Origin of the sequence: Dyadobacter sp. UC 10, from assembly GCF_008369915.1 — a bacterium.
In the GTDB taxonomy this organism is placed as follows: Bacteria; Bacteroidota; Bacteroidia; order Cytophagales; family Spirosomataceae; genus Dyadobacter.
In genome coordinates this window covers 5,716,961-5,774,631 of the sequence record NZ_VSRN01000001.1, presented here as the reverse complement: position 1 = coordinate 5,774,631, position 57,671 = coordinate 5,716,961, and the positions used below count along the sequence as shown (strand labels likewise).

Annotated in this window: 56 protein-coding genes (2 of these 56 running past the window's edge); 23 read left to right on the top strand and 33 right to left on the bottom strand. The window is 47.0% G+C overall.

Annotation, left to right across the window (positions count from 1 at the left end; genetic code table 11):
• Nucleotides 1–214, bottom strand: the start of a protein-coding gene (locus FXO21_RS23915; RefSeq protein WP_225865838.1) for a metallophosphoesterase family protein. Its footprint begins 917 nt before the window's first position; 214 of the gene's 1,131 nt are visible here — the first part of the coding sequence; it begins with the start codon at nt 212–214; its stop codon lies beyond the left edge, outside the window.
• A gap of 165 nt (nt 215–379) precedes the next feature.
• Between FXO21_RS23915 and FXO21_RS23910 the strand changes: the two genes are divergently transcribed.
• Nucleotides 380–976, top strand: coding sequence for an OmpH family outer membrane protein (locus FXO21_RS23910; protein ID WP_149642440.1), 597 nt, complete (start codon nt 380–382; stop codon nt 974–976).
• Between the two features lie 109 nt (nt 977–1,085).
• Here the strand turns inward: FXO21_RS23910 and FXO21_RS23905 are convergent, their stop codons facing one another.
• Nucleotides 1,086–1,841, bottom strand: coding sequence for an MBL fold metallo-hydrolase (locus FXO21_RS23905; protein WP_149642439.1), 756 nt, complete (start codon nt 1,839–1,841; stop codon nt 1,086–1,088).
• 178 nt (nt 1,842–2,019) lie between these two features.
• Between FXO21_RS23905 and FXO21_RS23900 the strand changes: the two genes are divergently transcribed.
• The 10 genes from FXO21_RS23900 (at nt 2,020) to FXO21_RS23855 (ending at nt 14,769) form a co-directional block, all read left to right on the top strand.
• Nucleotides 2,020–4,491, top strand: a complete 2,472-nt coding sequence (locus tag FXO21_RS23900) for a heavy metal translocating P-type ATPase (protein WP_149642438.1) — start codon at nt 2,020–2,022, stop codon at nt 4,489–4,491.
• Between the two features lie 65 nt (nt 4,492–4,556).
• On the top strand, nt 4,557–4,715 hold the full coding sequence (gene ccoS / locus FXO21_RS23895) for a cbb3-type cytochrome oxidase assembly protein CcoS (RefSeq protein WP_149642437.1): 159 nt from the start codon (nt 4,557–4,559) through the stop codon (nt 4,713–4,715).
• Nucleotides 4,716–4,761: 46 nt separating this feature from the next.
• On the top strand, nt 4,762–6,912 hold the full coding sequence (gene ccoN / locus FXO21_RS23890) for a cytochrome-c oxidase, cbb3-type subunit I (RefSeq protein WP_149642436.1): 2,151 nt from the start codon (nt 4,762–4,764) through the stop codon (nt 6,910–6,912).
• A gap of 239 nt (nt 6,913–7,151) precedes the next feature.
• Nucleotides 7,152–8,165 (top strand): cbb3-type cytochrome c oxidase N-terminal domain-containing protein, encoded by a 1,014-nt coding sequence (locus tag FXO21_RS23885; RefSeq protein WP_149642435.1) that lies wholly within the window; start codon nt 7,152–7,154, stop codon nt 8,163–8,165.
• Between the two features lie 97 nt (nt 8,166–8,262).
• Nucleotides 8,263–9,717 (top strand): cytochrome c oxidase accessory protein CcoG, encoded by a 1,455-nt coding sequence (ccoG, locus tag FXO21_RS23880; RefSeq protein ID WP_149642434.1) that lies wholly within the window; start codon nt 8,263–8,265, stop codon nt 9,715–9,717.
• Between the two features lie 11 nt (nt 9,718–9,728).
• Entirely contained in the window at nt 9,729–10,202 is a 474-nt protein-coding gene (locus tag FXO21_RS23875; protein ID WP_149642433.1) for a FixH family protein, read from the top strand.
• Nucleotides 10,199–10,900 carry a sulfite exporter TauE/SafE family protein gene (locus FXO21_RS23870; protein WP_225865837.1) on the top strand — a complete coding sequence of 234 codons (702 nt, stop codon included), beginning with the start codon at nt 10,199–10,201 and terminating at the stop codon, nt 10,898–10,900. Before FXO21_RS23875 ends, FXO21_RS23870 begins: the two co-directional genes overlap by 4 nt.
• A gap of 105 nt (nt 10,901–11,005) precedes the next feature.
• A complete protein-coding gene (hemN, locus tag FXO21_RS23865; RefSeq protein ID WP_149642432.1) occupies nt 11,006–12,370 on the top strand; it encodes an oxygen-independent coproporphyrinogen III oxidase in 1,365 nt (454 codons plus the stop codon).
• Between the two features lie 79 nt (nt 12,371–12,449).
• Nucleotides 12,450–13,691, top strand: a complete 1,242-nt coding sequence (locus FXO21_RS23860; protein ID WP_225865836.1) for a PAS domain-containing sensor histidine kinase — start codon at nt 12,450–12,452, stop codon at nt 13,689–13,691.
• Between the two features lie 19 nt (nt 13,692–13,710).
• Entirely contained in the window at nt 13,711–14,769 is a 1,059-nt protein-coding gene (locus tag FXO21_RS23855; RefSeq protein ID WP_192579375.1) for a response regulator, read from the top strand.
• Here the strand turns inward: FXO21_RS23855 and FXO21_RS23850 are convergent.
• Both FXO21_RS23850 and FXO21_RS23845 read right to left on the bottom strand, forming a co-directional pair.
• Nucleotides 14,726–16,528: a hypothetical protein gene (locus FXO21_RS23850; RefSeq protein ID WP_149642429.1), complete on the bottom strand. Its 1,803-nt coding sequence runs from the start codon at nt 16,526–16,528 to the stop codon at nt 14,726–14,728. The genes FXO21_RS23855 and FXO21_RS23850 overlap by 44 nt on opposite strands.
• Nucleotides 16,529–16,626: 98 nt before the next feature.
• On the bottom strand, nt 16,627–17,415 hold the full coding sequence (locus FXO21_RS23845; protein ID WP_149642428.1) for an alpha/beta fold hydrolase: 789 nt from the start codon (nt 17,413–17,415) through the stop codon (nt 16,627–16,629).
• Between the two features lie 195 nt (nt 17,416–17,610).
• Between FXO21_RS23845 and FXO21_RS23840 the strand changes: the two genes are divergently transcribed.
• A complete protein-coding gene (locus tag FXO21_RS23840) occupies nt 17,611–18,117 on the top strand; it encodes a DUF4468 domain-containing protein (RefSeq protein ID WP_149642427.1) in 507 nt (168 codons plus the stop codon).
• A 50-nt stretch (nt 18,118–18,167) separates the two neighbouring features.
• Here the strand turns inward: FXO21_RS23840 and FXO21_RS23835 are convergent, their stop codons facing one another.
• From FXO21_RS23835 to FXO21_RS23805, 7 genes are all read right to left on the bottom strand, one after another.
• Nucleotides 18,168–19,646: a DUF1501 domain-containing protein gene (locus FXO21_RS23835; RefSeq protein ID WP_149642426.1), complete on the bottom strand. Its 1,479-nt coding sequence runs from the start codon at nt 19,644–19,646 to the stop codon at nt 18,168–18,170.
• Nucleotides 19,647–19,657: 11 nt separating this feature from the next.
• The gene (locus tag FXO21_RS23830) at nt 19,658–22,921 is read right to left on the bottom strand and encodes a DUF1553 domain-containing protein (RefSeq protein ID WP_149642425.1); all 3,264 of its coding nucleotides are present in this window, start codon (nt 22,919–22,921) and stop codon (nt 19,658–19,660) included.
• 137 nt (nt 22,922–23,058) lie between these two features.
• On the bottom strand, nt 23,059–24,777 hold the full coding sequence (locus tag FXO21_RS23825; protein WP_149642424.1) for a RagB/SusD family nutrient uptake outer membrane protein: 1,719 nt from the start codon (nt 24,775–24,777) through the stop codon (nt 23,059–23,061).
• 12 nt (nt 24,778–24,789) lie between these two features.
• Nucleotides 24,790–28,404 (bottom strand): SusC/RagA family TonB-linked outer membrane protein, encoded by a 3,615-nt coding sequence (locus FXO21_RS23820; protein WP_149642423.1) that lies wholly within the window; start codon nt 28,402–28,404, stop codon nt 24,790–24,792.
• A gap of 241 nt (nt 28,405–28,645) precedes the next feature.
• On the bottom strand, nt 28,646–29,731 hold the full coding sequence (locus FXO21_RS23815) for a FecR family protein (protein WP_149642422.1): 1,086 nt from the start codon (nt 29,729–29,731) through the stop codon (nt 28,646–28,648).
• A 119-nt stretch (nt 29,732–29,850) separates the two neighbouring features.
• Complete coding sequence (locus tag FXO21_RS23810) at nt 29,851–30,423, bottom strand: RNA polymerase sigma factor (RefSeq protein WP_149642421.1); 573 nt, start codon at nt 30,421–30,423, stop codon at nt 29,851–29,853.
• 142 nt (nt 30,424–30,565) lie between these two features.
• Complete coding sequence (locus FXO21_RS23805) at nt 30,566–31,936, bottom strand: glycoside hydrolase family 140 protein (RefSeq protein ID WP_149642420.1); 1,371 nt, start codon at nt 31,934–31,936, stop codon at nt 30,566–30,568.
• A 97-nt stretch (nt 31,937–32,033) separates the two neighbouring features.
• Here FXO21_RS23805 and FXO21_RS23800 point away from each other — a divergent pair, with 97 nt between their 5' ends.
• Nucleotides 32,034–33,638: a M81 family metallopeptidase gene (locus tag FXO21_RS23800; protein WP_149642419.1), complete on the top strand. Its 1,605-nt coding sequence runs from the start codon at nt 32,034–32,036 to the stop codon at nt 33,636–33,638.
• A gap of 13 nt (nt 33,639–33,651) precedes the next feature.
• On the opposite strand, the gene FXO21_RS23795 is transcribed toward FXO21_RS23800, so the two are convergent.
• The 10 genes from FXO21_RS23795 to FXO21_RS23750 form a co-directional block, all read right to left on the bottom strand.
• Entirely contained in the window at nt 33,652–33,882 is a 231-nt protein-coding gene (locus FXO21_RS23795) for a hypothetical protein (RefSeq protein WP_149642418.1), read from the bottom strand.
• Nucleotides 33,879–35,153: a S8 family peptidase gene (locus FXO21_RS23790; RefSeq protein WP_192579313.1), complete on the bottom strand. Its 1,275-nt coding sequence runs from the start codon at nt 35,151–35,153 to the stop codon at nt 33,879–33,881. The genes FXO21_RS23795 and FXO21_RS23790 overlap by 4 nt, the downstream gene beginning before the upstream one ends.
• A 118-nt stretch (nt 35,154–35,271) precedes the next feature.
• Nucleotides 35,272–35,685: a DUF6157 family protein gene (locus FXO21_RS23785; protein WP_149642416.1), complete on the bottom strand. Its 414-nt coding sequence runs from the start codon at nt 35,683–35,685 to the stop codon at nt 35,272–35,274.
• Nucleotides 35,686–35,703: 18 nt separating this feature from the next.
• A complete protein-coding gene (locus FXO21_RS23780; RefSeq protein WP_149642415.1) occupies nt 35,704–36,249 on the bottom strand; it encodes a gamma-glutamylcyclotransferase family protein in 546 nt (181 codons plus the stop codon).
• A 2-nt stretch (nt 36,250–36,251) separates the two neighbouring features.
• On the bottom strand, nt 36,252–37,442 hold the full coding sequence (locus FXO21_RS23775; protein WP_149642414.1) for a DUF4062 domain-containing protein: 1,191 nt from the start codon (nt 37,440–37,442) through the stop codon (nt 36,252–36,254).
• Between the two features lie 114 nt (nt 37,443–37,556).
• Nucleotides 37,557–38,876, bottom strand: a complete 1,320-nt coding sequence (locus FXO21_RS23770) for a serine hydrolase domain-containing protein (protein WP_149642413.1) — start codon at nt 38,874–38,876, stop codon at nt 37,557–37,559.
• Nucleotides 38,877–38,914: 38 nt separating this feature from the next.
• Complete coding sequence (locus tag FXO21_RS23765) at nt 38,915–39,343, bottom strand: DUF1801 domain-containing protein (protein ID WP_149642412.1); 429 nt, start codon at nt 39,341–39,343, stop codon at nt 38,915–38,917.
• A gap of 53 nt (nt 39,344–39,396) precedes the next feature.
• Nucleotides 39,397–39,915: a hypothetical protein gene (locus tag FXO21_RS23760; protein ID WP_149642411.1), complete on the bottom strand. Its 519-nt coding sequence runs from the start codon at nt 39,913–39,915 to the stop codon at nt 39,397–39,399.
• Nucleotides 39,916–39,985: 70 nt separating this feature from the next.
• Nucleotides 39,986–40,750, bottom strand: coding sequence for a methyltransferase domain-containing protein (locus FXO21_RS23755; RefSeq protein WP_149642410.1), 765 nt, complete (start codon nt 40,748–40,750; stop codon nt 39,986–39,988).
• Between the two features lie 6 nt (nt 40,751–40,756).
• Nucleotides 40,757–41,188: a glycine zipper family protein gene (locus tag FXO21_RS23750; protein ID WP_149642409.1), complete on the bottom strand. Its 432-nt coding sequence runs from the start codon at nt 41,186–41,188 to the stop codon at nt 40,757–40,759.
• A gap of 236 nt (nt 41,189–41,424) precedes the next feature.
• Here FXO21_RS23750 and FXO21_RS23745 point away from each other — a divergent pair, with 236 nt between their 5' ends.
• Both FXO21_RS23745 and FXO21_RS23740 read left to right on the top strand, forming a co-directional pair.
• Complete coding sequence (locus FXO21_RS23745; protein ID WP_149642408.1) at nt 41,425–42,159, top strand: hypothetical protein; 735 nt, start codon at nt 41,425–41,427, stop codon at nt 42,157–42,159.
• A 176-nt stretch (nt 42,160–42,335) separates the two neighbouring features.
• Nucleotides 42,336–42,965, top strand: a complete 630-nt coding sequence (locus FXO21_RS23740) for an SMI1/KNR4 family protein (protein WP_149642407.1) — start codon at nt 42,336–42,338, stop codon at nt 42,963–42,965.
• Nucleotides 42,966–42,995: 30 nt separating this feature from the next.
• Here the strand turns inward: FXO21_RS23740 and FXO21_RS23735 are convergent, their stop codons facing one another.
• The 5 genes from FXO21_RS23735 to FXO21_RS23715 form a co-directional block, all read right to left on the bottom strand.
• Nucleotides 42,996–43,904 carry an alpha/beta fold hydrolase gene (locus tag FXO21_RS23735; RefSeq protein ID WP_149642406.1) on the bottom strand — a complete coding sequence of 303 codons (909 nt, stop codon included), beginning with the start codon at nt 43,902–43,904 and terminating at the stop codon, nt 42,996–42,998.
• Between the two features lie 54 nt (nt 43,905–43,958).
• Entirely contained in the window at nt 43,959–44,567 is a 609-nt protein-coding gene (locus tag FXO21_RS23730; protein WP_149642405.1) for a dihydrofolate reductase family protein, read from the bottom strand.
• A 40-nt stretch (nt 44,568–44,607) separates the two neighbouring features.
• Entirely contained in the window at nt 44,608–45,234 is a 627-nt protein-coding gene (locus FXO21_RS23725) for a dihydrofolate reductase family protein (RefSeq protein WP_149642404.1), read from the bottom strand.
• A gap of 123 nt (nt 45,235–45,357) precedes the next feature.
• The gene (locus tag FXO21_RS23720; RefSeq protein WP_149642403.1) at nt 45,358–45,807 is read right to left on the bottom strand and encodes a hypothetical protein; all 450 of its coding nucleotides are present in this window, start codon (nt 45,805–45,807) and stop codon (nt 45,358–45,360) included.
• The gene (locus FXO21_RS23715; RefSeq protein WP_149642402.1) at nt 45,740–46,450 is read right to left on the bottom strand and encodes an alpha/beta hydrolase; all 711 of its coding nucleotides are present in this window, start codon (nt 46,448–46,450) and stop codon (nt 45,740–45,742) included. The genes FXO21_RS23720 and FXO21_RS23715 overlap by 68 nt, the downstream gene beginning before the upstream one ends.
• A 183-nt stretch (nt 46,451–46,633) precedes the next feature.
• On the opposite strand from FXO21_RS23715, the gene FXO21_RS23710 reads away from it, so the two are divergent.
• Complete coding sequence (locus tag FXO21_RS23710; RefSeq protein WP_149642401.1) at nt 46,634–47,167, top strand: hypothetical protein; 534 nt, start codon at nt 46,634–46,636, stop codon at nt 47,165–47,167.
• Nucleotides 47,168–47,233: 66 nt separating this feature from the next.
• Here the strand turns inward: FXO21_RS23710 and FXO21_RS23705 are convergent, their stop codons facing one another.
• Nucleotides 47,234–48,187, bottom strand: coding sequence for a bifunctional helix-turn-helix transcriptional regulator/GNAT family N-acetyltransferase (locus FXO21_RS23705; RefSeq protein ID WP_225865835.1), 954 nt, complete (start codon nt 48,185–48,187; stop codon nt 47,234–47,236).
• Between the two features lie 295 nt (nt 48,188–48,482).
• Here FXO21_RS23705 and FXO21_RS23700 point away from each other — a divergent pair, with 295 nt between their 5' ends.
• A complete protein-coding gene (locus FXO21_RS23700; protein WP_192579312.1) occupies nt 48,483–49,073 on the top strand; it encodes a helix-turn-helix domain-containing protein in 591 nt (196 codons plus the stop codon).
• A gap of 390 nt (nt 49,074–49,463) precedes the next feature.
• Here FXO21_RS23700 and FXO21_RS23695 read toward each other — a convergent pair whose 3' ends face one another.
• Nucleotides 49,464–49,733: a SymE family type I addiction module toxin gene (locus FXO21_RS23695; protein WP_149642399.1), complete on the bottom strand. Its 270-nt coding sequence runs from the start codon at nt 49,731–49,733 to the stop codon at nt 49,464–49,466.
• A gap of 160 nt (nt 49,734–49,893) precedes the next feature.
• Between FXO21_RS23695 and FXO21_RS23690 the strand changes: the two genes are divergently transcribed.
• From FXO21_RS23690 to FXO21_RS23680, 3 genes are all read left to right on the top strand, one after another.
• Entirely contained in the window at nt 49,894–50,094 is a 201-nt protein-coding gene (locus FXO21_RS23690) for a helix-turn-helix transcriptional regulator (protein ID WP_149643618.1), read from the top strand.
• 108 nt (nt 50,095–50,202) lie between these two features.
• Nucleotides 50,203–51,024, top strand: coding sequence for a HipA family kinase (locus tag FXO21_RS23685; protein WP_149642398.1), 822 nt, complete (start codon nt 50,203–50,205; stop codon nt 51,022–51,024).
• Nucleotides 51,021–51,857: a DUF3037 domain-containing protein gene (locus FXO21_RS23680; RefSeq protein ID WP_149642397.1), complete on the top strand. Its 837-nt coding sequence runs from the start codon at nt 51,021–51,023 to the stop codon at nt 51,855–51,857. Before FXO21_RS23685 ends, FXO21_RS23680 begins: the two co-directional genes overlap by 4 nt.
• 35 nt (nt 51,858–51,892) lie before the next feature.
• On the opposite strand, the gene FXO21_RS23675 is transcribed toward FXO21_RS23680, so the two are convergent.
• On the bottom strand, nt 51,893–52,525 hold the full coding sequence (locus tag FXO21_RS23675; RefSeq protein WP_409014785.1) for a P-loop ATPase, Sll1717 family: 633 nt from the start codon (nt 52,523–52,525) through the stop codon (nt 51,893–51,895).
• A 26-nt stretch (nt 52,526–52,551) separates the two neighbouring features.
• On the opposite strand from FXO21_RS23675, the gene FXO21_RS23670 reads away from it, so the two are divergent.
• Nucleotides 52,552–53,328, top strand: coding sequence for an IS5 family transposase (locus FXO21_RS23670; RefSeq protein ID WP_149638781.1), 777 nt, complete (start codon nt 52,552–52,554; stop codon nt 53,326–53,328).
• Here the strand turns inward: FXO21_RS23670 and FXO21_RS23665 are convergent.
• Nucleotides 53,315–55,057 carry a P-loop ATPase, Sll1717 family gene (locus FXO21_RS23665; RefSeq protein ID WP_149642395.1) on the bottom strand — a complete coding sequence of 581 codons (1,743 nt, stop codon included), beginning with the start codon at nt 55,055–55,057 and terminating at the stop codon, nt 53,315–53,317. The two genes, FXO21_RS23670 and FXO21_RS23665, sit on opposite strands and share 14 nt — an antisense overlap.
• Nucleotides 55,058–55,186: 129 nt before the next feature.
• Nucleotides 55,187–55,372 (bottom strand): hypothetical protein, encoded by a 186-nt coding sequence (locus FXO21_RS23660; protein WP_149642394.1) that lies wholly within the window; start codon nt 55,370–55,372, stop codon nt 55,187–55,189.
• A gap of 319 nt (nt 55,373–55,691) precedes the next feature.
• Here FXO21_RS23660 and FXO21_RS23655 point away from each other — a divergent pair, with 319 nt between their 5' ends.
• A complete protein-coding gene (locus FXO21_RS23655; protein ID WP_149642393.1) occupies nt 55,692–56,060 on the top strand; it encodes a hypothetical protein in 369 nt (122 codons plus the stop codon).
• Nucleotides 56,061–56,357: 297 nt separating this feature from the next.
• Here the strand turns inward: FXO21_RS23655 and FXO21_RS23650 are convergent, their stop codons facing one another.
• Both FXO21_RS23650 and FXO21_RS23645 read right to left on the bottom strand, forming a co-directional pair.
• Nucleotides 56,358–56,555 (bottom strand): KTSC domain-containing protein, encoded by a 198-nt coding sequence (locus FXO21_RS23650; protein ID WP_149642392.1) that lies wholly within the window; start codon nt 56,553–56,555, stop codon nt 56,358–56,360.
• Nucleotides 56,556–56,564: 9 nt separating this feature from the next.
• Nucleotides 56,565–57,245 carry a lipid-binding SYLF domain-containing protein gene (locus tag FXO21_RS23645; protein WP_149642391.1) on the bottom strand — a complete coding sequence of 227 codons (681 nt, stop codon included), beginning with the start codon at nt 57,243–57,245 and terminating at the stop codon, nt 56,565–56,567.
• Between the two features lie 218 nt (nt 57,246–57,463).
• Here FXO21_RS23645 and FXO21_RS23640 point away from each other — a divergent pair, with 218 nt between their 5' ends.
• Nucleotides 57,464–57,671 carry the start of a Dps family protein gene (locus FXO21_RS23640; protein WP_149642390.1) on the top strand. The gene runs 272 nt beyond the window's last position, so 208 of the gene's 480 nt are visible here — the first part of the coding sequence; it begins with the start codon at nt 57,464–57,466; the stop codon falls past the right edge of the window.

The window sequence follows — 57,671 nt, the reverse complement described above, 5'->3', positions numbered from 1 at the left end:
TCTGAAAATCAGGGTTGTAGACACTGCCGGTGTCTCCCAGCATGTGAAAAACAAGTTTATCGGGATCCACCTCTGGTAATACATTTTTGAGCGGAAGGTGGTAAGGATATTCGCCCACAGGACTGGGCAACGGTTGGAATTTATAAGAATCGTCGGGTTGGTTTTTCTTTAAAACCGGGGTGGTGTGCTTTTCAGGCCAGTAAGATTTCATCATGAGTAACGGAGTTCGATACTCATTTCAACACGAATCCGCCGATTTTAGTTGGGAAAATCAGGTAAAAATCAGCCTGGGAGATTTTAACATTTTTTAACCCAATACCATAACTAAAAATACCGTTATTGCTGTATGTTCTAACTTTTACCAAACAACGCAATCATAATGAAAGCATTAACTGTACTTTCCGCCTGTCTGTTTTTTTGTATCACGAACGCCTTCGGGCAGACCAATGACCAGAAAATAGGTTACGTTGACCAGCAGCACATTCTTGAAAACATGCCCGAATTCAAAAAACTGAACCAGGAAATCGTGGTGAAAGGGGAACAATACGACAAGATCCTGAAAAGTAAGTATGACGAATTCAAAGTTAAATCTGACGCATTGGAAAAGCTGGCCTCATCCAGCGCAGACCAGGCGATCCTGCGCGACAAGGCTTTGGAACTGGAAAATCTGAAAAAGTCGTATGAAGATTTCGAAGCCAGCTCGATGAACGAGCTTCGGTCATACTATTCCAAAAAATTTGAACCGATTAAACAAAAAGTGAACGAGGCGATCGTTTTCGCAGGCAGACAAAACGGGTATGCATTCCTGCTGCGAATGGACCTGAACCCGAATGGCGGCGATATCTGGCCGGTTGTGCTTTACGCAAAAGATTCCACGAACAACCTGACCTCTGATATTATGAAAAATCTGGGTATCAATGCCGCAGCAGCCTCCACCAGAAAAACCGGCCTGCCGCAGGTTTTACAGCGGAAGTAAAAAACGTCCGGCTAACTAAAACGGCCTTCCTGAAACCAGGGAGGCCGTTTTAGTTAGCCGGGATCAGAAATAATTGAGGAGACGCGAAGCAAACACTACGCCTCATCCACTATTTAATAGAATACCAATCCCTCAGCCGCACATCGATCGCCTTATCGCCTTCATTCACTATTTTTTTGAATGCCTCAGTATCGCTCAGTCCGTTCTGGCCGCGGTAGTGATAAGGATAAACGATCTTTGGTTTGAAATCGAGTACAGCCGAAGAAGCTTCCTTGATATCCATGGTATACGGCAAATTCATGCAAACGAATGCGGCATCGATATTTTTTAGCGCCCGCATTTCAGGAATACCCGAGGTGTCGCCGCTGATATACACGCTTTTGTCACCGAATTTCAGCACATACCCATTCCCCCTTCCCTTCGGATGCCGCGATTCCGCCGATTCGGGCAGGTTGTACATCGGTATAGCTGTGATCGAAATATCCAGTTTGCTGATAGTTTGACCGTTTGCGACCGGTACGGCTTTTTCCTTCATTTTATCAGACATTTTTTCAATAACCGCCGGCGGGGCTACAATAATCGCTTTTCCAAGATCCAGCTCGCCCAGTGTAGCAGCATCAAAATGGTCGCCGTGAATGTCGGTGATCAGGATCAGGTCTGGGGCTGCAATGCCCTGAAACGTTTTCGCACCACCGTAAGGGTCTGCGTAAATCGTTCTCCCGTTCCAGGTAAGCGCCATCGTTGCATGGTTGAGCGGCTGGATATTCAATGGTCCTTTGGACGTTTTCAAAGCATCCGCAGCGGGCAGTTGCGCCCGGCAAATGGTCACCGTGAGCAGTAATAATAGTGTCAGTTTCGTTTTCATTTTCTTGTCTGGGAACGTTTCAGAATGTCTGCTGGAAACATGATATTAGGCATTTTTTTGCCAAATTAATTGCCCGCTGAAATGATTTCTGACAAAAGTCATTTTTCTACCTTACCCAACTCATCCGTTATCCTCTCTCATCGCACCAATTTTGAGGAAGGAATAACAGTTTCTGACGATGAGCACCTTTTTATTTTCCAAAATAGATACCCAAACTTCACATACCTGCTACCATTGCGGTGAGGAATGTAAGCATGAAGTAATTCACAATGACGATCATACTTTCTGCTGCGAAGGCTGCGTACTGGTTTATGACCTGTTGAAGGAGAGCGACTTATGTCGCTATTACACGATCGGCGGCGCGCAGGGCATTTCGCCGGATCCGGGTTTCTACAACGGGAAATTTGACCACCTCGACCTCCCGGAAGTTTCCTCGAAGCTCATCGAATTCACAGACGGGAAGCTGACCGCAGTGAACTGGTACCTGCCCAAAATGCATTGCAGCTCGTGCATCTGGCTGCTCGAACATTTGTACAGGCTCGATCCGGCCGTGCGCAGCTCGGTCGTGAATTTCCCCGAAAAGAAGGTAAGGATCACTTTTGAAGCCAGCCGCATTTCGCTCAGCGCACTTGCCACGCTTCTTACACGCATCGGTTACGAACCTTACCTCAGCCTTGACGACCTGGAAGAAAAGCAAAAACAGAAGTGGAACCGCGTACGTATATATAAGATCGGTATCGCAGGTTTTGCATTCGGCAACATCATGATGCTGAGCTTCCCGGAATATTTTCATTTGGGTCAAAGCAGTTCAGATCAGCATTTGCGGCTACTGTTTGGCTCGCTGAATCTGGCATTGAGCTTGCCGGTACTCTTTTATTGTGCAGCTGATTTTTTCAAATCCGCATGGTCGGCACTGAAAGGGCGCTACCTGAATATCGATGCACCTATTGCCCTCGCATTGCTTTGTGTATTCCTGATCAGTTTGTATCAATTCATTTTTCAAACAGGTCCCGGCTATTTCGATTCATTTGCTGGAGCTGTGTTCTTCATGCTGATCGGGCGGTATTTTCAGGATAAAACTTATGCGGGAATTGCTTTCGACCGCGATTACAAATCCTACTTCCCCGTCGCAGTTTCTGTTTTAAATACAAATGAAGAAACCAGGACGCCAATTACCGAACTGGATAAAGGTGATCACATTCTGGTTCGGAACGAAGAGCTGATCCCTGCTGATTCCGTTTTGAAAAGCGCAAAGGCCTTGATCGATTACAGCATTGTTACAGGTGAAGCCGAGCCCGTGACCTGCAACAAAGGGGACACGATTTACGCAGGCGGCAAGCAAAAAGGAACTGCAATTGAACTGGAAGTTTTACAAAAAGTATCACAGAGCTATTTAACGCAACTATGGAATAATGAAGCATTTAGCAAAGAAAAAGAGGATCCGAACCAAACACTGGCGGGGAGGATCAACCGCTACTTTTCCCTCACTGTCCTCGCTATCGCAGTCGTTACTTTTCTTGTCTGGTTTTTCGTATACAAAAATCATGAAACGGCATTTCTCGCTTTCACCACTACCCTATTGGTTGCCTGTCCCTGTGCGCTGCTGCTTTCGTCTACCTTTACAAATGGTAACCTTTTAAGTCTCTTTGGTAAAAATCGTTTTTATCCAAAAAACGCCCACACGATTGAGCGACTGTCGCATATTGATACGGTTGTTTTTGATAAAACCGGGACTATTACCTTGTCCGATGACGCAGTGATCAATTACACAGGCCGCGATCTGGATATTGATGAACTGACCATTATCAAAACGCTGGCTGTCCAGTCTTCTCATCCGCTGAGCCGGCTGATCGTCAGGCATTTACCGGGAGTTGTAGTAAGCCGCCGCACACTGACGGGCTTTACAGAAGTGGCAGGCAAAGGTATGCGCGCACTCTGGGGAAAAACAGAAGTGAAGATCGGTTCTGCAAGCTGGGTCGGGGCTACTTTGGAAGCAAGCGAAACAACCAGTAATTCAGAGGTTTTTGTGTCGATAAATGAGCAGGTAACCGGTCAATTTACGATCAAAAGTAAGTACCGGGCGGAGTTGGCGGAAACGATTGCTGCATTGAAAAAGGCAGGCATTCAAACCTTCCTCCTTTCCGGCGACAAACCAACTGACCAGGCATTCCTGACCGGTATTTTCGGAGACGCCAGTGCTATTCATTTTGAACAAAAACCGCAGGAGAAGCTCAATTTTATTCACAATCTGCAAAAACAGGGCGCGAATGTACTCATGGTTGGCGACGGATTGAACGATGCCGGCGCACTCCGGCAAAGCGACGTTGGACTGGCGGTTTCAGATGATATCAACAACTTTTCCCCTGCCTGCGATGCAATCGTGGAGGGCGCACAATTGTCGCTGCTGCCTGCTTATATCCGGCTCGCGAAATCAGGACAACGGATTATTAAACAGAGCTTTGCAATTTCGCTTCTGTACAATATCGCCGGACTTTCCTTTGCTGTAACCGGCGCATTATCGCCCGTTATCGCCGCAATTTTAATGCCTTTAAGTTCCATTACCATCGTGGCCTTCACCACAGCCGCGAGCAATATTGCAGCGGACAGCGCAACCCGAAAAGTGACGAAGATCATGAACAGGCGGGTTTGAAAGTCAGGGTTTACGAAACGTCACGCCCGTAGTTTTGACCCATTAATACATTCAGCAGCTTCCAAATGAGCGCCTTATATCTTTTAATTTTTGCCAGTTTAATCGTCGCCCTGGGCTTTCTGGGCGCTTTTATCTGGTCGGTCCGGAAGGGGCATTTCGACGACGATTACACGCCTTCCGTGCGGATCCTGCTGGATGATAATCCCGAAAACGCAAATCCGTAAACCTGAATCACCTGAACAACATTTTACTACCAATTCCTTCCAAATCATGTCAAACATTCCCCACCCGGACCTGGCCCAGGTTGAACTGGACGAATTTCAGTACGACAACAGGATCGTCCGGAATTTCGCCTTTGCTACGATACTTTTCGGCCTGATCGGTATGCTGGTCGGCCTGCTGGCAGCATTTCAGCTCGTATTCCCCAACCTGAACATGGACCTGCCGTTTCTCACGTTCAGCCGTATCCGCCCGCTGCATACCAATGCGGTGATCTTCGCATTTGTCGGAAACGGCTTTTTCACAGGACTTTACTACTCTGCCCCGCGCGTATTGCGCACGCCGATGTGGAGCCCGGTTCTGAGCCGTTTCCACTTCTGGGCGTGGCAGGCGATCATCGTCGGCGCGGCGATTACGCTGCCGATGGGTATTACCACTTCCAAAGAATACGCCGAACTGGAATGGCCTTTCGATATTGCGATAGCTGTTGTGTGGGTTTCCGCGCTGGTTAATCTCGTTATGACCACGATCAACCGCCGCACCGAGCATATTTACGCAGCAGTTTGGTTCTATATCGCTTCTTTTGTAACCGTCGCGATGCTGCACGTGGTGAACAGTATTGCCTTGCCGATTTCGCTTTTCAAAAGTTATTCTGTGTATGCAGGTGTGCAGGATGCGCTGGTGCAATGGTGGTACGGACACAATGCGGTCGCGTTTTTCCTGACCACGCCGTATTTAGGATTGATGTATTACTTTTTGCCAAAAGCAGCGAACAGACCGATTTATTCTTACAGACTTTCTATTGTCCACTTCTGGGCGCTGATATTCCTGTACATCTGGGCAGGGCCGCACCATTTGCTTTACACCGCATTGCCCGAATGGGCGCAAACGCTCGGGACCGTTTTTTCAATCATGCTGATCGCGCCTTCCTGGGGCGGGATGATGAACGGGTTGATGACGCTCCGCGGTGCCTGGGATAAAGTAAGGGAAGATGTGGTACTAAAATTCATGGTCGTGGCGATCACGGCTTATGGAATGGCTACTTTCGAAGGCCCGATGCTTTCCTTAAAAAACGTCAACGCGATCGCCCATTACACCGATTGGATCGTGGCGCATGTGCACGTAGGCGCACTTGGCTGGAACGGATTTCTGACTTTCGGTATCCTTTACTGGCTGTTCCCGCGCCTTTACAACAGGCCCCTATATTCTCAAAAAGCGGCCAATTTCCACTTCTGGATCGGTACCCTCGGGATCATTTTCTATACGGTACCGATGTACTGGGCTGGCTGGGTACAGAGCGCCATGTGGAAGGAATTCACACAGGAAGGTTTACTCAAATATCCTAACTTCCTGGAAACGGTCACCCAGCTCGCACCGCTCTATTTCCTCCGCAGTGTAGGTGGTACCTTGTATATCATCGGGTTTGTAGTGATGATCTACAACCTCTGGATGACGGCGCTGAAAGGAAATCTTTCGGAAACGGAAACGGCTAAAGCGATGCCGCTGAATGCGATCTGGCACGCGCCGAAAAGTGAATACTGGCACCGACGCATTTTTGAACGCAAACCAATGGCGCTCACTATTTTCTCCCTGATCGCCGTCGCAATAGGCGGGATGATTGAAATGATACCTACGTTTTTGATTAAATCCAATGTGCCTACGATCGCCAGTGTAAAGCCTTACACCCCGCTGGAATTGCAGGGAAGGGATATTTACGTACGGGAAGGCTGCTATGTTTGTCACACGCAGATGATCCGCCCGTTCCGTTCCGAGATTGAAAGGTTTGGGGAATATTCAAAATCCGGCGAGTTCGTTAATGACTACCCGCATCAATGGGGCTCCAAACGTACCGGCCCCGACCTGCACCGGATTGGCGGAAAGTATCCCGATTCCTGGCACTATAACCACATGGAAGATCCCACAAGTATGTCGCCGGGTTCCATTATGCCGAGATATGGCTGGTTGCTGGAAAACGACCTGGATACCAGCAGCACCAAATCGAAGATCACCGCGATGCAGCAGCTCGGTGTTCCTTATGCAAAAGGATTTGAAAACGAGGCGAATGCAGACCTGCACCGGCAAGCGAAGCAAATCCAGGAAAGCCTGAAACAAAGCGGCATCAAAACCAGCGATAACAAGGAGATCATCGCATTGATCGCATATATGCAAAGGTTGGGGACGGATATTACACGTAAGGAATAGCAGGAACGGGAGGAAAGGGACGACATGGAGGAAGGGGAGTGCGTTGTCGTTATTGGTTAAAGTTGTTCGGAGTGGATCGGGGTAGTTTGGGATTGGTGTTTAGTTGATAATTCCTCCCTCCTCCCTCCTCCCTTCTCCTTCCTCCCTTCTCCTTCCTCCCTTCTCCCTCCTCCTTCCTCCCTTCCCTCCCTCATTCAATCATTCATCGCACCGGCGACCCGGTCATTCACAATTGAACTATGAAATTTCGAACCTATCTCGAAACGATCGCTGGAGTAGGCATTTTCCCGCTTGTCTCGCTGATCATATTTTTTGCATTTTTTGTCGGGCTGCTGATTTATGTGCTGCGCATTGACAAGAAATCTTTGAACAAAATGCGCAGCCTGCCGCTGAATGATGGTATCGTTAAGAAAACGATCCTTTCAATTGCATTCTTTTGCTGCACAGGGCTGCCGGCATTTGCACAGGAAACCGAAAAGGTGCGCGCTGTCACCGGCACGGAGCTGATCCTGTATGTGGTACTCGCGGGACTGGCATTTGTTTCTATCCAGCTGTTGATCCTGCTGGCAAATGCATGGAAACTGTTGAACAAAGCAGCGGTTCAAAACGGAAAGCCTGCCACATCATTTGCCGGCTGGTGGAAAAAATTCCGGGGCATTGGTGTCGCTTTGCAGGATGAAAAAAAGATCCTGATCGACGGTCACGATTACGACGGTATCCAGGAGCTCGATAATAGAATGCCGCCCTGGTTACAATCACTTTTTATTACGACGATCATTATTGCGATCGGCTATTCAGTCTATTATTTTGGTGGATTTGGCGATTTGCAGCTCGCTGAGCTGGAAAATGAGATCGCGCAGGCGGAGGTCGATAAAAAGGCTTATATGGAAAAGGTAGGCGCTAGTCTGGACGAAAACTCTGTAACGCTGCTCACGGAAGCGGCAGTACTGGGCCAAGGGAAAACGATTTTTCAGGAAAAATGCACAGCCTGCCACGGCGCCGACGGTGGTGGTACAGTTGGCCCCAACCTCACCGACGATTACTGGCTCCACGGCGCGGGCATTCAGAATATTTTCAAAGTGATCAAATACGGTGTTCCCGAAAAAGGGATGATCTCCTGGGAAAAACAACTTTCTCCTACCGACATTCAAAAGGTGGCCAGCTACGTCATTTCCCTGAAAGACACCAAGCCCGCGAGCCCGAAAGAGCCACAAGGCGAGCTGCTGAATGTGGATCAAGTTGCGAAGAATTGATTGCTGTTGGCTGTTGGCAATTAGCTTTTAGCTTTTAGCTATTAGCTATTAGCTATCAGGCAGCAGCTACCATGTAATAGCCAAACCCCAAACCACTATGAGCACCCCCATCTATCACCCGCAAGGTCACAAACCAACAGCCAAGGGCCAAGAGCTAATAGCTAACAGCCAACAGCTAAAAGCTAACAGCCAAAAGCCAATAGCTAACAGCCAAGACCTCAAAGCCAAACTCTACCCGCAAAGACCTACCGGCAAGTGGCATTCACGTCGTGTTGCATTCTCACTGGCTGTACTCGGCATTTTGTTTGCAACGCCTTTTATCAAAATTGACGGACAGCCGATCCTGCTGCTGAATGTACTGGAAAGGAAGTTTATCATTTTCGGTCTGTTCATCGGGCCGCAGGATTACTGGCTTTTTGGGGTGATCATGCTGACGTTCATGGTGATGGTCGTCCTGTTTACGGTCGTTTTCGGAAGGTTATGGTGCGGCTGGGCCTGCCCGCAAACGGTGTTTATGGAAATGGTCTTTCGCAAAATTGAATACGTGATCGAGGGTGACGCAGGGAAACAGAAGCTGCTGGATAAAGCGCCGTGGACTGCCGGAAAAATATTGAAAAAAGGATTGAAATACACCGTTTTCCTTACTGTTTCATTCCTGATCGCCAATCTGCTCCTCTCTTATATGGTAGGCGTTGATGAATTGGCCAGGATCGTGCGCGAGCCGCTGGAAGATCGTATTCCGCTGTTTTCAGGCATTGTTGCATTCACCGCCATCTTCTATTTCAATTTTGCGTGGCTGCGCGAAAAAGCTTGTACGGTAGTGTGCCCGTACGGTCGATTGCAAAGTGTTTTGATCGACCGGAATACGATCACAGTCGCCTACGATCACGAGCGGGGCGAGACGCGCGGGAAACTTCACAAAAACGAAGTCCGCACAAACGGCGATTGCATTGACTGTTTTCAGTGCGTGGCCGTGTGCCCCACCGGGATCGATATCCGCAACGGTAATCAGATGGAATGCGTGAATTGTACCGCCTGCATCGACGCCTGCGACGCGATCATGGAAAAAATCGATTTCAAAAAAGGGCTGATCCGCTACACTTCTGAAAATGATATTGAGCAAAAAAGCAGCAGATCTTTCGGTCCGCGGGTTTGGGGATATGCTGCGGTCCTGCTGCTGTTATGCGGCGGGCTGGTTGGTATGATCGCCACCAGAAGCGATACGCAAACGTCTTTTTTACGCACGCCGGGCAGCAGGTATATGGAGAATAATGACAACACAATCAGCAATTTATACACTTTCAAGATCTTCAACAAAACAAACAGGAAGATCACACCGACGATACGCCTGAACGCACCGGCGGGTACATTACTCTTCGCCGGCTCTCCCGACCTCACCATGCAGCCGGCAGGAATGGCGGAGGGGACCATATTTGTCACAATTCCCAAGAACAGATTACCCAACCGAAAAACAGTGATCAAACTTTCTGTATACCAGGGAAATACATTGCTGGAAGATTTTGAAACCACATTTATGGCACCACAGGATTAATCGAAACGGATATGAAAAAGTTAAAAATGAATTGGGGAGCGGGAATTGCCGCCGTTTATCTTGGATTTGTGATCATGATCCTCGCGCTGGTAGGCATGAGCACGAGTCAAAAAATCGATTTGGCTACGGATAAATATTATGATGAAGAACTAAAATTTCAGGAAAAGATCGATAAAACGCAGCGCGCATTGTCACTGCCCCAACAGCTATCCTGGGAACTCGCAGGTGACCAGATCCGCATTCATTTTCCTGAAAACTTTACTGACAATTCAATTTCCGGTAAACTAAAACTGTACTGTCCCTCCAATAATCAAAACGACCGCACATTTGAGCTTAAAGCGGCTGAACAAAAGCAGCTTATTTCGCTTAAAAACGTTCCCGAAGGAAGATACACCCTGCAATTTGACTGGCAGGCAGGCGCGGAAACCTATTGGAACGAGGGCGTGCTGACATTGGAACAAACTAAAAACCATACTCCAGAATGACTACCGCCCTGCCCCTGCTGGCCCTGACAATGGGATTGGTGAGCAGCCTGCATTGCATCGGCATGTGCGGCCCGATCGCGCTCGCTATGCCCGTTCACCGGGGAAACTTTGTGTGGCAGGCAGCCGGGTTGCTGACCTACAATTTGGGCCGCGCAGGTGGTTATGCCTTACTGGGGATGCTCGTCGGCTCGCTTGGCGCATCCCTGGCCTGGATCGGGCTGCTGCAATACCTTTCCATTGCGGCAGGAATCGTAATGTTGTTCTACGTTTTCTGGCCGGGCTCCTTGAACAGGTACCTGAAGCCACCGGTTTTTTGGGTAAAATTGATCAGCACTCTGAAAAAGAAAATGGCGCTGCTACTGCAAAGCCGCAGGCTGGACAAATCCGCATTACTGGGTTTTCTGAATGGATTACTGCCCTGCGGAATGGTATATATGGCGCTGCTGAGTTCCGTTGCGACGGGTTCAACCGCCGGTGGCGCCATTTATATGCTGCTCTTCGGACTGGGTACATTCCCGGCAATGCTTGCGGTGGGTTTGGCAAGGCAAAAGATAAGCCCGGCGGTGCGTTCCAGGATCAATCATTTCACGCCATTCGTGCTGGCTTTGGCCGGGATCTGGCTGGTCGCGCGCGGGATATGGGTTGAGTTACCGCAGCGTCGGGTGGGCAGTTCTTCAACAGTCACGGTTTGCAAATAGCGTCGCCAAACAATCAAAGTATGTTTTTTTCATGACCTGCATCATGTTTTGAAAATGCCCGACCGGGTAGTTTTGGTACCAGATCATTTACATTCAACTACGAAGATGGACAAGGATTTGTTATTTAAATACAATACCCCGGGGCCGAGATATACCAGCTATCCCACCGTGCCTTATTGGCAAAAAACACCTCCCAGCGAAGCAAAATGGAAAGAATTGGTGCATGATGCATTCTCATTTTCAAATTGCAAAGAAGGGATCAGCCTCTATGTCCACCTGCCTTTTTGCGAAAGCTTATGTACTTACTGCGGCTGCAACACGCGGATCACCATCAACCACGCGGTCGAAAATAAGTACATCGACGCGGTTTTAAAAGAGTGGGAAATGTACTTTTCCGTGTTTGGTGAAAATGCCCCGGTTATCCGCGAGCTGCACCTGGGCGGCGGGACACCTACCTTTTTCAATCCCAAAAACCTGACGAGACTGATTCTGGGTTTACTCGAAAAAGCTGTTGTCCACCCGAAAGCCAGTTTCAGTTTTGAGGCACATCCGGGCAATACTACCGATGAACACCTGGTTGCGCTGTTTCATGTCGGTTTCAGGCGGATCAGCATTGGCGTGCAGGACTTTAACCCGCTGGTACTCGCCGTGATCAACCGCCATCAAACCTACGAGCAGGTCCGCCACCTGACCGAAAAAGCACGGGAACTGGGCTACACTTCAATCAATTATGATATTGTTTATGGACTTCCCGAGCAGCGTCTTTGCTCGATGATGCAAACGATGATGCGTGTGATTCAGCTCAAACCCGACCGCATCGCATTTTACAGCTACGCACACGTTCCCTGGATCAAACCCGGCCAGCGCAACTTTACGGAGCTCGATCTGCCGGATGCCGAAAAGAAAATGGCGATCTACGAAACTGGCAGAAACGCATTGGAACTCGCAGGTTACCAGGATATTGGCATGGACCACTTTGCGCTGGAAACGGATGAATTGTACATTGCCCAGCAGGAAAACCGCCTGCACCGCAATTTTATGGGCTACACCGATACCCAAACGCAGCTCCTGATCGGCCTCGGCGCTTCTTCGATCAGCGACTGCTGGTGGGGATATGCGCAGAATGAGAAAAAGACCGAAGACTACTACAAGCGGGTAGCTGCAAATGAGCTTCCGATCATCAAAGGACACGTTCTGAGCCGCGAAGACCTCATCCTCCGCAAGCATATCCTGCATTTGATGACCGGGTTTAAAACCTCCTGGACCAGTACTTCCGAAATAACGGGCGAAGTATACCAGGCAGTAGAAAGGCTGGCCGAACTGGAAGCGGATGAACTGATTGAGACAGAACCTTTTCGTTTGCGTGTAACGGAAAAAGGCAAGGCCTTTGTCCGGAATATATGTATGGCGTTCGACGCCAGATTGTGGGCAGATTTGCCTCAAACGAACCTTTTTAGTCAAACTATTTAACCGGCGCTTCCTTGCGCCGTTCACCCGAGTCAAGTACCTTGGTATGTTTGATACTGATATTTTAATCCATACCCAGGTGATGACACGGCACATAGAAATGCTGGACGCGCTGTTCAAGCATGCGACGGAAGGCATTGTCGTGGTGGACAAGAGCGCCAGCATTGTAATGTTGAACCCCAAGGCCAGGGAGCTTTTTGGTTACCACGACCAGGAATTGATTGGCAAAAAGATCGAAACGCTGATCCCGCAGCGCTATTCCAAAAACCACGTAGGCTATCGAGACACTTACCTCGAAATGCCCCGGGCGCGTGGTATGGGCCACATGATGGACCTTTTTGCCCGCCGTCGGGATGGATCGGAATTTCCGGTAGAAGTGAGTTTGAGCCCGTTTAAAACGTCGGACGGAGAGTTTGTGGTCAGTTTTGTCATTGATATTACCGAACGTAAAAAGCAGGAAAACCGAATCATCGAGGCCAATCTTGAAATACAAAAACTCAATGCGGAGCTGGAAGAGCGTGTAGAGCAACGCACGCGCGAACTTGCTTTGGCAATTCAGCGGGTGGAGCAATCACAGGAAGAGGTGATCCGGGCTTTGAAAAAGGAACGGGAGCTTAATAATATGAAAAGCCAGTTTGTAACCATCGCTTCCCATGAGTTCCGCACACCGCTCGCTACCATATTGTCCTCGGCATCGCTGATCGGCCGGTACCCAAAGACGGAGGACGAAGAAAAGCGGCAGAAACACGTGCAGCGTATTAAGTCGACAGTCGCAAACCTGACCGAGATATTAAACGACTTTTTGTCCATTGGAAAACTGGAAGAAGGCAGGGTAAAAAGCATTCCAGTGCAAACGAACCTGCAAGAATTTGCCCGTAACCTGATCGAAGAGATCAAAGGTTTGTGCAAAGAAGACCAGCAGATCCGTTTCAGTTTTGAGGGTGAACCGGAAGTGTGGCTGGATAAACAACTGTTACGCAATGTACTTTTCAACCTGCTTTCCAATGCGATCAAATATTCGGAACCGGGAAAATCTATTTTCCTGAGAATTAAAACCGAAAGCAAGGCAATTCATATTCAGGTGGAAGACCAGGGAATCGGTATCCCGCAAGCCGATCAGCTGCACATTTTCGATCGGTTTTTCAGGGCTCAGAATGCTGGAAATGCACAGGGTACCGGACTCGGGCTCAATATTGTTCAAAATTATATGGACCTGATGGGAGGCAAGGTCGACTTTACCAGTGACACCGGAAAAGGGACTGTCTTCAACCTCTTCCTCCCCAATTATGCACCCGTCGGCCCGATCATAGAAACAGACATTTAAAAAACTCATCCCCTTGGAAATCAAAAAGATATTATTAATTGAAGACAATCCCGAAATGCGGGAAAACACGGCTGAAATTCTGGAATTGGCCAGTTATGAGGTAGTTACCGCTCAAAACGGCAAGGAGGGTGTGCAGCTCGCTACCCAGCACCAGCCCAGTCTGATTATCTGCGACATTATGATGCCCGAGCTCGACGGCTACGGCGTGCTGCATATGCTCGGAAAAGACGAGCGTACTGCACATATTCCTTTCGTTTTCCTGACTGCAAAAGCTGAAAAGGACGACTACCGGAAAGGTATGACCATGGGCGCTGACGATTACCTGACGAAACCTTACGACGATGTAGAACTGCTGAACGCCGTGGAAATGCGCTTAAAAAAAAGCGACCGCCTCAAAAAGCAGTTCCACCGCTCGGCAGACGGGCTGGACAGGTTTATTGAAGAATCAAAAGCTTTTGATCTGTTTGCCAAACTCGCTGAGGATAAGAAAGTAAAGCATTTAAAAAAGAAGGAAACGGTGTACACGGAAGGCAGCTATCCGTCCCACGTTTATTTCCTCCAAAACGGGAAAGTAAAAGCTTACAAATCCAACGACCACGGGAAAGAGTACATTACCGATCTCTATAAAGAAGGTGATTTTTTCGGCTACCTCGATCTGTTACAAGGCGAACCTTACCAGGAATCGACCATTGCGCTGGAAAAGTCGGAAGTAGCGATGATACCCAAAGACGATTTTTTTCAGCTATTGCAAGGCAATCGCGAAGTAGCTTCCAAGTTTATCAAGATGCTTTCGAACGAAGTAAAGGACCGGGAAGAGCGGTTGCTGCAACTGGCCTATAATTCTGTGAGAAAAAGGGTGGCACAAGCGCTGGTAATGCTGGTGCAGCGTTACCAGGAAGATCGCTCGAAGCCATTTTCGATGTCGATTACCCGCGAAGATATTGCTTCTATTGTGGGTACGGCCACTGAGACCGTGATCCGTACCCTTTCGGATTTCAAGGAAGAAAAGCTGGTGGATATGAAGGGCAGCCTGATCACAGTACTGGAATATGACAAGCTGCTGCGGATGCGGAACTGACGGGAACAAGCTCATTTTCAATGCTGGCCAACTGAGCCAGCATTTCTTTTTTATTAGGCTCAGGTTCATTTAATGACGGGATCAGTTCACGGTAATAAGCAATTCCATTCAAGAGCTGATCTTTGAATTTTACAAAGTACTTCCCCTTTCTGGCATCCGCAGATCCTGCGTTTCTTTCCATATCTTTTTTCAGATAATCAACATACAAACGCAGTTCATTGATGAACATATGCGGGCGCGGCTTTTTCGATAGAAGGTCAATTTTTCCGTAAATGTGCGCTACTAATTCGTTAAGCGTCAGTACCCCCGAAAACCAGGCAAGGTTTGGCCCCGGGCAAATGGCTACGGCTTTATTTTCACGCGGACTGAGCAGATTATTTTTCAGCAATGCGGCAGTTGACAATCCATCACAGAGGCACAACTTTTCGGTTACCTTTTCAATTTGCTCTTTCAGATCTGACGGATTGAGCGACCGCAATTGTTTGATCTTCAAATTCTGGAATTGCCGCGATGCCGTGCAGATTGGCTCTTTTGTAAAGGTAGTGTCCGAAACAAGATAACGTTTGTGGCAGGGGCTTCCCGGTCTTCCTTTCGCAATGCGTTCCTGTCTCTGCTTCTCGGCGCTGCTTCTTCTGAAGTTGTTGAACAAAACACCCAGCGGCGACGAGTCGCTTACATAGTAATCGTCGCTTTCCGAAGTTGCGAGTGCGTCCAAAGTTTCCTGATCCACGTTTGTCACCTCCGGCACCAGCAGAAACGGACTCCCCCAGCCCGTCGCGTCGAGCTGGTAATGCCTCATCAGAAATTCATTTTCAGCGGCTGTACCGATGCCACCCTGAACGGTCACTTTTACGTCCGGGATAACTGAAATCTGGTAGCCGCATATATGTATTGCTTCCCGGTAAAGTTCAAAAAGCTCACGCCGCATATCCTCCCGTTTAACCTTAAATTCTTCGAGTACCGGGCCTAGCAGATAACCCTCCGTCGCGAAAGCATGGCCGCCGCAATTCAACCCTGATTCTATCCTGAATTCCGAAACCCAGATTCCCTTTTTTGCCAGAAACTTCGCCTGGATCAGCGCGGAACGGTAGTCGCTCACCTTCAGGGTAAGCTTTTTTCTGAATTGACCATTTGCGTCAGGGAAAAATTCAGGGAAATTTTCAAGATAACTGTATAGTCTCGGATTCATTCCGGCTGATAAAATCAGCGACGATTGGAGGCTACTTCTCGCAAAACCGCGCATTGCAGCCAGCGCATCGGTGTAAATATCCCCCAGACTTTCACCGTCAGTATCCAGGTTTACCTTATCGACCTTGGACATGATATTGACGTCAATATCTCCCTGTGTGAGTTTGGCCCGCAACTCAGCCTCGGCCACGCTCCGCATTGTACCCGACAGCCGGAGAAGCTCTTCATACTGAACTTTCAGAGGAGAAGACGCAGGAAGCAATTGAAAGTAACGGTCAATTCCGGAATTATTTTCAAAAGGCGCGCTGCACAGTTCCTGAAACCGCTGGTCCGCAATGCGTTTGATCAGGTTGAGATAGTCTGTAATCCGGGTTGCACGATAATCTTCCCCGGTTTTGTCGATCGGACGATAGTGCTCGCCCAGTAGCATATAATAGTATTTCCGCATTCGCTCGATCAGTTCATCATCGACGATAGAAATGACGGAGGAAATGCCAAAATGGGCAACTTTAACCGGAGTATCAATGGAATATCCCAGGCCGAGGACGGGAATATGGAAGGTATGCGACATATTCTGTTTGGATTAGATTTAACAATCTGCATCCAAAACTACCGCAGGAATCAGGCAAAAAAACTGAGTTAAACGCCCCGGTTAAATGAGAAATATCATCATTTATCCAGAAACTCCCCGATTATCAGCGCTGTGAATTCGGGCATTTTACTTCCCGGCCTGGCGGTACATATTTCACCCAGACATGCCCCGTGAATGCCGGGCAGGATCACCAGTTCGGCATGCGGAATGAGCTGCGCAGTCTCCACGGCATGGTCGATCGTAATTACGTCCTGGTTCCCTGCAATGATCAGCGCGGGGGCTTGTATGGATCGGATCTTGTCTTCGGGCCAGTCGGTGAATGCGCGCATCCTGTCACGGTCTTTATCATGCATCACCTGTAAGCCTTCTTTATTCTCTGCCACTTCGAGAAATGCAGTTTGCAGCGGCATGGGCATCTTATCGAGCGATGCAGTTTCCATAAATTCAAAAAAACCAGGGATCAGGCCCTCCCTTTTCCAGCAGGCGGCGACAGCTACCAACTTACGGACCATATGCGGGTGCCGGATTGCAATTTGCATCACCGAGCTTCCGCCGTTACTGAACCCTAGCAAATCGGCTTTCTCAATTCCCAAATTTTGAAGCAGGCTTACTACATCGTCGGCGTCCTGTTCAAAGGTAACACCAGCTTCCCGGTCACTGGTGCGTCCGTGCGCCTGCAGATCTACCCCGATCACTTTCCTGTTTTGCGCCAAAAATGGAATGATATTTCCGAAAGTTGTTTCAATAGTCGACCCGCCGCCGTGCACCAGCACCAGCGGAACGTCGCCGGAACCATGGATCTGGTAGTACATTTTCAGGCCGTTCACCTGCTCATAGCCCTCTCTGAATGCGATTTCCTGCTGCATTTTAGTGCTTCTTTTGAGATTGTTTTGGAAAAGTGTTCAATACTAAAAGCTTTTAACCGACTGGTTGATTAGCTGCATTTTAATTAACCTATACCATTTAAACCGTCTTTCTGGCCGATAAATAAGTCAAATTGCACAACTGCACTTAGGTAGGCTAATTTGTAAATTTGCAAAACATATTCAAAAGCCTTCAAAATGTTAAAACTATCCTTCTTCATTATCTGTTTCTCTGTTATGATCACACAGGCAAGTCCGGTTCTTTCTCCACCTCAAAACGAGAATAGTTTTCTTACAGAAACAGTTGATTGCGGCAGCGTCGCTCAGATCGACCTCTTTCGCCGCGCAAGACTCTGGGTAGCCCAGGCGCACCCAGACGGGAAAGTACTCGTGTCAGACAAGGAAACCGGCGACCTGGTCGTGCAGGGGCTGACCAGCATTAATATTCCCCGCTCAGAAAATTCGTCAGGCGGCGTATACCAATTCAGATACGCGCTGGTGATTGAATGTGCGAACCGGAAGTACCGCGCGACCATTCATAATGTGGAGTTGCTGGATGTAGGCAATGGAAAATTCACACCGATCCGCCCCTTTCCTTTGAAATCAGAAAAAGACCTGCAAGCTTTTAATACGCAGCTAGGAGGCAAGTTCAACAGCATGTTCAACGAACTGCGGGAAAATGTCAAGGACTATACACCATTTTGAAAAAAAGTCCTGATTCGCGTGAATCAGGGCTTTTTTAGTTAGTTTGGGAGCTATGCCAGGATGGGCTTCACCACTTTCCCGTGCACATCGGTCAAGCGATATCTCCGGCCCTGGTGTTTGAATATCAGCTGCTCGTGGTCCACACCCATCAAATGCATTACAGTGGCCTGAAAATCATGCACATGCACGGGATCTTTGATAACGTTATAGCCAAAATCGTCGGTCTGGCCGTAGACGAATCCTTTTTTAACGCCGGCACCCGCCATCCAGATCGTAAAGCTCCGCGGATGGTGGTCGCGACCATAGTTATCGCGGGTCAATTTCCCCTGCGAATAAGCCCCGCGCCCGAATTCTCCTCCCCAAACTACCAGCGTTTCGTCGAGTAACCCGCGCTGTTTTAAGTCGGTGATCAAAGCCGCGGAGGCCTGGTCGACGCTTTTTGCCATTGTTTTAATATCGTTTGGCAAATTGCCATGCTGGTCCCAACCCTGGTGATACAGCTGCACGAACTTCACATCCTTTTCAATGAGCTTGCGTGCGAGCAGGCAGTTGGCAGCAAATGTGCCCGGCTTGCGCGATTCCTCTCCGTACAAGTCAAAGATATATTCAGGCTCCTTCGAGATATCCATCGTTTCAGGCACCGCGGTTTGCATACGGTACGCCATTTCGTACTGCGCCATACGGTAATTGATCTCCGGATCAAGGATTTTTTCAAATTGTCCTTGTTGCAGCTTGGCCAGTGAATTCAGCATGCGTCTGCGGCTGGAGCGGTCAATTCCTTCCGGGTTATTAAGGTAAAAAACCGGGTCGGGACCGGAACGGAATACGACACCCTGATGCACAGAAGGCAAAAATCCATTGCTCCATAACTTCGCATAAAGCGGCTGGTCCCCTGCTCGTCCTTTTGACAATAAAACCACAAACGAAGGCATATTCTTGTTATCCGACCCTAATCCATAACTGATCCAGGAACCCCACGAAGGCCGGCCACCCTGCTGGCTGCCAGTCTGAAAAAACGTCACCGCCGGATCGTGGTTAATAGCCTCCGTAAACATCGAACGAATGAAAGTGACATCGTTCACAATGCTGGAAGTGTATGGCATTAACTCACTGATCATCATATCGTTTTCACCATGCCGAGCAAATTTGTATTTCGAAGCCGCCAGCGGAAAGCTGCTTTGACCAGCCGTCATTCCGGTAAGCCGCTGCCCTTTTCTGACAGATTCGGGCAGATCCTTTCCCCACATCTCTTCCAGCTTGGGCTTGTAGTCAAAAAGTTCGAGCTGCGAGGGAGCGCCACTTTGAAACAGGTAGATAACCCGTTTTGCCTTGGGAGCGAAATGCGGGTGGCCAAGTGGCAAACCGGCCGCTTCGCCCGCTGCCTGAACCGGCTTTTTGGCCATACCATTATCGGCATTCAGCAAAGAGGCCATCGCCGCCGCACCTAGCCCGAGACTGGTTTTTGAGAGGAAATTCCTTCTGCTCAATTGCTCGTGGACGTGGTTTTCAAGTTCGTTATATAAGCTCATGCTGCTGATTGTTATCTCTTTATCAAAAATTCGTCAAAATTCATTACCGTGCTGGCCACGATCGTACCAGCAGCTACCTGAGCTGGATCGAGTGATTTATCAACCGGATATTCCCCGGCCGTCAGAATCGACTTTGCTCTTTTAGGGTTTTTTCGAAACTCGTCGTACTCTTCTTCATACAATTCTTTCAAAACCTGCTTCTCTTTCGCGTCCGGCAGGCGGCCCGTCAGGGCTGTAAATGCATAAGCGATCTGCTCGTCCGGTGTTTTCCCTTTTTTCAGCATCTGTTGTGCCAGTACCCGGGACGCTTCTACAAATTGCGGGTCGTTCATCACGACCAATGCCTGCAACGGCGTACTTGTTTTCTGCCTTTTGGTGACACAGAAATGCCTTTCCGCTGCGTCAAAGTTCAGCATCATCGGCGGTGGAGAACTTCTTTTCCAGATCGTATAAAGACTCCTCCGGTAAAGACTGTCTCCGTGTTGTTGTTTATAAGTTACCTCGTTCCGTGTTGCCAGCGCCTCCCATAATCCGGCTGGCTGATAAGGATAGGCACTTTTTCCGCCCACTGACCTGGTCAATAACCCACTCGAAGCCAATGCATTATCGCGGATTTGCTCGGCGCTCATGCGGTAGCTCGGACCGTGTGCGTACAGCCTGTTTTCCGGATCGGCTTCGCCCGATTTCGGATTGACTTTCGAAGACTGCCGGTAAGTCGCAGAGGTTACAATCATTTTTTGCATGGCCTTCACGTTCCAGCCTGACTCCCGGAAGGTAGCAGCCAGGTAATCCAGCAGTTCCGGGTGTGTAGGCAACTCGCCCTGGTTCCCGAAATCATCGCTGGAAACCACAAGTCCCTGCCCAAAATACATCATCCAGAACCGGTTCACCGTCACCCTCGTGAATAACGGATGATCCTCGTGCAGCAGCCACTTCGCCAGTCCCAGCCTGTTTCTCGGAAAATCTTTTGGAATTTTAAAGAAACTGTCCGGCGTATCCCTGGTTACAGGTTTACCGGGCGCATCGTAGGCACCGCGATTGAGGATGAATGTTTTGCGCGGATATTTCCGCTCCCGCATCACCATGACGTCGATTTCTTTATCCAAAATCTCCGTTTCCTCCCCGATCAGCTTCCTGCTGTCGGCCAGCCGTTTTTTATACTCGGAATCGATATTAGTGAGGTAATAATCCTTTAATGCAGCCAGTTGCTCGGGTTTAAGTTGTGCCGCCGGCGTTTTTATTGCGTTTACCAATTCATTTTTCAAACTATACATGCCCAGCATTTCCAGCGGCGTCAATGCTTTGGTGTAAATTATAAATTCGTCTACCTCAAAGTTTTTGGTCCGCTGATCGGAAAGGCGACCGATATTCAGCCGGTCTACATACCAGTTGGTTTTGTTCTTTCCGTAAAGTATACTTTCAGTCAACTGATCATTGTGGATCGTCACTTTCGCGGGGCGGCCGTTGACATATAATTTCAATCCCGCAGCTTTACTCAAACCATCATAAGAGAACCCGATCTGCGTCCATTTGTTTAGCGGGAATTTATCAACCGTCTGGATTTCGATCGCGTTCTGGGGCCATACGTGGCTCATTGTCAATCTAATGCGTCCATCTTCTTCGCGGAACACATTCCAGCCGCGGTAACCATTCATTACCCCGTTCGATTTATGAAACAAGGAACCTGTCACACTTGGATCGTGCAGGTTCAGCCAGATGCTGACGCTGAAAGGTTGATTTCTCTCAAAAAACGCAAATTTATCCCCGAACGAAACCGCATTTTCTCCAAAAATATACCTTGCCTTACCTACCTTCCCATTTCTGGAAGCCACATTGGACAAACTATCGTCACCTTCGGCAGTTGCCTTATGCTTTGGATCGGCCAGGTTCTGGAATTCCTTTCCCTGCGGTTCGTCGAATGTAAAATGGCCTACCAGGTCTGTCTTTTCAGGGATCAATGCTTTTTCATGTTCCACACGCGCTTTTGTCAGCCAATTCTGAAAATTCTGATCGGCGATTTTCGCGTGAGCGGTCAGCTGCGATTTTTCTTTGGACAGATTTTGGTGGATAAATTTCAGCTTGGCATCTGCCTCCGGGCTTGGCAAACTGATCGCCGGGCTAGCTTCGCCGTTGTAGGGTATCTGCCCGTTTTCGTTGTTATTATTAAAGAACGCATAAAGGGAATAATAGTCTTTGTGGCTGATCGGATCATATTTATGGTCGTGGCAGCGCGCACATTCCACCGTAATACCGAGGAATGTTTTGCCAAAAGTATCCGTCCGGTCCGCCACGTAAGCCACGCGGTATTCCTCCGGCACAATACCGCCTTCCTGACTTTGCTGGTGCATGCGGTTAAAACCGGTCGCTACCAGCTGGTCGCGGGTTGGATTCGGGAGCATATCCCCGGCGAGCTGCCAGGTTACAAACTGATCGTAAGGCTGGTTTTGATTGAATGACTTGATCACCCAATCGCGGAAAGGCCAGGCAGTGCGCAGACCGTCGTCCTGATATCCGTGCGTATCCGCATACCGAGCGGCGTCGAGCCAGGGGACGGCCATGTGCTCGCCATAATGCGGGGAGGCCAGCAGCTTATCGACTACTTTCTCGTAAGCATTCGGTGATTTGTCATTGATATAAGCTGTCACCTCCTCAGGCGTTGGCGGCAGACCGGTGAGGTCGAGGTAAACGCGGCGGAGTAATGTGGTCTTATCCGCCTCTCTCGCCGGGATCATCCCTTTGTCTTCCAGCTTTTTAAGGATAAAATTATCAATATCGTTCTTAACGAATTTTTTGTTTTTAACAGCCGGCACTTTTGGTTTTTCCACTTTGGTAAATGCCCAGTGCGGCTTGTATTCCGCGCCTTCTTCCACCCATTTGATCAGGATCGCCTTTTCTCTTGCTGTCAGTGAAAGGTGCGATTCGGGTGTCGGCATAAGGATTTCAGGATCTTTTGAAAGAATGCGCTGCACGAGCTCGCTGCTGCCCGGCTTGCCCGGATTGATCGCTTTTAATCCGCTTTCCGCTTCTTTTTTGTAAGCTACCTCTGCTACATCCAGCCGCAGGTCACCCTTCTGATGGTTCGCATCGGGGCCGTGGCAGGCAAAACATCTGTCCGACAAAATCGGCTTCACATCATAAGTATAGTCGACGGGCTGCACGAGCAGGGACATTTCCTGCGCCACGTCGTCGGGTAAGTCAACCTTCTTGTCACAGGAAGCGAAAAACAACCCCGCTACCGGGATGATCAGACTGTATTTCAAAAGGGATTTAGGCATGAATGGTGAATGTTGTAGGCTATTCCTTCGGGAGAACTTCCCGGTTTTTCCAAACTTTTTAAAACAATTGTTATACTAAGTTAACCGATAAAAACCAATCCGCCAAGTTACCGGCCTGCGGATTGGTTTTCAGGACATTAATAACCAGGGTTTTGTACCAGACTTGCCTGGCCTCCTTTTGTACTATATACAATGGCCTGCTGCGGGATCGGATAATACTGGTGTTTCTCCTCAACTCTCGCCCCGCTGAGGTAAGTCCGCTTGTTCTTTTCTTTGTCCAGATATGCGTTCAAAACCGGCACGGCGATCCCCCAGCGGACGAGGTCGAAAAAGCGGTGGCCTTCCATTGCAAATTCCAGGCGTGTTTCAAATCTTACCGCGTCCCGGGCGCTGGCGGCGTCTGTCCAGGGCGTGGTATACAATCCCACGACATAATTTGCGGCAGGTTTTCCATCGTCGGTTAACACAAAACCATCGGGACGCGCGGCGCGGGTGCGAATCTGGTTCACATATTTACGGGCCTCTTCCAGGTTACCCAGCTCCACTTCACATTCGGCAAGCCAAAGTAAAACATGATCGTAACGCATTAAACGATAATTATTGGTGCTCTGGCGTGGATTACCCGTTTTGCCCGACTCCGCTTTACTTACAATCTGCTTTTTAGAAGAATAAGGCCCGGCGTAAGATTGGTCGCGGATCCAGAAACGGCCCGGATGCACGCCCCAGTCAATATAAGGAATGCCCCTGCGGCCCACCGTCCAGTCCAGCCGGGAATCCAGCGGGCCGGTGTAAGGTTCGAATGGTGCCGAAGAAAGCAAGCCCTCGTCATTTTTCACATCCGTATCATTAAATGTCTTGATCAGCGGCAAACCCTTTGCATCTGTTTTAAATGCATTGACCAGATTTTGTGAACCCTGGTAAAACCCGCAGCAGCCACCCGGACCATTCGGATACATATAAGTAAGCTCGTCACCCTGGTTACCTCCCGATCCGTCTGCGGCAGTTACGCTGTATTGCACTTCAAAAACCGACTCTGCATTGTTGCGCGTTTCGGCCGCGAAGTTGTCGTGGAAATGGTCCATCAGTTTATATTTTCCGCTATTCACAACCTGGATCAAAGCCGCTTTGGCAGCAGTCAGGTGCGCTACATTCGGTACTCCTTTTGGAAAACCCTGGTACATATGACATTTGCCAAGGTATGCCAGTGCAGCCCATTTCGTAGGGCGTCCGGGCTGGGCCTGATTAGCCGGAAGGTTTTCCGCAGCAAACTGAAAATCGGCTTCTATTTTAGGCCACGCATCTTCGGTATTCGGGATTTGTACACTTTCAGGATTTTCGGTATCCCAGGTGGCATCGTCGATAAACGATATATTACCCCACATCTTTTTGGCCTCAAAATGATAATGCGCACGCAGGAAACGCGCTTCCGCCTGGATTTGCAGCTTTCTTGCGTCATCGAGTCCCGTCACTTTGGGGAGCGATTTTAGCACATCGTTTGCCCGGGCTACGCCGTCGTACAATGTCCGCCACTTGCCGTAAATGTGCGTATTGGTCGAAAGCCACACGTAACGTTCCAAAAATGTCTGCTCGGGCTGGTCGCCTGCGTCGGAACCTTTGTAGGCGTCGTCGGAAACCACACTGCCGAAGATCCAGTTGGAGACTGCTCCGTGCCAGGTAGTTACACCGCTCGTACCGATGCCGTCAAGCAACCCGTAAGCGCCTACCAATGCGCCTTCGATCCCGGCGGTAGTCAATATAATATCAGGACTGTATTGTCCCTGAGGTCTTTTTTCCAAAAAATTATCCCCGCAGGAAGAGGCCAGGATAACGATAGCAAGTATGAGTATTTTTTTCATGATGGATCGATGTTAAAAACCAAGACTAAGTCCGACGATAATCGCTTTCGGGGTTGGATACACGCCCTCGTCCACGCCGATCTGGCGATCGGAACCGCTGTTAAAATTGCGCAGGTTAATCTCCGGATCCAGTCCCGAATATTTGGTAAAAGTGAAGAGGTTCTGCCCCTGCACATAAAGCCGCAGCTGGTCCGCGCCGATTTTGTTCAACATCGATTTTGGCAAAGAATAACCCAGCTGGATGTTCTTAAACCGCAGATAAGAGCCGTTTTCGACGAAGTAAGTCGAAGGTTCGCCGCTTTGCGCATCGTTGGCATCCAGGATCGGCAGTTTTGCATTCGGGTTATCGGGCCGCCACGATTCGTACAGCATCCGGGTAGACCGGTTTCCCTGAAATACCTCGAAATCAGTCCAGTACCTTACGTGATTGAATATCTGATTACCCTGCACACCCTGCGCGAAAATGGTCAGATCGAAGTTTTTATAGCCCACATTGGCATTGATCCCGTAGGTAAAATCAGGATGCGGACTGCCGATGTATGTCTGGTCCTGCGCGTTGATCACGCCGTCGCCATTCACGTCGCGGTATTTGAATTTACCTACCCCCTGCGTCCGCACGCCATTGATATAGATATTGGAATCGTAGTAACCCGGAAACTTGGCGTGCGCCTGCACTTCTTCTTCATTCTGCATGATACCGTCGATGATGTATCCGTAAAATGATGAAATCGGTCGGCCGGCAATGGAGCGGGTAACAGGCGGGGTCCGCAATGAAAACCCAGGCAGGAAGTCATTCGGGTTTTGCGGGTCCAATGCAATGATTTTGTTGCGGTAAGTCGAGAAATTGACGCCGATGCTGTAAGTGAGTTCACCATCCATGACGGCATCATTATAATTTAAACCCAAATCAAGCCCCTTATTTTCAAGAGAAGCGATGTTCTGGGCGGGAATGGCAGCGTCGCCGAGCCGCGGGTCGTAGGCTTTGGTATAAAGCAGGTCTTTCGTCTGACGATCGAAAACATCCAGGCTGAGGTCGAATTTACCTTTGAACAAATTGGCATCGATACCAAAATTCCAGGTGGTGGTTGTCTCCCACTTCGCTTTCGGGTTACCAAACCTGCCGAGATCGAAACCCTGCACGTACCCGATCGGATTGCCGCCGATGCCATACCCGCTGCTGCCTGGATTGCTCTGGTAAGTGGAATAGGCATTAAAATCCCCGATCTCCTGGTTGCCGGTCTGTCCCCAGCCTGCACGCAGTTTCAGGTCGGTGATAAATGTAGCTGCTGCCATGAAAGGTTCTTTTGAAATACGCCAGCCTACGCTTGCTGCCGGGAAAGTCGCATACCTGGAAGCGGCCTGAAAACGTGACGAAGCGTCGCGGCGGAGGGTAGCCTGCACCAGGTATTTGTCCTGAAAAGCATAATCCAGCCGGCCGAAATAGGAGAATAAAGACCACATCGAAGACGCATAGCCGCTATTGGTTGAAGTAGCCGGGTTACCCGCGTCGATGTATCTCAAATCGATATTATCAGCAAAATAACCCTGGCGATAGGCATTCAAGAAGTTACCGTACGAATCAATCGACTCAATACCTGCGAAGACATTCAAATGATGGTTTTCGCCAAAATGTTTGTCATAAGTAAGCGAGTTGGTCCACGTCCAGGAGTAGCTGTAACTGCGGTTTTCACTCAGACTGTTCACGTTGGTACCATGCGCCAGCTCGATCTCGACGGGCGTATAATACTTGCCCGCATTGGCCGTCAGGTCGACGCCAAAACTGGTTTTCGCAGTCAGGTTTTTGATGATATCGACTTCTGCATAGGCATTACCGAACAAGCGAAGATCCTGGTAACCATTGTTTTTATTCCTGACCAGCTGCCCTACCGGATTGTTGGCATTCCCGAGGTTACTTCCCAGCGTACCTGCAAAATTTCCGCCAATGTCATAAACGGGAATAATCGGCTGCGCGCGGTAAGTATTGGACACCTGGCTGGTTTCGGCATTATTGCCGTAGTTACCCTGCCGTTTTCCATAGGCTACCTGTAAATTCTCTCCGATCCGCAGCCTTTTTTTGATGGTAAATTCAGTATTCGCACGAACGGAATAACGTTTGTACCCATTGTGGATCAGGATACCGGTCTGGTCAAAATAATTGGCCGAAAAAGAATAGCGGCTTACCTCTGATCCCCCTGAAACGCCCACTTGATAATTCTGGATCGGCCCGGCGTCAAAAACTTCCTCCATCCAGTCGGTACCTTGCTTGTTTGCCTTGGTGATAGAAAATTTGGTTTTACCGAATAGCGGATCGTTGTATCGGTTAAAACTGTAATTGGCAGGGTTCACGCGCGGATCACCTTCGGGCGCGCCGTCGGGAATGATGTAATCCGGAATAACTGGTTCCGCACCCTTGCCATATTGTGCGTGTTCGGGATTCCCGGTTGTCGGGTTCACTACGTTTGCATTCTTTTTACTCTGCCAAAGATATTGGCCGTACTCCGTGGTATTCAGGAGATCCATCTTTTTGGCCAGCTTCTGTACCCCGTAATAGGCGTCGAAAGTAAACTTCGGTGCGCCCGACTTCCCTCTTTTCGTAGTGATGATCACAACGCCGTTTGCAGCGCGGGAACCGTAAATGGAGGCTGAGGAAGCATCTTTAAGAATTTGTATCGATTCAATATCATTCTGGTTAATGGTATTGAGATTGCCTTTCGTCGGAACCCCGTCGATCACGTAAAGCGGATCGTTATTGCCGAGTGTACCATAACCGCGCACCCGGACAGAAACGCCTCCTCCCGGGGTATTATCAACTCCTACCGTTACACCAGCGGCCCTTCCCTGCAATTGCTGCGCAAGGTTCGTCGCTGGTACTTCTAATAATTTCTGCGCGTCGATCACACTCACGGAGCCTGTAATATCCCTTCTGGATTGGGCAGTATAGCCCGTCACCACCACTTCGCTCAGTGCTTTGATATCGGAAGCAAGCGTCACATTGATCACCGAGCGATTGGAAACCTGAAACTCCTGAGAAACGTAACCTACGAAGCTGAAAACGAGTATTGCCTTTTCGTCGGGTACCACAATGCTGTAACCACCGTCACCATCCGTAATCGCACCTTGCTGCGAACCTTTGATTACCACGCTCACACCGGGAAGCGGCTCATTGTTATCTCCCCCCAGCACTTTTCCTTTGATCGTAATATCTACCGGGTGCAGATAAGGCAGCGGCACAGGGTTCAGCGCATTGGGTGTAGTAAAGGCTTCATCCGCCTTTTTTACCAGAATAATGTATTTCCCCGACACCGAATAGCTGATTTCCAGAGGCACCAGCAAATCCTTCAAAACCCGGCTGAGTTTTTGTTTCGAAGCGTCAACGGATACTTTCTGATCGCGCACCAGCGACGGGATGTACGAAAATTTGACTTTTGTGGTCTTTTCCAGCGTGGCCAAAACCTGTTTCAGATCCTGCTGCTGTACCTGCAAAGTAACTTCCCTGTCCAACAGCTCCTGCGCCAATCCGCTGTTGGCAATCGCCAGCCCCTGGAAAAACAGGGACACAAGAAATGGTATGCACGTAACTTTCATCACAGTTACCAGATATTTAAATGGTATACTATTTTTTTTCATGCGGTTATGGTGGTTTAGGTGGGAAATTGGATTTAAGCTATTAGCTGTTAGCTTTTAGCTCTTAGCTTCTGGCTGTTAGCTATTGGCTTTGATTTTTCGGTTAGTCTTTGGATAGTGGGTATGAGAATTCATGTTTTAGTTTTTAATTATCTCTGTGTTTCAACCACAAGCAACTTGCTTGCAGCGAAAAGCCAACAGCTAATGGCTAACAGCTAACAGCCAACAGCTAATAGCCAACAACTCAAAACCTACATCCCTCGCTCGTCACAATCACCTGGCCGTCGCTTACCCGGTAGGAGGCGCCGATGGTTTGGGTGATTACGTCCAGTTTTACGAAAAATGGCTCGTGGCTGAGTTCGACGCGCAGGGAGCAAGCTTCCATCACTGCTGCATCGTAAATGATCGGGATACCGTACACTTTTTCAAGGGCCGTGAAAATTTTGCTGACTGGCTGGTTTTCAAAAACAAAACCATCTTCCGGATCCGGCTTGATCAGTTCCAGCGGCATATTGGTAATGGATTTTGAGATCTGATTGTCTTTGATAGAGAATATAGCCTGTTGATTTGGCGTGAGCAGCAACTCGGCGTTATGGTCGCCGGGATGCTCGATATCCTTGATAGGCAACACCGAAACCCGCCCGCTCCTGACCAATACCTCTACATTCGATTTAGTTGTTTTCACTAAAAAACTCGTCCCTAAAACCCTGGTAGCCAAACCATTTGCGTACACGAAAAACGGATTTTGCGCATCCCTGACTACGTCAAAAAAGGCTTCTCCGGATAAATAAACTTCCCGCTTCTTTCCGTGCACGAAATTTTCAGAATAGCTGATCCTTCCTTGCGGATGCAGCGTCACTTTACTTCCCTCCGGGAGGGTCAGCAGCATTACTTTTGGCCCGCTGTTAACTACCTCCTTCATCGGAAGAGACGTTTCGGAAACGTACTTTTCGTACGAAGAGGCCGGTTCCGGCAGACTTTGCTCCGTCAAACCATACCAGCCTAACCCAACTGCCACCAATATGGCTGCCGCCACCGAAAACCATTTCAGAGGAATTGACGAAATAATTGTCCGGGATTTTTTTGAAACGGTATTATCAAGTATCCGCGCCACCTGCTCTTCCAGGTCCGAGTCACTTACGCCTTCTGAGTGGGCCGTCCAGGTGAGTATCAAATCCCTCGCCTGCTGCATGATGATCTTCTTTTCAGGATATTCCCTGACTAATCCCTCCCAAACATCCGCGGCAGAGCTATCCTCCCGGTTAACCCAGAGCCGGAAACTATCGTCCAGCAGAAAATCTTCCAGATCGTAATCTTTATAATTTTTCATAATAAAACACCAAGGAGATCCGACTTACAGGAGGATAATCGGAGAAAGCCCGAAACATCATTGAAAAATCAGAAAAATATTTCCCCTTCGTGAAGATCCACCTTCTAATTACTTATCAATCAGAAAGTTATAAGAAAAAATAATGTTGAAATGGTCGCCTGCCATTTGTCGCGGAAGAGCTTTAATGCCTGTGAAAGCAAGTTGGAAACGGCAGGCCTGGAAATGTCCAGAACATGCGAAATTTGCTCGTTTGAGAGGTTTTCAAAAAATTTCAGGTGAATAATCTCACGTTGGCGGGGCGTGAGAGTAACCAGTACCGAACTGATACGGCGTTTTCGTTGTGCCGTTATTTCGGACGTGATGATCCGTGATTCTGCATTTTCGGCTGGTTCCGCCTGCTCCTGCCAGCTGTCGAGTCCGGTCAGGTGATTGGCGCGTTCCTTTTCCTTTATTAATCTGTTTCTTAAACTTTTAAGCAGATATGGGCGAATCTGATCGGTATCGGCCAGATATTTCCTTCGGTCCCAGAGTGATGTGAAAAGGTCGTAAATACAGTCGTTCAGCGTATCGCGGTCGTGGATAAACCGGGTACCGTATTCAAACAATGCACGAAACTCTCCCCTGATAATCGATTCAAAAGCAGCAGCCTCGCCTTCCCTGAATCTTTTCCAGCGTATCAAATCCTCTTGCATTGCGTCGGAATTGGGCAAATGATAACTAAGGAGTTAAGTATTTCTTTATTAAGTCAAACTTAAGCGTGAATTACTGCTAAATGTGGAAGCACAATCGGGGTTCTACGTGGTTAGGGTGGTTCGGGTGTTTGGGGGTTCGGGGTTACGGCTTGGGATAATTTTTGGAGGCGTCGTCTAGCACGAGTACCCAGTCTTTTCCATAGCCCGAATCAGGCGGGGTAAATTTGTTGGTTGCCTTATTGTCAAACTGCCCCACATCTTTTGTTTTACCATTTTTTGGGTCAAACCAGAATGCATTCAATTGTTTACCGGAGATTTTATCTGCATTGACGGTAAAAGGCTTTCCGGTCGAGCTGTAAATAAAAATGTAGTCCTTGCCACGCGTTGCCTGAATGCGTTCGTGGGAGGCCAGATCGTTTTCCACCACTATCGTCTGATCGGGAACGCGGTCGAGCAGCGGGCGCGATTCCATTAACCGCCGTACGAATTTCATTTCCAGGGCGCCGGGCAGTTCAAGCGCCTGCTGCCAGAAAACATGCGGCCCGTTGACAGCTTCCCGGTTAGGCGCATACATTTGCCAGATATCATGACAGCCGTAAGTGTGCCCGAAAGCACCCGCAAAAAGGTCGAGGTAGGCGGCCTTACGCACATCGTAAGCATTGGAAGTGCCCAGCTCTTTGGCATTAAAACAAACGGGGTGATCTTCATAAATCGGTTCTCCATCGATCACGGGCTTGATAGGTTGGCGTTCGTAGGCTCCTTTGATATGATCGTAAACTGCCGCATCGCGGCAATGTCCATTCTGGAACATGTTGAAATCGAACCAATTGTCCTGATGAAACCATTCACTTGATCCTTCCTTATTTGGCTGCGGATGGTAGGTCATCATGGCTTTGTCGGCCCCGCCTACACCTTCTTCCACGCCTGCGGCCATGGCCCGCCAGATTTCCGTGTCACGCGTCCCGGGCCTGGGATTACGGTCGCCGCCGAGCAGCCAGATGATGTTTTTGCGGTTTTTATAGCGGTTACCCAGCCATTTTCCGTACACTTCTGCATTGGCTTCATTAAAAACTTCCGGCCCCTTTCCCCAGGTCGATTTGAAAACCTTATCGCCCCAGGTTGGCAGGAATGCAATCGTTAACCCGACTTCCGCAGCTTTGTCAATGATAAAGTCAACGTGCTTGAAATACGCCTCATTGGGCTTGGTGGGATCGTTGTTCAGAAATGGCTTATCTCCATAAGTGTTAGGTACTTCCAGCCCGTCGAATTCAGCCAGGGCGACTGCCTGAATGACTGTAAATCCCTGGGCAGCGCGCTTTTTTAAATAGTATTCCGCATCCTCCCGATCAAGGCGGTGAAACAGTTCCCAGGCAGTGTCACCCAGCCAGAAAAATGGTTTACCTTCTTTCAGCAAATACCGCTTGTTGGCGCTCACCGTAAAAGTTTGTGCAAATGCATTGGTGCAGATAAAAGCTAAAAGCAATACTGTGGAGCAAAATCTGGACAGCTTCATAGGGTTGAAGGTTTTTGCTAAAAAGACCTCAGTTTCCCTTTTTTTACTATGTTTAAACAAAATGGAACCGCTAAGCTGGTTTGTTAAAATAATATATATGAAAACTACATTTCTACTGGCTGTTTCTTTGTTTACAGCCACATTTCAACCTCTTTCTTCGAGGTTGGAGAAAAAAGATTTTAAAAAGAATGACACCGAAATTACCCCCAAAAACAAAGCGCTCCCACGCATTGCGATCGCCGGGCTGGGTATTGAATCCAGCACCTTCTCGCCCGCGTTGACGACCGAGGAAGCATTTCACGCCAGGTATGGCGACCAGGTTTACACCGCCTACCCTTTCATGTCGGCCGATTCAGGCATCCGGGCGAAGGCAACCTGGCTGCCTGCACTGATCGGCAAATCGCTGCCGGGCGGCGCTGTTACCCGCGAAGCCTATGAATCGCTGGTGAAGCAAACGCTGGAACTGTTAAAGAAAAATGGTCCGTATGACGGGTTATTCTTTGATATCCACGGAGCAATGAGCGTGGTTGGGCTGGATGACCCCGAAGGCGATTTCATTGTCAGGATCCGGGAAGTGATCGGCAAAAAAACGGTGATCTCTACCTCCATGGACCTGCACGGGAACGTATCGTGGCGGCTCGCGGAAAACACCGACCTGATCACCTGTTACCGGATGGCGCCGCACGAAGATGCTATGCAAACCAAGAAAAGGGCTGTTACCAATCTACTGTCGAGACTGGAAAGCGGCAAGGGAAAACCGGCTTATAAAGCGTGGATCCCCATTCCGGTTCTGCTGCCCGGCGAAAAAACAAGTACGAGAATAGAACCGGGCAAGCGCATTTATGCAGCTGTTACGCCCGCTTCACTGCAAAAGGGAGTGATCGACGCGGCGATGTGGGTAGGCTATGCATGGGCCGACGAGCCGCGCAACCATGCCGTAGTAATGGTAACAGGCGACGATAAAAAAGCAGTGACTTCCACTGCCGAAAAACTGGCCAAAAGTTTCTGGGATGTGCGGAAAGAGTTTGCTTTCGTGGCCCCAACCGGCTCGTTGAAAGAAGCACTTAACAAAGCTGTCAAGAGTGACAAAACCCCCTTCTTTATCAGCGACTCCGGCGATAACCCTACTGCCGGCGGCGCAGGAGATGTAACCTGGACGATCACAGAAATTCTGAAACGGCCGGAATTCCAGGGCGAAACAGGAAAGTCACTCATTTACGCGTCCATTCCCGGCCCTGAATTGGTGGCGAAGGCGGTAGAAGTGGGTGTTGGCGGAAAAATCGACGCATTAGCTGGTGCGAAAGTCGATTCCCGCTTTGCGCCGCCCGTTAGGTTGAATGGTACTGTGACGGCCATTGAGCATGGCGACAGAAATGCAGAAACAGAGGTAGTTGTGAAAGTTGGTAGTGTGCGTGTGATCGTGACCAAGAAACGCAAGCCATACCACAAGGAAGCGGATTTTACCAGGCTGGGACTAAATCCAAGAAAATCAGATGTAGTTGTGGTTAAAATCGGTTACCTCGAACCGGAACTGTACAATATGCGCGCAGACTGGATTTTGTCACTGACCCCGGGCGGCGTGGATCAGAATCTGGAAGGATTAGAATACAAGCGGGTTAAAAGGCCCATTTATCCACTGGACAAAGAAATGAAGGATCCCGACCTGAAAGCGAGGCTCGTTCCGTCTTCCGATCAGATCTGAGGAAATAGTCAAATCACTGAACCGGAGAGTCAGGCGGCGGAATAGTCGCCTGACTCTCTTCGGTTAAGGAGAGCACTTCTTTATGCTCACGCAGTTTCTCTAAAACATCATCCTCAGCGCAGCCGGTTATCACACCGAACTCAAACAGATTGGTAATCATAAGCCCTTCCTGGCTTAATTCGTCGGCGACGGTCCGCAGGCTGCCCAGGTAAGTCTCTGATATAGTGATGACAATGCTTTTCATACAATTTGTTCAACAGGTGCAAGGGACAAGCCTACGCCCACATCCATATTAGAAACAGGTAACCGTTTAGCCAGTTTGCGCAATTCGCTCATGATCTGGTGCGGGGTACCGTTCGGATATTTCTCCCAAAGCAATGCGGTTAATCCCGCCACATGCGGTGTCGCCATGCTCGTGCCCGAGATAGTCCGATAGCGCATCGGCATCGGCCAGCTGGAATATATATCTACCCCCGGCCCGGCAATATCCACTTCTCCGTTCGGGTTAATGCCCCTGTTTGAAAAATCGGCCACATTCAGATTGGAATCCACTGCCGCCACGGCCAGTATCGAAGGGCAATCGGCCGGACTTCCGACCGGGCTGAACTGGTTCATGGACCGCCTGCTTTCATTGCCCGCCGCCGCAATCACCACAGCTCCTTTGGAATTGGCATATTGTGCAGCCCTTTCATAAGCCACATCATAGCTTTGCCCAGGAAAAACCCTCGACCCGAGCGACATAGAAATAACCTGGCATCCCTGATCCGCAGCCCAGGTCATACCATTCAGAATCCACGCCTGCGCGCCGCTGCCTTCATTGCTCAAAACTTTTCCGGCGTAAATCGTGGCATTTGTGGCGATTCCGTAACGTGTACCATTCACGTCCACACTACCTGCGGCGCTTCCGATGCAATGCGTACCGTGACCGTGCGCATCCTCGGCAGTTTCATTTGGAACAAAAGAATTGGTTACCACATTTCTCGACGCAAAATCCGGGTGGGCAGCGTCAAAACCAGTATCGAGAACGGCAATTTTAATACCATTACCGGTGTAAGAAGAGGCCGATGCCAGCGTTACATCGATCCCCCAGGCGGAGGGTACATTCAGAATAGCAGGCATTTCATCGGGCACATACACGATCTTTTCTGGTTCTATTATGTAACCGGCACCAGCGGATTCCAGGATCCTGATCTGCTCTTCATTCCCGCCAACGAGCGCAATGCCAAGATCTTCATAAATTAATGCATCCGCGTCGCCGATCTGCGTTTCATCAATGGGTGCACTGACAAATTCCCGGGTATTAGCGACCGACAAGCCGCATTCGGATTTAAAAAAGCTCATGGCACGGGTTGACCCAGTGACGCCGTCGCGGAAGATGACGAAATATCGCCCCGTATAGAGCGGCTTTTCGTCTTTATTCCTGTCGTATACCTCCTTCACGAATTTTTCAAAGGAAGCAATGCGTTCGGTGTTGTCGGGAAGAAATGTTTGTTTTCCTAAAATCGGCTTCTTCATGCTCATATCGTTAAGGTTTTCAAATGCTTCTTTATGAGAGGAGTTCTTTGATTTTGGCTATTAACAATCCTGTACCAAACGCTATTAATATTCAAAAAAGGTAGAAATAACCAATTGCTTACCGGCTGGATTTCATCGCTTTAACTTTCGCCAGCGATCCGTCATTTACAAACTTTTCGTACTCCGGCGATTCTCTTGCGAACACTGCGATCCTGCCTTTCTCATCATTGTGGACGCCCCAGCCGTATCGCTTTGTGAGGGGCGAAGCACGCATACACGCCTGGCCTTTCGAAAAAAACTGCTTGCGGGCACCTTCCAGCTCGGCTTCCGTCAGGTCATTTTTTTCTGCATATACGTGAAACAGCACATCGTCCGAAGTGAATTTGTACGGGTTTTTGCTGATCAGATCGAACTCGATGTTGGCGACCGTCTTTTTATCGCCTTTCACAGGCGGCTTCTCTCCCGCGCTGGCCGGACAATCGGCAGCAACTTCAATGAATGTGTTCTCGTAGTTGGTTGTATGTTCTTTCATTTGATAAATGTTTTCGTTTTAACGAAAGTCAAAACTGTAATCGCCCGATAATAATTTAAAAGGATTAGCAGATGTGGTTTTTCGATAATCTTCCAGAAAAAAGTCCCCGATACCCGCACAGCCGGTTTCAACAATTTCAATATACCTGTTCATCACATAACTGTCTTCTGTCGGCTCGTCGAGCAAAAATTCGGGGTTATCGGCGATATATACAAAAGTTTCGTTTTCCTTCCACTGATGCCCAAAGTAGGGTTCAATCTGAGCGGAAACGTTTAAGCGACTATAATTTTTTTCTCTTTCGTTCAGATATTCCAGCTGCGAAGGTGACACTTCAAAGATCACGCCATTCACCCACTTATCTGATTCCGGCCTGATATTAAGGAATATTCCTTCAATCCTTTTTTGCAGGCCCGCCGAGAAAATCGGCTCGCGCAGGTTCCATACCCGGCTAAATCCGTTTAGCCTGACCGGTATTATGTCGTGAACCGACATTTCCGTCTGCATTGTGCGCGAGAGACTTTTCAGATTAATCAGTGATCCATAACCAAAAACAAATGTCTGCATGCTCACGAGATGTTTGAAGTGGTATCAAAATCAGAGGCGAATTCGATTCGTATTACTTCGCCTTCTTTCATATTCTTCCTTTCTACCTCAAATAATCCGGGAGAAATTGCTTCAATCGTTCCGATCTCCTTAGAAACCAGTTTACCCTTTTCTTCGTAAAAACTAAAAAATACCTTTGGCCGCATCCTGATATGTAAATGGTAATCTTTAATCGACGTAAAATCCACGACCAGACGGATGGTCTGTGCGTTTTTATCCGCTTTTGCCGCAGTATCCTTGTTGCCGGGCTGAAAACCGTTGTAATAATGAGAGGAAGTGACAAAAACATTGGAAGCCCCTTTGATCATAGGTTGTATGATCCTGGGGTTCTCCTCCACTGTAATGTCGGTATCACGGGGGTTCCTGATATAGGGCAACAACGATTTAACCTCCACTGCGGTCCCTCTGGTACTGTCATAACTTCTGAATTTTGTGACCAGCTTATTAAAGTTAGAAATTCGGAATGTCATGTATTCGTCATAAATGTCGATCGTTTCATTCAGCCTTTCGACATATTTTCGATATAACGGCTGAGAAGAAGTGGCTTTGTTTGACAAGTGAAGGAACTTGTAATAAATTGTTTTTTCGATGATCTCAACATCTGAATTATAGTCATCGGCAGCGTCCCAAAGCCGGTTAGACCTCACCCAACCGGCTCGCGGGTTCACCCGGAAAGCATGGTTTAACGCATTGAGCACTTTTCGGCTAAGCTCCTCCGCATTATGCCAGTGATCGCAATAGTGATTGGCTTTTATTGTTTTGATAAATGCCTGCAATTTCTTCCGGCTCTTTTCTTTTTTCTCCCGCTTATTTTCTGCCAGCGTCTCGATATCACCGCATATAAAGGTGTATACGGGTACATCTTTACTTCGCGCATATTCGTATTCTCGCTGCGTATAACTTATTTCCCGAGGATCCGCAGGGTCGAATGCCGGAGAAATACTACCGTACTTCCCGCCAATAATCAACACATAATAGTCACTTGTATCGATCAATTCTGTGATCATCTGCCACTGATGGCGCGTTGTCGCGGGAAAAGTTTCCATTCCGACCGGGATATGGTCCGCCTTGAAGATTGCATTGGCTACTTTCTTCCTTTCATCCTTGAGGTCTTCATACGTGGAACTCACGAAGACCTGGTACTTCTTGTTCATCCGGTTTACGTTTAGGCTTATAGAGGATTGAGCTTTTATTATTGATTAAAAGCAATAATCCACTAATAATACCTGTGCTTTTACCTGATGCTCAGGTACATTTCTACCCAAAATTTATTCTTTACGAAAATCAAAAACACCCCCACCCTGGCGCAGGATCATTTTCTTCTCGGCCGGCTTAAATTCCATTACCAGACCCGCTGCATCAAATTTGAACTTGTGCTTGTCGGTAGCTTCCAGGGTAAAAGAAGGCTGATTGGTCGCCTGGGCAGTAAGGGAAGTTCCGGACCTGGTTACCGTGATTTTAATGGGGATCTGGTTACTGGCGTAAGTTCCGGGATACAGGTCGAGATCGGCCGGCGCGGGGCTATAAACTTTGAAGTCAGGAATTTCAACAGGCATGCCGAAAACCGCATTCAGCATCGCAATTGTAATGCTGTTCACAGCCATTGCACTACCGTTGCTGGTAATGGCATAGGCTATTTTTTGCTCCGGAAAATAGCCAAAAACGGATTGAAATCCGTCTATCCCACCACTGTGTCCCAGGCTCATTTTGTCATAAAATGGAATCGGAAAAAGCCCCATTCCGAAATTCTCCTTCAAGGTTTTCATTTCCGCCAGACTTTTTTCCGAAATCAGCTTACCACCAAAAAGAGCGTCGGCGAACCTGGTTAGATCCTCCGGCGTGGAAATCAATGCGCCTGCACCGATCGGAATGGACATATCCGTTTCAGATTGCCTGACCCAGTTGTCTGTAAATTTGTAAGAATTCGCTTCGTTATCAGCTACTGAGATCTTGCCACCTACTTTTGTATATTTCAGGCCAGCAGGTTTCGTAATATACTGCTCTACAAGCCCGGCGAGCGGTTTTTTGTAAATTTCCTCGAGAATAACCGATAGCAGCACATAATTGGAATTGCTGTAAGCTGCCTTACTGCCCGGCTCGAAATCGCTGCCGGCCGTCACGATCAGGTCTACCATTTCCTTCCGGCTTTTTTTGCCGGTATTCCATTTCTCGTAATCCGGGTCGTTTGTGAAATTATGAATGCCGCTCCGGTGGTTTAAAAGGTTGCTTACCGTGATCTTTCCGGCATTTTTGATCGCTGGAAAAAACTTGTCGATGGTCTGCGTCAATGCAATTTTATTTTCTTCTATTGCCTTAAAAACGAGCACAGCAGTGAAGGTTTTGGAGATCGAACCAATGCGATATCTGGTATTCGCATCCGCTTTTTTCTGCGTCTCCACGTCGGCATAACCGATTGTTTTACTGTATACTATCTGCCCATTCTGAGAAATAGCGACACTGCCCATGAATTTTCTGTTGGCATCGAGCGCCTGGAAATAGGCGTCCAGTTTTTCTTTGTTCAGGTTTTGGGAAAAGCCTGTTTTGAAGACAAATAATAAGATTACGAGGTAAAATTTCTTTCCAAACATGCTATGGGTTTTTAGTACTGAATATTAGACTCTGCCCGCTATTGACCGGCGGTTTGCAATAACTCGATGAGAATAGTCCTTAAAAATTCCTCCTTGGCCTTCACATCGTCCAAGCCCGTAAACACTGCCATTCTTCGCCCGTCTTTAAAGTCGCCTTCCAGCAATCCTCCGGCGTTCGCCACATCGGCCCCGCGCAGGAATATCAGTCTGATAGCATCCTGCTTGAAGAAATTAAAGTTAACCAGATAGCGCTTATATTCTTTCGGATTGAAAGGCTGCATGGGCCCGGTGTAGTAAAATGTCGGTGTGTTCCAGTAAATGCCCTCTCCTACTGCCGGGTCGGTACCGAGGATTACTTCCCGTAAGTATGCGGCTGTCTCTGCCAGCGGGTGTTGCAGGTTTTGCATAAATGTGTCCACCTGCTCAGGCTCCGATACGCCGGCTGTCAAACCATTTTCTTTTTTCATTATTAGCAATTGAAAGTTCTAGATTCAAAAAAATGGTGTAGGAAAGTAAGGTTTCAGCAGGGCGACCAGTATTGCATTTTTGACAACTTACCATGCTCGAAAGTGAACATGATGCCGTCATCATTTTTTTCTGACCTGAGCAAAATGGTATTTCCGTTCAAATTATTTTCGAAGAGATTTTCTACGTTTTGTCCAAAAATGTTTACAAACTGTGCCTTTGTCGTAAAACCGTTCAAAAGCTCTTTTCGGTACATCAGCGTCACTTTTCCGGTCGCATCGAACCGTACATTTTCGAGCATGAAATCCTCTTTGTCGCTTCCGATGAAATTAAAATTTTTATAACTGAACTGGTAGTAAGGTCCGTTGGGCTGTTCTTCTGAATAGAACCCGCATTCATAGCTCGTCGGGATTTTCCGGCCTTCCCCGAATTTCCGAATGATCGCTTCTTTTTTAGCAGGGAAAGAAAGTCCGTAAAAGGTAATATCAGCGATATCGAATTCTGATCTGAACGTGTGACCGGAGGTAACGAGCAGCAGGAGCAACATGGAAAAGAAAAAACCGGTTTTCTTCATTTCAGGCAATGGTTATTGTAAGTCAATCCGTGTTTCTCAAATATAGAGGCTAGCGGTTACACACACAACTTCAAAGCGAACCTTCCAGTATTATCCTTTTAAAAGGGTAGAAAACGGGGGCCTTGGGAAATCTGTCCCGGAGTTTCTTCTGGTATTCATTAGTAAATTCCGTAGCCAGTTCACCTTGCAGTCTTTCAAGATAAGGCAATAGCGCAGTTCCTGATACCCAGTCGAATAGTGCAGTTGCATCCTGCAACACGAGCGGGTATATTTTTTCAAAAACCGTCATGGTGCGGCACCTGCTTTCGAAAAGCAGCTGCGCATATTCGTCAATGTCCAAGACCGGAGAAGTTCTGGTCCAGCCATTCAAAGCCGACCGGAAAGGTTCTTCCAAAGCCAGCTCATGGAGCATTTGATTCGAGATATTATGATGCTGGGCAGGCATTTGAATGAGCAATTGTCCTCCGCTCCTGACTTTCGAAACGATATTAGGGATCAGTTCACGATGGTTCTCTGCCCATTGAACAGCTGCATTGGAAAACACGAGGTCCCACTGCTGGGGTATTCCCAGTTGTTCTTCGATAGACCTTTGGGCAAAATTGAGGTGGGTCCTTTTAAATGCGTCCGATTCGGCCAGCATTTCCGGGGAAGTATCGATCCCGAATACGCGACTATCGGGTAATTTGTCGGCCAGCTTCCTGGTCAACTCCCCTGTCCCGCATCCGAGATCGATCACATGAAGGCCTGGTTTAACCTTAACTAAATCCATCAAATCATAAAAAGGAGCAAATCGCTCCGACTTGAATTTATTGTAAGTTTCTGGACTCCAAGCCATTCAATGTTACTGTTTTTTCTTTTTCTCAACTTGTTTATCAACGATCGCCCCAGTACCGACGCCTACTCCGGCACCGATCAGACTGCCTACGATCGCACCTTCCGCCCGGTTCTTATTGATAATAGCCCCGGTTACTGCACCTGTACCCGCGCCTACCACAGCTCCTTTTGCTTTATGGTTCCATTTCGATTTCTTCTGAGCGGGTGCTGCTTCGGACGCATATACTGTTGTAGTCTGCTTTTCTTCGCGGGCCATTTCTTTTTCCCGCTGTGCCATAACGGTATTCATTGAATCCACGATCGCCTTTTTTTCCATAGCGACCTTCATCGAATCGATTGTGGCCTGCTGCGCTTTCAATTGCGCTTCCTGTTTCTTCGAACTGTTGTCACAGGCGGTAAAAACACAGGCCGCGAGTAACATTGAAACTGGTAATTTCATTTTTTTAATGGATGGTTCTGTCATTAAACAGCTAAAACTATGCCATCGGGTACGGCCATTTCCGACGTCCCGGAATTACCGGATCAGCAACCCGTGTGATTAAACCCGTCTCATCGGTCAGAGCTGCCAAATAGTGCTGCGAATTGAAAGCGAATTTGGTATAATGTAAGTGTAAAATTTTGTATTTTAGAGCACCTGAAATTTCCATAACCATATTGACTCTTAGATTTTTAGCTATGAGAAAATTTTCCCTGACCATCAGCCTGGCTCTTTTACTGTTTTCCTGTAAAAAAGACAATGTAGATCCGACCATTCCCGAAGGCGCTCTGACGCAAATAACAGCCGGCGACAAGGTGCACGAAACATTTGAATATGCCGACGGTATGCTTGCAAAAGAAAACAGGTTTTCCTCCTGCGAAACGCCCTATGCGATCGTTTCCTACAACTACCAGGCGGGCCGGTTAAAATCTGTTGAATCTTCCGCCAGAGGGGTATACTCTTCTTACTCAGGCGCCATGTGCGACCCGAACGGCACTTTTGAAAGTTATATGAGCCTGGTGGAATACGACAGCGAAGGCCGCGTCGGCAAGGTAATACGCGACCGCTCGACAACCGAATTTCAATATAACGGACTGGAAGTGATTGAAAAAATTTCTTATGATCAGGGCAGCGGCGTCCGGATCCATACATTGAAATTTGATGAAAGGGGAAATCTGATAGAAGTCAGAACACCCGACCCGATCTATGGTGGCGTGCAGCGCTATGAGTATGACGATAAAGTAAATCCGCTATACGAACGCAATATGGCCAGCGGCTCGGGTTACGCATTTCGCGGGCCAAACAACCCGATCAGATCTTTTGACGCGGCCGGCAACCTGCTGTGGGAACGGAAGATTCATTATAATGATAAAAATCTTCCCGAAGTGTGTGAGGAAAGCAATGGGGTATCTTATCGGTATCACTATCGGTGATCTGAGAAGACGTATAATAATATCTATGGTAAATCTTGGGCTCGACATTAGCCGGCAAATAACTGATTTCCGCCATTGAACATTTGTATTTAGAATTTGTGATCGACTTTCTGATTTTGGAAGATGTAACGCGGAATGTGTTTCAGCGCGGATTTCCACTCTTAATCAAAATCAAAATGTTCGAAAAAATCACAGGTCTGGTCAAAAATTACAATGAGAAAGCCATTCAGGCGGGCGAGCCTTATGCGACCATGGGGCTGATCAGTATTGAAAAAAAGTCTTCCCCCGAAGAAATAAGTCAGTTGGAAAGAGCGGCCGGGATACGGCTTCCTGAGGCATTGAAACTTCTGTATACTGGCTTCGGCGCCCTTCAATGCGACAGCATGAATGAAAATAACAGCATCCATGTGTTTTCCCCAGCCTCCCTGCTGGCGAAATTGGAAGATGAAGATGATTGGTCCCGCACGCCGAGTCTGGGACTGATAGATATGATCAAACTAAGCTGGGGGAATGACCGCTATGAGTTTGAAGAAGAGCTGAATAACAAGATCCGGGAGGCGGTCAACACGAATTATTTTTGCTTTGGATGGTATTACACCGACGACAACCAGGAATCGGCCCATTACCTTTATTTCGACCGCGAAGAAAAATTCGGGTATGTATTTTATCATCAGGACGAATTTTCGGAACTCGTCAGTGACTTTTTAAAACCGATGTCTGCCGGGAGTATTGCAACGCAAACCCTGGAAGAATTACTCTGTGAATCACTCCAACGCATTACGAATCTGGAATCGGCGGATGATTGATGCAATTGCCAAATCTGAGAGACTTGCACCTCAATTTGTTACCAACCGTTCCAGCAGCAGTTTGATATTGCCGGTCACCAGCCTCGCGTCATCGTTCTGAACGAAATGGCCGCTGTTTGACAGATAGACCAGCGAACCGCCTTTGGAAGAGGAATAAATAAATTTTTTCCAGCGCTCGATGTTAACGTTCGTGCGGACTTCGAAGAATCTTTTGTGGTCATATACCTTACTTTGCTGTGCAACAGGTACCTCAAACTTCCCTCCGATAAAAAACAAAATGGGCACCTGAGGAACGGGTAGCGAGTTGATTTCTGCAAAATCGGTCCATCTCAGCTGCGCCAGTACATGTCTTTCGCTCCACGGCCCATACCGCGCCGAATCGGGTTTCGAAGTCACGTTGTATCTTTGTGGGGAAACCTGATCGAGCTTGTTTTCCGGCACGCCTATTGTTTTGAAAATCTGGTTCCAGTCTTCTTTTGTCTCGGTGAAATCCGCAGGGTCTACAAATACCATCGCTGCGACCTCCGACGGATAATGTCCGGCAAACGCACGCACATAAACGCCGCCCATCGAATGTCCGACCAGCACGTAAGGCGGGGCAATATGAAGTTGTTTTAAAAGTGCATGCAGCCGGCCGGCTATGTGCTTCGGGGTCGGGAGCTCGTATATTTTTTCAGAGTTTCCTTCGCCCTGCCGATCGTAAGCAAGTACCGCCGCAGTTTTCGAAAGTTCATCTATAACCGTCCGCCAGCTGCCCAAACCAACGCCCATGCCATTTTCAAAAACGAGCACAGGTTGGCCGGGTTTACGGTTTTTGAGGTTTTTGACAAGTACATTTACCTGATGTCCTCCAACCTTCACCAATTTTTCCTGGGCGGAACAAATGTAAAACTGGCAGCAAAAGATGATCGAAAATGCGAGACTGTTACGTAAGTTCATGACTTCAATTTCTGGTAATGACTATCGCAAACCCTATTTCCCTTAGCCCAGCGGTTACTCCTCAGCCGAATTTCCAATCTTCACTTTCCCGTCTGCTTCATAGGTCGAGATCACTAAACCTGTGGACGCGGCGATATGTTTCGTCAGCTTGAAATTGCCTGGCAACGCGGTTTCCCGGAAGAGCTTTTTGCCTTTACCTAAAACTACCGGGTACGTCCAGAGATTCATCTGATCGATCAGCCCTTTTTCAAACAAGGACTGTGCGAAATCAGAACTGCCCCAGATGTGCAGATCGGGACCTTCGCTGGCCTTTAAGGCTTTCACCTGCTCGATGGTATCCCCATTTAACAGTACAGTTCCTTCCCAGCTGCTGTCTTTCAGTGTTTGGGTGGCCACGTATTTTTTGACACTATTGAATTTATCCGCAATCGGACCGGACTGAAATGGCCAGTAAGGTTCCCAAATCTGAAAGGTAACCCTGCCCAGCAAGAGATCATAAGGTTGATTGATGGCGTCGATGATCGTCTGCCCGGACAAATCGTCCGAATACTTCGCAGACCAGCCGCCCAGTTCAAAGCCTCCTGTTCTGTCTTCCTCGGGGCCCCCTGGTCCCTGGATTACGCCGTCGAGGCTGATGTGCTCGTTGATGATGATTCGTCTCATGGTTTTAGCTTAATAAGGTTTGAAGGATTCCTGTGACTATCTACGCTTTGGTCGGTGCTTCAAGCTCAAATGAGCCCAGCGGGATTTCGCCATTTCGCAGATATGACGTGTAGATAATCCCTGTTGAGGAGACAATATGTTTGACCAATTTCAAATTAGCCGGAATAGTGCCTTCGCCGAATAAGCGTTTCCCTTTGCCGATCACGAGTGGGTAAATACAGATATTCATCTGATCGATCAGATCATGTTTGAGCAAACTTTGAATCAGGCCACTGCTACCATGTACCTGTAAATCAATACCATCCCCGGCTTTCAGCGCTTTGATCTGTTCAATCGTATCGCCATTTAAAAGCACGGTATTGGCCCAGCTTCCCTCATTCAGAGTTCTGGTAGCCACATATTTGTTGGCTTTATTAAACTGATCAGCCGTCGGTTCGCCTTTTACACGCGGCCAATGTGCTGCAAAAATACCATAGGTAACCCGGCCCAGCAGCAGGTCGTAAGGCTCCTGCATCGCGTCCGACATCGCCTTGCCCAGCACTTCATCCCACTGCGTCACCGACCAGCCGCCGTATTCGAAACCGCTGGTTTTGTCTTCATCAGGCCCGCCCGGCGCCTGCATAACACCGTCCAAAGTCAGGAATGTATTCGTGATGATCCGTCTCATACTATTGTGTGTTAAAGGTTTGTGAAAATTGATTATGCAAATCTAGGCGTGATTTCACAAACGCTCAGGCGGCAAAAACGACATTGGCAAGGGTGTATTGCGACAATTGCACTTCGGGATAATCTATTTCCTCAACGCCTCCAACTTCTCCCTTGTCTCCGCATTATTTTCAAGCGACAGTGCCTTCTCAAACTGTGCAATCGCGGCAGCTTTGTCCTTTTTTGCTAAAAAATAATCCCCGTAAGAATCATACACATTCCAGCTTTGGGGATAGTTGACAGTATTCTGCTTGAAAAATGCTTCCGCTGCGACGAGGTGCTTGCGCTGCAAAGCCTGGTAACCCATTGAATTGATCATTTCTTCGGGCGGCATGATGGTGTAACCCATCTGCCTGGAGACGTTTGCAAAGTGTTTCTTTATTTTTTCAGGAAGCGCCGTGCTGTTGGTTTCAAAATCTGATTCTGTCAGTTTTAGCCGGTAAAATCCGAAGATAAAGCGTAGACCATCAAATTCCGTGATCAGCGGCGCGGAGCTGTGGGTATCGTCGGCGTAAAATTTGCTGGCGTAACGCAAACCAGATATCTGATTGGTGCTGCACAGCCACCGTTTTTTTAACGGTTTTTAAAAAATTGGAATGATCGTACCACATACTGGGATCGATGCAGATGTATGAATTGAAAAGCTTGGGGCGCGTGATCAATGCATTCATGACAACTAACCCACCAAATGAATGCCCGATCAGCATTTTGTAGGGCGCCGTCGGATATAAGGAATCCATGTGCGGCACCAGCTCTTTTTCGATAAATGAAAGAAATGCGCCGCCTCCGCCCGTCCTCCGCGAATAAATACTGTCCATCATGGGCAGGTCGTCTTTGATATGCGTCGGCGTCATATCGCGCGTGCGATCCGTATTTCGTATCGAAACCACGATCATCTCCGGTACGATCGTATTGCCATTGACCGAACTCAATTGCTGGATCATCCCGGTCACGGAAGCAAAATGCGCATCGCCATCCAGGACATAGGCCACGGGATAACGCTTTTTGGAATACAAACCATCGCCCCCACCCGGCACATGCACCAATACCTTGCGATTTTCACCTAAAATTTTGGATTGAATGCTATCGACCTTGCCGATGACGATTTGATTTTTGTCCTGGGCAGTGACAAGAAGGCTTTTTGCGAATAGCAACAGTACGAGTAAATGTATTCTCATTTGAAATTCAATGGATATATATCGGATTCTTATAAAAGTCGGTCACTTCACTTTTTTACCAGGCTAATATACTGATAACAAATACAATCAACGCCGCCATATTCAAAATCGGTGAAACAGCGGATAACTTTGAGTAGAACTTACAATCAGCCCTGTTTTCGTCAAAACCTAACCGCCCTATTGATGGAAAACAATTTAGAACAAGCTACTCCTCAAATTAACTCAGAAGCAGAAGAATTGATCAGTCCAACCAAATTCATTGTGTTGTCGATCGCATCTTTCGGAATATACCCAATCTGGTGGAGTTACAAAGCCTGGCGATTTTTCAGAGAGACGGAAGACGCAGATGTGATACCCGCCGCGAGAGCGATTTTCAACTGGATATTTCTGTCAAGTTTGCTCATCCGCATTAAGTATTTTGCAGGACGCAGCGGCATCGAAGCTACATTCAATCCCGGCGTATTACACTTCGTTTATTTTATACTGATTTTTACCGGTAGGCTCAGCGAACCCTATTTTTTAATATCCGTATTAAACTTTCTGGTTTTTCTCGAACCAGTCACAGCATTCAATTCTGCGGCAATCAATTCACCGGAGATAGCCACAAGGCAAACTTCCTCTTTCAACACCCGCCAATGGGTAATTATCGTTGTAGGCTCAATTTGGTGGTTCCTGATCATCATCGGCCTCTTATTTGGAGAAGAGGCGGTAGCGTAAGGCAGAATTACAAATGACAGCCAATGACGAACCGACCGACCGGAATCAGTGACAACCCCGAACCACCTAGAACCTCAGCTCCATTTGAATATTAGCCCGCTCATAAGGTGTCGACCGACCAGTGACTTTCTTAAAACCAAGCTTGTGATACAAACTAATCGCAGGTTTTAAGATCGTATTACTTTCCAGATAAAGCCCCTTTGCGCCCAGCAATCGGGCTTTTTCAATGGCGGCATTGCTCAGCTTCCAACCAATATTCATCCCCTGTGCGCGCGGCGAAACCGCCATTTTGGCTAGTTCAAAATCATAATCCGGATCGTCCATTTTGATCAATGCGCACACACCCACAGGTTCGCCTTTATACAATGCGACGAGAATGTATCCGCCACGATCTAGTATATACGCTTGGGGGTGGTCGAGCGATTTGTAGTCGGCTTCTTCCATTTTGAAATAGGTCGATATCCATTCCACATTCAGGTTGCGGAAAGCGGATTGATATTGCGGTTCGTAGGTAACAATTTCAACGGCGCTGCTTTCACGCAGTTTTCGCTGCTCCCTCACCCGCTGGAAAAGTGACTTTTGTTCCAGTAAAAACTCCCATTCCTCAATCGCCTTCCATAAATCGTAATTCGCCTGCGCCGACAGCTCTTCCACGGCATTATTCACATCTTCATACTGATGCTGGATCTTGTCAATAATCTCCTTCCCCGCCGCCGAAAGCTGCACCACATTCCGTCGGCCGTCCGCCGAATCCTTCCCCTCGATCACCAATCCTTTTGCCGCCATCTCGCGGATGATCCTGCTCACCGAGGGCTGCGAATGCCCGATCTCGGTTGCAATCTCCGTAATCGTCACATCATCCCGCTCCGAAAGCACATAGAATACGGGAAACCACTTCGGCTGCATATCGATGTTGTAGAGGTTGTAAATGGAAGATGCATCGTCTGTAAATTTAGCTGTCAACATTCTCAGGCGACTCCCCAGCGCCATTTTGCCAGTTCTTTTGAAGATATTCATCATTAAAATAACTAATTACATAACTGATTATGCAAATGTAAAAAAGTTTGACAAATCTTTGTTTTATGAGTGATAAAAAATGAAAATGTGTTTTCGTAAGGCCGCTCAAATACCAGACTTTTACACATAGTCAATTATAACATTCGCTACTCATTTAATATTTATTTGTGCAAATTTGATGATAGTGCTGACAGTTGCGGCTTACGCTCGGCAAACTGCCTATTTCGCACAAAAGCCGTACAAACGCCGCAACCGATCCTGCTGCTCAATCATTAAATTTGTTCAAAACAAACAGGCCATGAGCAAACTACCGATTTCAGAACAAATACGGACCCTGCGCAAAAGCAAGGGGCTTTCGCAGGAAGTATTGGCAGAAAATGCCGGGATTAATCTGCGCACGTTGCAGCGCATTGAAACAGGAAATGTGGAACCCAGAGGCGAAACGCTACGGATGCTGGCGCAGGCGCTGGAAGTGTCGATCGAAGCGTTGACTTCCACTGGCGTCGACAATACGATTGCGATTGATGAAGATCCCGGATTTCTGAAACTGATGAACCTGTCCGCACTGACCCTCTGGTTTATTCCACTGGGAAATGTCTTTATCCCACTGGCACTTTGGATTTATAGAAAAGACCGGATCCAGGGTGTGAGGGAACTAGGGAAACGCATTCTCAATTTCCAGATCACCTGGACACTGATTACATACGGATTAGCTTATCTCAGCATGTTTTCAAGCTTCACGGGCGATTTCCTCCTTGGTCCGTTCGCGCTGCTGCCTTTGATGCTATTATTATTTGTGGGAAATACGATTTTCATCATTCTTACGCACAGGAAAATCGTTCGGGGTGATCAAAATGTATATCCGATAAGTCTGAAACTGATTAGCTAGCAGACAAAAAGGCGATCAATTCCGAGCCACCCCGAACCCCTGAACTTTTTCCCCCTAATAAAAAAACTGCCCGGAAATAATCTTCCGCCTGAATGGTGCTGATAAACTCCCCAACCAGCGCCACCAGTGTGAAAAAAGACAAAAAAACCACCCCGATCCACCCCGAACTATAAATAACTATTGTCTCTGAACTTGTTGAAGCTGTGGAGAAAGAGTTGCCTTATTGTGGGATTGGGTATGCGTATTAAGTTATTTGTGTTGCTTCGTAAATGGATTTTATGGCTAGCTCCGCCATTCGGTTCTTGATACTTTTTATCAAGAAAAAGTATCAACCGCCGGAGGCACGCGCCTCCAATATCTACAAAGCTCGATAAAAGCCAAAACAAAGAATTAAGAAACCATTTCTTTACGAGAAGACCGCCGCTTCCGAACCGGCGCTGGTTCGGGCTCCTCTACCGGCTTCAAACTAATCTCCAATTTCCCCTCCAACAACCTCACAGTAACTTCATCCCCACAGGCAAACCCGGCATCAAGCAGCCACTTCCCGCAAAGCCTGATCTCGGGCATCCTCACATACTGATACCACCCCCGCGGCACGTATTTGCTGTAAACGGTTAGATGCCTTTCTGAGGGGTTGGAAGATTTTTTTTCGTGTGTCATGGTTCAAAATTTAGAATACAATAGTACCATAAATAGTAATATTTACAAACTAAATATACACAATATTATAATTTTCATACGTAGAAAGTGCTTTTAAACTTGTGTATTTTTTATATTTTATTTACACGAAATAGCTATAAATCAGCATCTCGTGGCAAAAATGCGCCTTAATAGGATAAAACTTGTTCTCGTAGAAAAAGAGAAATCTGGCAAAGACTTAGCCAAATATTTGGGCAAAACCGAAACTACTGTCTCGCGTTGGAGCCGAAACGAAATCCAGCCTACTTTGCAGATGCTATATAAGATTTCTGTTTTTTTGAAGGTTGATATTCGAGAACTTTTAGTTAGTACAAAGGAGTAAATATCACCTCACGATCCTGCTTTTACCGTTAAATAATCCGCAAAAACTAAACTAGTAACTCCTTCCCGAATTCAACTTTCAGTAGCAAAACCCTCAATCAGCTACTGAATGCCAAAAATCACAGACGAAAACTATCAGATTAAAACTGTCCATGCTACTGAGTGGCACGACGTCTTTTCAAGCGGGACGACGGAACCAATGTTGATCTGGGCAATGGACGCCGAAAGCGGAGAGCGCGACAGTTATGTAATTAAACCATTCGGTCATCCGAGAATTTATCCACAAGCTGTCATGAAAGAATGCCTTGGTGCGTGGATTGCTCTGGAACTTCGACTGAATGCATTTGAACCAGTATACATTGATGTAAGTACCGATTTCGTGGAAACGCTTCGCGGAAATCAATACTATAAAAGATTTATTGAGAGTGTCGGCGTCAATTTTGGAACCCGGTATGTTCCTGGAACCACTCAAATCGTTGGTAAAAACTGCCTTACAAACATTCAATCATCACAGGCAGAAAAGGTTACCTCCTTTGATTTGTTTATTTCAAATGGTGACCGCAGAAAAGAAAAACCAAATCTTGTGTTGGTCCAGAATGATCTATTTGTCTTCGACCATGAACTGGCATTTGACTTTCTGATGATGTTATCGTTCACTCGAAACCCAAGACCCTGGGAGCTCGGAGATTGGGAACTGAAAATGCTCAGAAACCATTTTCTCTATCCAAAAATTCAGGGAACACAAGTTGATGTCACTGATTTTATAGAACGATTCACTCAGTTGGATGACAAATTTTGGGCGAAGGCTTCCGAGCAACTGCCAGCGAACTGGCGTTCAGACGACCTGACAACAATCAAAAACCATCTTGCGTTGATCGTTGAGAATAGAACTATCTTTGCACAACAACTGGCACAGGCAATTTTGGCATGAAAAAGTATCAATATCAAATCATCCAATATCTTCACGATCGTGTCACCGGCGAGTTCATCAACGTTGGCGTGATTGTCTACGCGCCTGAGCATAAGTTTCTCGGTTGTAAAGTCATCTCCAAATATGGAAGGATCACGTCATTCTTTCCCGGCTCGAACGGAAAAGGAATTTTAAAATCTCTGCGCCACTTCGAAAAGGAAATCGCAAGAGCAAAACAGCAATTCTCAGAACTCTTCCCAGTGTCGGACGACTTAGCAGAAATCACAAGAGAAATCCTCCCCAACGACGACAGCTCGCTTACATTAACCGAGGTAAAAAAGGGTATTGACCTGGACTTCAATAAATCACTGGCAGACCTTTACAGATTGCTAGTTACCAAATGGCAAAGTGAAACTGACGAATCCGCAACATCTGACGCGGATGTTTGGAACAAAAAGTACAAAAAGTATTTTGATCAATACGAAATTACTTCAAGATTTACAGAGTTTGAAGTAGAGACTAAACATGACCACTTTCAATTTGATAAAGCCTGGAAAAATGAAATTTGGCATTGCTACGTACCACTTTCTTTTGACTTACAAAAAGAAGAAAATGTCAAGAGTAAAGTTTATAAGTGGTTTGGAAAATTGAATGAGCTAGCTACATCAGAAGAAAAAATAGATATTACATTATTAACATCTATTCCAAGGAAACATCAAAACCTAGATTCCTTCATTTACGATAAATTATTAGCACCGTCTGATAAATTGCTAATTAATATAGTTTCCGAAGCGGACGCAGAAGCTCTTGTACAACAAATATCAAACGATTTACAAAAGCATGACTTAAATTAGTATTCTCCACTGTACGTTCCTGTCAGCACACATTGCTAATTATCAATTAAGAGAGAAGGCCAAAAAGCTGGATTTATAACATATATGACGTTTTCCTTATGCTTAAATGCCACTCCTTTTAGAATATTCATATTATAGTTAAAGTTATAAATATACTTGACATCGTGTTTTCCAGTCTTTATTCCTAAGAAACCATACCACAAAAGCAAATTTATAACTTTATCAATCATGGAACTCCCAGGCAATTCTCTTTCAACAATCTCGGTCAAAACCGGTAAACTCAGTTCTGACGGTGCTTCAATAAAACTATATAGAATACTTTCAGCCTCCGGAAATACATCTCTGATTTCGTAATTAATATCAATCAACAAATCAGAAGAATATGACTCAAATCCTTTCTCGATATCTTCCGCTTCAATTTTTTTATGATTAAAATTTACAGCAAAAGATCTGCACTGATTAATAAAGTTGATTAAAAAACGAGGGCGCATTAAAGATCTCTCTATCAAAAATTGAGATGTTTCTTCTCCATTATAGTGACTAACACAAACTGTTCTCCAAACATCCTCGAACCTTCCGTTTTCCACTTCTCCGCTAGAAGATATCCGCAGCCTTATCACTTCTCTAAGAAGGTGTTTGGGAATTGCAAGGAATGGAGATCGTACCATCTTTGCAGTGACGAAACATTAAAGCATTGATTAAACAGTTTACTAGACTGACCGATCTCCAATGGGCGGCAATATCACCATTTTTGAATCTAAAAAGAAAGAGAAAACTGAATTTGAGGGAGGTGATGGATGCACTTCTCTACATACTTCGTACAGGCTGCCAATGGCGAAATTTGCCTTCCTGTTTTCCTCATTGGCAAGCAGTATATTGGTATTTCAGCCAGTGGAAAAAGCAAAATGTAATTGAGCAAATAAATCGGGCAGTTAACCAGATGGACCGGATAAATGCTCATAGGGATAAAAATCCGTCGATTCTTTGTATTGACAGCCAGAGCGTTAAGTTGTCCCCTATGATTTGTGAATTACGTGGCACGGATGCCAATAAAAAAGTAAACGGACGTAAAAGGCAGGTGCTAGTTGACAGCGAAGGTCGGATCTGGTTTGCACATATTCATGCCGCAAATCAGGGCGACGGTCCCGCATCCCTTGCTTTCATGGCTGACCTTATCTGCCAAGATGAACGTCTAATAAAGATTTACGGAGACCAAGCATATAACGGCGTTTTCGCGGATGAAATCAGGAAAAATGGTATCGATTTTGAGAAAGCTTCAAAGCCAGAATCTGCAAGTGGATTTATACCAGTCGCTAAAAGATGGGTCGTCGAAAGGACATTCGCATGGACTAATTTCTTTCGTAGAATCGTGAAAGATTATGAATATACCGTATCATCTTCTGTTTCTTGGCTCTTTCTGGCCAATATTCAGTTGATGTTACAACGAATAAAGCCGATTAGTAAAACTTAATTCCCAAACACCCTCTAAGCATATCTGGATCTGTCCAATCCAGAACTTCCTTCGCTTCTTTTTGCCTATCTGCCGTTCCGTCCATCAACAACTCGTAGACATCATTTCTAAGAAAGACGACGGGGTACATGTCGATTTCTTCTCTTCCAAATTGTCGCTGGATATTTCTTAGAGCGTCAATCAAGGTTCTTATAATTACAATATCTTCCGTTTGGAGTCCAGAGGACGGCCAACCTTTATCTATGTTGTCTAAAAGTAGCCAGACCTTCTCCTTCTTTTTAAGGTAATTGATCAAGGATGATCGCAAAAGTCTTATATCAGATTTGTAGATAAGATCGGTTATCTGAGGTGCTGATAAACGTGTGTCTGCGCTATCTCCATACTTCTTAGTATATGATTCTGTAACATTATTTATTAGCCTTGACATTCGTTCAGAAAAGTCGCCTTCGGTAAGATAGCCCTCTGCCTTATAAACCTCTTCAAGATTTTTATATAGGTCAAAAATTGCATTATTGTTTAGATGGCGCGCCTTATCATTTTCTAGAATTTTGTGACATATCTCTAATAAAATAATATACTCCCAAAAGGCACTAATCGTGTGATGAAACGTTCCGGCTTGAAGATAGCTGAGAACCAACTCTTTGAATTTAATCAACTTGTAACCCTCCGGTTTCAGATCAAGCACTACGTTGTTACCCTTGCTTCGCTCTCTATCACGAATCTGTAAAAAAATAGCGGTCTTACCTGAGCCTTTTCTACCAACAACTAATTGAACATCACCCCTTAACGTTTTTAAGTAAGCATCGGTTTTCAAATAATACGATTGTAAAAATCTCATTTCATTTTCAGCTGCCGAAGCTCCGATGTCAATCTGTTGCAAGAAAGTGGGAGCTTTCGGATTTTTAATTTCTACATCCTCTTGGAAGGCCTCGGCGATTTTTCCCGCAAAATCTGCGATATGATTGTCAATTTCCGCTGCGGTGAAGTATATACTTACAAAATCTCGATAGTCTATTGGCACAGGATCAGGCCCGTATTGTAAAATGCAGGTGGCTATATCTTTACCGTGCGCTAACCCCGCAATAAATGCTGCCCTTATGTTATTGATCAATGATCCCTGCTCATCTTGCGGAAGTAAGGATACAAGTACACCGAGGGACTGTTGAACCTGATTTATTGCATCGTAAGCAGATAGCCGAGGAGATTCATTTGGGTCAAAACTCCGGTAAATGTATCTTGCTTTCTTAATTCTTGTCGTAATTCGGATAGCAAAATCAGTCTTGAATTTTTGCTCCAAGATATATACCGGCGCCTTTTTATTAATAGCAATAGTATCGCCAATTAAAATATTTTTAGGTGGGGAAGAAAGTATATCAAATAGCTCATCAGAATTGGTATACTCTTCATATCCAATAGTATCAAAGATACCTACCTCACGAATACTGACCTCGGAATCTACCAACGACGCATTTCTAACCAACAATATAGGTTTCTCTTTTGCAATAGCATATCCAATCTCATAAGTTACATTAAAGTTCAATCTTGATATGTCAGCTACAAATATGTCTTCTTTATCAATAGCATCTTGTATGTTATTAATTATAAATGAGCCAGCAATGTTCAATGCCCGCCAGGTTGTTACTCTTTCCTTTATGAGATTAACCTTATTGACTGCAGCTTCAATCGTTGTACCAATTTTATCTGGATGACCGGGATAAGCAAAAAACATGATTGTTGAGACTAGGAGTATATCGAATGGTTTAGTTCATATTTTGTTCGTGACCTGTAACGATAATCACAAGCCACAAACTAAAATGAGCAAAACGAAAAAAATTATTCAATCTCTTCGTTTTTTATACTATTCAGGAAAACTATCAAGCCACTCTCGAAGCAAAGTAACTTGTGTTTTGGCTATCGGTTTTATACCGGCAAGGCGTTGCTGTATTCTTTTGTATTCATCATCCCAAGTATCGGGATCCGCAGGATTAATGTTGTTCGCTCTCGCATATTGCCAAGCGGTCAAAGCTTCACTTAATTCTTTCATTTTGTAACTATTTAAATAAAATGTAAGATACAAAAAATATTACAATGTGCTCAACTGATAATAAACGCTCCATAAGAGTCTCGTACGAAAAAACAAAATTGCACTATTCCACTAAACACCTTCAACATCAGAAGAACTTTCACCTGTGCCGCGATTTCGCTAAACTATTGACATACAATCATCGTTTATCTGTGTGAGTGCCTTTTATGGCGCATTCATTTTTTGAATATCTCCGTTCATTTTATAACTTTTTAAATAAGCCAGATGAACTGGTATTGAGCGCCGGATCGCCGGCCGGAGACACAAACACAGAAATAACATGATACAATTACAGAATCCCCTCAGAAAGAACAAGAAAGCGCAAAGAGACGAATTTTCGACAAACCGTTACTCGGTACTATATACGCTGAAAGGCCAGTATCAGCACGTGGGCTGCTCATCGGAGGAAGAGGCGCAGTATGTGCTGGGCACCCAAATGAAAGATGGCAACCGCGTACCAATCGGTATCTATGATTCCAAAACCGATACCTTCGAATTTGAAATGATCGGTCAGTATTTCCATAGCCAGGATCCCGAGAGCGACCAGCAAAAACGTTTGCAAGAGGTTCTGACCGTTTCGCGGGCATTGAGACGGAGAGATGCAAGCTGGAAGCCAGGTGTGCTGGAAAGGGTTAGTTTTTTTGCGTGACGCTTGGCCGGTAGCGTGGTGCATGTTTGCTTCGACCGCCCGGCGGCCCGGTGCGTTCATCAGGACAACTTCGGTACAGCAAGCCTAGTTCTTCATGCTTTGTCACCCTGGGCGGAGTCGAAGGGCAAGCGACCACGCTACATCATGCGCTCTTGGTAGCGCGCTTCGACCGCCCGGCGGCCTGGTGCACTCAGCATTATAAGTCTTTCAGGTTAGCTCCCATCCTTTTGTCACTATTTCCTTCCTTCCTCCTTCCTCCATTCTCCCTTCCTCCATTCTCCCTTCCTCCATCCTCCCTCAACCCACCTTCTCAAACTCAAAATTCCCCTTCACGTACCTATTCAAAAAAGTGCCCTTGGAAAACGAGGCTTTCATGGCCTGGTATACTTCCAAAGGCACTTTTTTGTAGTCATAAACCATCCCCGACACGTAGATTACGCGTAACGTTTCAGTGTCCCCGTCATAAATGAATTTTGAAACTACTGAGGATGGCATCGCGCGGTATTAGTTAAATTCGTCTAATCTTGCCCGCAGGTCATCGACTGGTTTCGATGAAACATTCGAGCTTTTGAATGTGGTATTAGCGTCGGCCCAGTTGTCGTAAAAATCGTTATTGGCCTTATTGTCAATTGCCAGCGCAGCTCCATTCAACGTAATCCCCGCAAATAATCCTTTGCTTCTTGAATAGGAATAGACTTCTGCTTCGAGTTTGTAGTCGGTTTGTGCGGAAGAACTTCGTCCCATGGGCCCTGCCGCGACAGACAGATCTCCGCCAAGCGTGAAGCTACCTTTTCCGATTTCCATCAGCGTTTTGCTGCTTTTGAAAACCAGCACCAGATCAACCGCCTGCACGCCGATCTGCGGGCCGATGCTACCGCCGGTGATCGTGATAAAAACCGGGTCGCTCCATTCCCCATTCTCTTTTTTGACCATTGCGAGTCCCCGCCCGTACTTACCGCCGAGCATTAAGCCGGCATTGATCATTTTTGGAATGATGATCACCCCTTTTGAAATGTTAAGGAGCTGTGCGGGGATATTTTCCTGCATTTCATTAAAATCATTCAATACCGTCGTGGCCGCTTTGATTTTCTCCTCCTCTTTGGTCTGTGCCTGCACGGCGGACGAATACAAACAAATCAGTAGCATTACTCCTAAAAAATTTCCTTTCAACTTCGCGATCAACATGGTTTCAGTAATTAGTGGATTTGAGTAAACAACCGTAAAGTATCGTGCCGGAAACGGATTTTTTACCGGTTTTGTGGCAGATGCGAGAGCCCGTTTTGCGATACTTTGTCAGTTTTCGAGGAGATTAACGTATAGCATTTGAAAGTATGATATATTGGTACGATTTTGTTGATCAATTAAAACAGAAACACGATTTTCAATTATTCCAAGCAATTATTATGGATGCCAAAACAATCAGCCTCAACGAACAGGAAGTGAAACCTGTTGTAGATTTATTGAACGACTATTTAGCTAACTATCACATTCACTACCAAAAACTGAGGGGCTGCCACTGGAATGTCAAAGGCCAGAACTTTTTCACCCTTCATGTCAAATTCGAAGAGCTCTATACCAATGCCCAACTCACGATCGATGAAATCGCAGAAA

Bases quoted from the DNA above. Each gene is read 5' to 3' on its own strand.
- FXO21_RS23825 (WP_149642424.1), bottom strand. From the start codon at position 24,777: ATGAAAAAAATACTCATACTTGCTATCGTTATCCTGGCCTCTTCCTGC.
- ccoS (WP_149642437.1), top strand. From the start codon at position 4,557: ATGAGCGCCTTATATCTTTTAATTTTTGCCAGTTTAATCGTCGCCCTG.
- FXO21_RS23830 (WP_149642425.1), bottom strand. From the start codon at position 22,921: ATGCCTAAATCCCTTTTGAAATACAGTCTGATCATCCCGGTAGCGGGG.
- FXO21_RS23780 (WP_149642415.1), bottom strand. From the start codon at position 36,249: ATGCAGACATTTGTTTTTGGTTATGGATCACTGATTAATCTGAAAAGT.
- FXO21_RS23700 (WP_192579312.1), top strand. From the start codon at position 48,483: ATGAGCAAACTACCGATTTCAGAACAAATACGGACCCTGCGCAAAAGC.
- FXO21_RS23645 (WP_149642391.1), bottom strand. From the start codon at position 57,245: ATGTTGATCGCGAAGTTGAAAGGAAATTTTTTAGGAGTAATGCTACTG.
- FXO21_RS23710 (WP_149642401.1), top strand. From the start codon at position 46,634: ATGGAAAACAATTTAGAACAAGCTACTCCTCAAATTAACTCAGAAGCA.
- FXO21_RS23860 (WP_225865836.1), top strand. From the start codon at position 12,450: ATGACACGGCACATAGAAATGCTGGACGCGCTGTTCAAGCATGCGACG.
- FXO21_RS23760 (WP_149642411.1), bottom strand. From the start codon at position 39,915: ATGAAGAAAACCGGTTTTTTCTTTTCCATGTTGCTCCTGCTGCTCGTT.
- FXO21_RS23770 (WP_149642413.1), bottom strand. From the start codon at position 38,876: ATGTTTGGAAAGAAATTTTACCTCGTAATCTTATTATTTGTCTTCAAA.
- FXO21_RS23665 (WP_149642395.1), bottom strand. From the start codon at position 55,057: ATGTTTTTTGCTTATCCCGGTCATCCAGATAAAATTGGTACAACGATT.
- FXO21_RS23685 (WP_149642398.1), top strand. From the start codon at position 50,203: ATGCCAAAAATCACAGACGAAAACTATCAGATTAAAACTGTCCATGCT.
- FXO21_RS23785 (WP_149642416.1), bottom strand. From the start codon at position 35,685: ATGAAAGAACATACAACCAACTACGAGAACACATTCATTGAAGTTGCT.
- FXO21_RS23905 (WP_149642439.1), bottom strand. From the start codon at position 1,841: ATGAAAACGAAACTGACACTATTATTACTGCTCACGGTGACCATTTGC.
- FXO21_RS23695 (WP_149642399.1), bottom strand. From the start codon at position 49,733: ATGACACACGAAAAAAAATCTTCCAACCCCTCAGAAAGGCATCTAACC.
- FXO21_RS23840 (WP_149642427.1), top strand. From the start codon at position 17,611: ATGTTAAAACTATCCTTCTTCATTATCTGTTTCTCTGTTATGATCACA.
- FXO21_RS23870 (WP_225865837.1), top strand. From the start codon at position 10,199: ATGACTACCGCCCTGCCCCTGCTGGCCCTGACAATGGGATTGGTGAGC.
- FXO21_RS23750 (WP_149642409.1), bottom strand. From the start codon at position 41,188: ATGAAATTACCAGTTTCAATGTTACTCGCGGCCTGTGTTTTTACCGCC.
- FXO21_RS23740 (WP_149642407.1), top strand. From the start codon at position 42,336: ATGTTCGAAAAAATCACAGGTCTGGTCAAAAATTACAATGAGAAAGCC.
- FXO21_RS23680 (WP_149642397.1), top strand. From the start codon at position 51,021: ATGAAAAAGTATCAATATCAAATCATCCAATATCTTCACGATCGTGTC.
- FXO21_RS23765 (WP_149642412.1), bottom strand. From the start codon at position 39,343: ATGAAAAAAGAAAATGGTTTGACAGCCGGCGTATCGGAGCCTGAGCAG.
- FXO21_RS23845 (WP_149642428.1), bottom strand. From the start codon at position 17,415: ATGCAGCAGGAAATCGCATTCAGAGAGGGCTATGAGCAGGTGAACGGC.
- ccoN (WP_149642436.1), top strand. From the start codon at position 4,762: ATGTCAAACATTCCCCACCCGGACCTGGCCCAGGTTGAACTGGACGAA.
- FXO21_RS23655 (WP_149642393.1), top strand. From the start codon at position 55,692: ATGATACAATTACAGAATCCCCTCAGAAAGAACAAGAAAGCGCAAAGA.
- FXO21_RS23725 (WP_149642404.1), bottom strand. From the start codon at position 45,234: ATGAGACGGATCATCACGAATACATTCCTGACTTTGGACGGTGTTATG.
- hemN (WP_149642432.1), top strand. From the start codon at position 11,006: ATGGACAAGGATTTGTTATTTAAATACAATACCCCGGGGCCGAGATAT.
- FXO21_RS23735 (WP_149642406.1), bottom strand. From the start codon at position 43,904: ATGAACTTACGTAACAGTCTCGCATTTTCGATCATCTTTTGCTGCCAG.
- FXO21_RS23675 (WP_409014785.1), bottom strand. From the start codon at position 52,525: ATGGTACGATCTCCATTCCTTGCAATTCCCAAACACCTTCTTAGAGAA.
- FXO21_RS23910 (WP_149642440.1), top strand. From the start codon at position 380: ATGAAAGCATTAACTGTACTTTCCGCCTGTCTGTTTTTTTGTATCACG.
- FXO21_RS23715 (WP_149642402.1), bottom strand. From the start codon at position 46,450: ATGAGAATACATTTACTCGTACTGTTGCTATTCGCAAAAAGCCTTCTT.
- FXO21_RS23820 (WP_149642423.1), bottom strand. From the start codon at position 28,404: ATGAAAAAAAATAGTATACCATTTAAATATCTGGTAACTGTGATGAAA.
- FXO21_RS23885 (WP_149642435.1), top strand. From the start codon at position 7,152: ATGAAATTTCGAACCTATCTCGAAACGATCGCTGGAGTAGGCATTTTC.
- FXO21_RS23755 (WP_149642410.1), bottom strand. From the start codon at position 40,750: ATGGCTTGGAGTCCAGAAACTTACAATAAATTCAAGTCGGAGCGATTT.
- FXO21_RS23795 (WP_149642418.1), bottom strand. From the start codon at position 33,882: ATGAAAAGCATTGTCATCACTATATCAGAGACTTACCTGGGCAGCCTG.
- FXO21_RS23690 (WP_149643618.1), top strand. From the start codon at position 49,894: ATGCGCCTTAATAGGATAAAACTTGTTCTCGTAGAAAAAGAGAAATCT.
- FXO21_RS23835 (WP_149642426.1), bottom strand. From the start codon at position 19,646: ATGAGCTTATATAACGAACTTGAAAACCACGTCCACGAGCAATTGAGC.
- FXO21_RS23705 (WP_225865835.1), bottom strand. From the start codon at position 48,187: ATGATGAATATCTTCAAAAGAACTGGCAAAATGGCGCTGGGGAGTCGC.
- FXO21_RS23815 (WP_149642422.1), bottom strand. From the start codon at position 29,731: ATGAAAAATTATAAAGATTACGATCTGGAAGATTTTCTGCTGGACGAT.
- FXO21_RS23850 (WP_149642429.1), bottom strand. From the start codon at position 16,528: ATGTCGCATACCTTCCATATTCCCGTCCTCGGCCTGGGATATTCCATT.
- FXO21_RS23805 (WP_149642420.1), bottom strand. From the start codon at position 31,936: ATGAAGCTGTCCAGATTTTGCTCCACAGTATTGCTTTTAGCTTTTATC.
- FXO21_RS23745 (WP_149642408.1), top strand. From the start codon at position 41,425: ATGAGAAAATTTTCCCTGACCATCAGCCTGGCTCTTTTACTGTTTTCC.
- FXO21_RS23810 (WP_149642421.1), bottom strand. From the start codon at position 30,423: ATGCAAGAGGATTTGATACGCTGGAAAAGATTCAGGGAAGGCGAGGCT.
- FXO21_RS23900 (WP_149642438.1), top strand. From the start codon at position 2,020: ATGAGCACCTTTTTATTTTCCAAAATAGATACCCAAACTTCACATACC.
- FXO21_RS23790 (WP_192579313.1), bottom strand. From the start codon at position 35,153: ATGAAGAAGCCGATTTTAGGAAAACAAACATTTCTTCCCGACAACACC.
- ccoG (WP_149642434.1), top strand. From the start codon at position 8,263: ATGAGCACCCCCATCTATCACCCGCAAGGTCACAAACCAACAGCCAAG.
- FXO21_RS23775 (WP_149642414.1), bottom strand. From the start codon at position 37,442: ATGAACAAGAAGTACCAGGTCTTCGTGAGTTCCACGTATGAAGACCTC.
- FXO21_RS23730 (WP_149642405.1), bottom strand. From the start codon at position 44,567: ATGAGACGAATCATCATCAACGAGCACATCAGCCTCGACGGCGTAATC.
- FXO21_RS23875 (WP_149642433.1), top strand. From the start codon at position 9,729: ATGAAAAAGTTAAAAATGAATTGGGGAGCGGGAATTGCCGCCGTTTAT.
- FXO21_RS23800 (WP_149642419.1), top strand. From the start codon at position 32,034: ATGAAAACTACATTTCTACTGGCTGTTTCTTTGTTTACAGCCACATTT.
- FXO21_RS23650 (WP_149642392.1), bottom strand. From the start codon at position 56,555: ATGCCATCCTCAGTAGTTTCAAAATTCATTTATGACGGGGACACTGAA.
- FXO21_RS23660 (WP_149642394.1), bottom strand. From the start codon at position 55,372: ATGAAAGAATTAAGTGAAGCTTTGACCGCTTGGCAATATGCGAGAGCG.